Annotated in this window: 52 protein-coding genes (2 of these 52 running past the window's edge); 18 read left to right on the forward strand and 34 right to left on the reverse strand. The window is 60.7% G+C overall.

Annotated elements, in window-relative coordinates; translation table 11 throughout:
- Both zwf and FBX99_RS02885 read left to right on the forward strand, forming a co-directional pair.
- Positions 1-33, forward strand: the end of a protein-coding gene (gene zwf / locus FBX99_RS02880; RefSeq protein WP_144921767.1) for a glucose-6-phosphate dehydrogenase. 1,488 nt of this gene lie to the left of the window's left edge; only the last 33 of its 1,521 coding nucleotides appear in the window; its start codon lies beyond the left edge, outside the window; its stop codon occupies positions 31-33.
- Positions 30-851 (forward strand): HAD family hydrolase, encoded by an 822-nt coding sequence (locus FBX99_RS02885; protein ID WP_144921770.1) that lies wholly within the window; start codon positions 30-32, stop codon positions 849-851. The genes zwf and FBX99_RS02885 overlap by 4 nt, the downstream gene beginning before the upstream one ends.
- A gap of 127 nt (positions 852-978) precedes the next feature.
- Here the strand turns inward: FBX99_RS02885 and nhaB are convergent, their stop codons facing one another.
- From nhaB to FBX99_RS02900, 3 genes are all read right to left on the reverse strand, one after another.
- Complete coding sequence (gene nhaB, locus FBX99_RS02890) at positions 979-2,481, reverse strand: sodium/proton antiporter NhaB (protein ID WP_144921773.1); 1,503 nt, start codon at positions 2,479-2,481, stop codon at positions 979-981.
- 101 nt (positions 2,482-2,582) lie between these two features.
- On the reverse strand, positions 2,583-3,872 hold the full coding sequence (locus tag FBX99_RS02895; protein WP_145130554.1) for a hypothetical protein: 1,290 nt from the start codon (positions 3,870-3,872) through the stop codon (positions 2,583-2,585).
- Positions 3,873-4,071: 199 nt separating this feature from the next.
- Positions 4,072-4,338, reverse strand: a complete 267-nt coding sequence (locus FBX99_RS02900; protein WP_041023194.1) for a hypothetical protein — start codon at positions 4,336-4,338, stop codon at positions 4,072-4,074.
- A gap of 340 nt (positions 4,339-4,678) precedes the next feature.
- Here FBX99_RS02900 and FBX99_RS02905 point away from each other — a divergent pair, with 340 nt between their 5' ends.
- Positions 4,679-6,004 (forward strand): sigma-54 dependent transcriptional regulator, encoded by a 1,326-nt coding sequence (locus FBX99_RS02905; RefSeq protein WP_144921778.1) that lies wholly within the window; start codon positions 4,679-4,681, stop codon positions 6,002-6,004.
- Positions 6,005-6,158: 154 nt separating this feature from the next.
- Here the strand turns inward: FBX99_RS02905 and FBX99_RS02910 are convergent, their stop codons facing one another.
- From FBX99_RS02910 to FBX99_RS02950, 9 genes are all read right to left on the reverse strand, one after another.
- Positions 6,159-7,442, reverse strand: a complete 1,284-nt coding sequence (locus FBX99_RS02910; RefSeq protein ID WP_145130555.1) for a transporter — start codon at positions 7,440-7,442, stop codon at positions 6,159-6,161.
- A gap of 45 nt (positions 7,443-7,487) precedes the next feature.
- Complete coding sequence (locus FBX99_RS02915; protein WP_145130557.1) at positions 7,488-8,234, reverse strand: hypothetical protein; 747 nt, start codon at positions 8,232-8,234, stop codon at positions 7,488-7,490.
- A 58-nt stretch (positions 8,235-8,292) separates the two neighbouring features.
- Complete coding sequence (locus FBX99_RS02920) at positions 8,293-8,973, reverse strand: C39 family peptidase (RefSeq protein ID WP_144921787.1); 681 nt, start codon at positions 8,971-8,973, stop codon at positions 8,293-8,295.
- Positions 8,974-9,039: 66 nt separating this feature from the next.
- On the reverse strand, positions 9,040-10,017 hold the full coding sequence (locus tag FBX99_RS02925; RefSeq protein ID WP_144921790.1) for a heme utilization protein: 978 nt from the start codon (positions 10,015-10,017) through the stop codon (positions 9,040-9,042).
- A gap of 65 nt (positions 10,018-10,082) precedes the next feature.
- Positions 10,083-10,661 carry an adhesin gene (locus FBX99_RS02930; RefSeq protein ID WP_144921793.1) on the reverse strand — a complete coding sequence of 193 codons (579 nt, stop codon included), beginning with the start codon at positions 10,659-10,661 and terminating at the stop codon, positions 10,083-10,085.
- 1 nt (position 10,662) lies between these two features.
- Entirely contained in the window at positions 10,663-11,109 is a 447-nt protein-coding gene (locus FBX99_RS02935; RefSeq protein ID WP_144921796.1) for a hypothetical protein, read from the reverse strand.
- Between the two features lie 348 nt (positions 11,110-11,457).
- Entirely contained in the window at positions 11,458-11,982 is a 525-nt protein-coding gene (locus FBX99_RS02940; protein WP_144922602.1) for an AAA family ATPase, read from the reverse strand.
- Positions 11,979-12,542: a nicotinamide riboside transporter PnuC gene (pnuC, locus tag FBX99_RS02945; protein ID WP_144921799.1), complete on the reverse strand. Its 564-nt coding sequence runs from the start codon at positions 12,540-12,542 to the stop codon at positions 11,979-11,981. The genes FBX99_RS02940 and pnuC overlap by 4 nt, the downstream gene beginning before the upstream one ends.
- Before the next feature lie 181 nt (positions 12,543-12,723).
- On the reverse strand, positions 12,724-14,358 hold the full coding sequence (locus FBX99_RS02950; RefSeq protein WP_144921802.1) for a methyl-accepting chemotaxis protein: 1,635 nt from the start codon (positions 14,356-14,358) through the stop codon (positions 12,724-12,726).
- Between the two features lie 249 nt (positions 14,359-14,607).
- On the opposite strand from FBX99_RS02950, the gene FBX99_RS02955 reads away from it, so the two are divergent.
- Positions 14,608-15,438 carry an undecaprenyl-diphosphate phosphatase gene (locus tag FBX99_RS02955; RefSeq protein WP_144921805.1) on the forward strand — a complete coding sequence of 277 codons (831 nt, stop codon included), beginning with the start codon at positions 14,608-14,610 and terminating at the stop codon, positions 15,436-15,438.
- Complete coding sequence (locus FBX99_RS02960) at positions 15,435-15,863, forward strand: DUF1294 domain-containing protein (protein WP_144921807.1); 429 nt, start codon at positions 15,435-15,437, stop codon at positions 15,861-15,863. The genes FBX99_RS02955 and FBX99_RS02960 overlap by 4 nt, the downstream gene beginning before the upstream one ends.
- A 2-nt stretch (positions 15,864-15,865) precedes the next feature.
- On the opposite strand, the gene FBX99_RS02965 is transcribed toward FBX99_RS02960, so the two are convergent.
- Positions 15,866-16,219 carry an MmcQ/YjbR family DNA-binding protein gene (locus FBX99_RS02965; protein WP_144921810.1) on the reverse strand — a complete coding sequence of 118 codons (354 nt, stop codon included), beginning with the start codon at positions 16,217-16,219 and terminating at the stop codon, positions 15,866-15,868.
- On the reverse strand, positions 16,216-17,124 hold the full coding sequence (locus tag FBX99_RS02970; protein ID WP_144921813.1) for a LysR substrate-binding domain-containing protein: 909 nt from the start codon (positions 17,122-17,124) through the stop codon (positions 16,216-16,218). The genes FBX99_RS02965 and FBX99_RS02970 overlap by 4 nt, the downstream gene beginning before the upstream one ends.
- A gap of 128 nt (positions 17,125-17,252) precedes the next feature.
- On the opposite strand from FBX99_RS02970, the gene FBX99_RS02975 reads away from it, so the two are divergent.
- A complete protein-coding gene (locus FBX99_RS02975) occupies positions 17,253-17,861 on the forward strand; it encodes an FMN-dependent NADH-azoreductase (protein WP_144921816.1) in 609 nt (202 codons plus the stop codon).
- 289 nt (positions 17,862-18,150) lie between these two features.
- Complete coding sequence (locus FBX99_RS02985) at positions 18,151-19,188, forward strand: dienelactone hydrolase (protein ID WP_144921823.1); 1,038 nt, start codon at positions 18,151-18,153, stop codon at positions 19,186-19,188.
- On the opposite strand, the gene FBX99_RS02990 is transcribed toward FBX99_RS02985, so the two are convergent.
- The gene (locus FBX99_RS02990) at positions 19,182-20,375 is read right to left on the reverse strand and encodes an MFS transporter (RefSeq protein WP_144921827.1); all 1,194 of its coding nucleotides are present in this window, start codon (positions 20,373-20,375) and stop codon (positions 19,182-19,184) included. The genes FBX99_RS02985 and FBX99_RS02990 overlap by 7 nt on opposite strands.
- A 291-nt stretch (positions 20,376-20,666) precedes the next feature.
- Positions 20,667-22,253 (reverse strand): ABC-F family ATPase, encoded by a 1,587-nt coding sequence (locus tag FBX99_RS02995; RefSeq protein WP_024781069.1) that lies wholly within the window; start codon positions 22,251-22,253, stop codon positions 20,667-20,669.
- A gap of 399 nt (positions 22,254-22,652) precedes the next feature.
- Between FBX99_RS02995 and lpxO the strand changes: the two genes are divergently transcribed.
- Positions 22,653-23,552, forward strand: a complete 900-nt coding sequence (gene lpxO / locus FBX99_RS03000) for a lipid A hydroxylase LpxO (RefSeq protein ID WP_145130559.1) — start codon at positions 22,653-22,655, stop codon at positions 23,550-23,552.
- Positions 23,553-23,585: 33 nt separating this feature from the next.
- On the opposite strand, the gene ligD is transcribed toward lpxO, so the two are convergent.
- On the reverse strand, positions 23,586-25,544 hold the full coding sequence (ligD, locus tag FBX99_RS03005) for a DNA ligase D (RefSeq protein WP_145130561.1): 1,959 nt from the start codon (positions 25,542-25,544) through the stop codon (positions 23,586-23,588).
- 33 nt (positions 25,545-25,577) lie between these two features.
- Positions 25,578-26,468, reverse strand: a complete 891-nt coding sequence (locus FBX99_RS03010) for a Ku protein (protein WP_145130563.1) — start codon at positions 26,466-26,468, stop codon at positions 25,578-25,580.
- Between the two features lie 223 nt (positions 26,469-26,691).
- On the opposite strand from FBX99_RS03010, the gene FBX99_RS03015 reads away from it, so the two are divergent.
- Both FBX99_RS03015 and FBX99_RS03020 read left to right on the forward strand, forming a co-directional pair.
- A complete protein-coding gene (locus tag FBX99_RS03015) occupies positions 26,692-27,033 on the forward strand; it encodes a hypothetical protein (protein WP_144921841.1) in 342 nt (113 codons plus the stop codon).
- A gap of 32 nt (positions 27,034-27,065) precedes the next feature.
- Positions 27,066-28,214 (forward strand): PQQ-dependent sugar dehydrogenase, encoded by a 1,149-nt coding sequence (locus FBX99_RS03020; protein ID WP_145130565.1) that lies wholly within the window; start codon positions 27,066-27,068, stop codon positions 28,212-28,214.
- A 133-nt stretch (positions 28,215-28,347) separates the two neighbouring features.
- Here the strand turns inward: FBX99_RS03020 and FBX99_RS03025 are convergent, their stop codons facing one another.
- Both FBX99_RS03025 and FBX99_RS03030 read right to left on the reverse strand, forming a co-directional pair.
- Complete coding sequence (locus FBX99_RS03025) at positions 28,348-29,052, reverse strand: SDR family oxidoreductase (RefSeq protein ID WP_144921847.1); 705 nt, start codon at positions 29,050-29,052, stop codon at positions 28,348-28,350.
- Between the two features lie 59 nt (positions 29,053-29,111).
- Positions 29,112-30,323 (reverse strand): multidrug effflux MFS transporter, encoded by a 1,212-nt coding sequence (locus FBX99_RS03030; RefSeq protein WP_145130567.1) that lies wholly within the window; start codon positions 30,321-30,323, stop codon positions 29,112-29,114.
- Between the two features lie 151 nt (positions 30,324-30,474).
- On the opposite strand from FBX99_RS03030, the gene FBX99_RS03035 reads away from it, so the two are divergent.
- From FBX99_RS03035 to FBX99_RS03045, 3 genes are all read left to right on the forward strand, one after another.
- On the forward strand, positions 30,475-31,596 hold the full coding sequence (locus tag FBX99_RS03035) for a TetR family transcriptional regulator (RefSeq protein ID WP_178111854.1): 1,122 nt from the start codon (positions 30,475-30,477) through the stop codon (positions 31,594-31,596).
- 243 nt (positions 31,597-31,839) lie between these two features.
- A complete protein-coding gene (ilvA, locus tag FBX99_RS03040; RefSeq protein WP_145130571.1) occupies positions 31,840-32,847 on the forward strand; it encodes a threonine ammonia-lyase, biosynthetic in 1,008 nt (335 codons plus the stop codon).
- 385 nt (positions 32,848-33,232) lie between these two features.
- Positions 33,233-33,514 (forward strand): DUF1652 domain-containing protein, encoded by a 282-nt coding sequence (locus tag FBX99_RS03045; protein ID WP_144921857.1) that lies wholly within the window; start codon positions 33,233-33,235, stop codon positions 33,512-33,514.
- 82 nt (positions 33,515-33,596) lie between these two features.
- Here the strand turns inward: FBX99_RS03045 and FBX99_RS03050 are convergent, their stop codons facing one another.
- From FBX99_RS03050 to FBX99_RS03100, 11 genes are all read right to left on the reverse strand, one after another.
- Positions 33,597-33,860 carry a DUF2790 domain-containing protein gene (locus FBX99_RS03050; RefSeq protein WP_144921860.1) on the reverse strand — a complete coding sequence of 88 codons (264 nt, stop codon included), beginning with the start codon at positions 33,858-33,860 and terminating at the stop codon, positions 33,597-33,599.
- Between the two features lie 192 nt (positions 33,861-34,052).
- Positions 34,053-34,991 (reverse strand): carbohydrate kinase, encoded by a 939-nt coding sequence (locus FBX99_RS03055; RefSeq protein ID WP_144921868.1) that lies wholly within the window; start codon positions 34,989-34,991, stop codon positions 34,053-34,055.
- 12 nt (positions 34,992-35,003) lie between these two features.
- Positions 35,004-36,491 (reverse strand): xylulokinase, encoded by a 1,488-nt coding sequence (gene xylB, locus FBX99_RS03060; RefSeq protein WP_145130573.1) that lies wholly within the window; start codon positions 36,489-36,491, stop codon positions 35,004-35,006.
- A gap of 129 nt (positions 36,492-36,620) precedes the next feature.
- Complete coding sequence (locus FBX99_RS03065) at positions 36,621-38,096, reverse strand: mannitol dehydrogenase family protein (protein ID WP_145130575.1); 1,476 nt, start codon at positions 38,094-38,096, stop codon at positions 36,621-36,623.
- 15 nt (positions 38,097-38,111) lie between these two features.
- Positions 38,112-39,215 (reverse strand): ABC transporter ATP-binding protein, encoded by a 1,104-nt coding sequence (locus FBX99_RS03070; protein WP_144921889.1) that lies wholly within the window; start codon positions 39,213-39,215, stop codon positions 38,112-38,114.
- Between the two features lie 39 nt (positions 39,216-39,254).
- Positions 39,255-40,085 (reverse strand): carbohydrate ABC transporter permease, encoded by an 831-nt coding sequence (locus FBX99_RS03075; RefSeq protein WP_145130577.1) that lies wholly within the window; start codon positions 40,083-40,085, stop codon positions 39,255-39,257.
- A 10-nt stretch (positions 40,086-40,095) separates the two neighbouring features.
- Positions 40,096-41,031 (reverse strand): carbohydrate ABC transporter permease, encoded by a 936-nt coding sequence (locus tag FBX99_RS03080; RefSeq protein ID WP_144921903.1) that lies wholly within the window; start codon positions 41,029-41,031, stop codon positions 40,096-40,098.
- Positions 41,032-41,181: 150 nt separating this feature from the next.
- A complete protein-coding gene (locus FBX99_RS03085; protein WP_145130579.1) occupies positions 41,182-42,492 on the reverse strand; it encodes a sugar ABC transporter substrate-binding protein in 1,311 nt (436 codons plus the stop codon).
- Positions 42,493-42,715: 223 nt separating this feature from the next.
- Positions 42,716-43,621 (reverse strand): AraC family transcriptional regulator, encoded by a 906-nt coding sequence (locus FBX99_RS03090; RefSeq protein WP_047703227.1) that lies wholly within the window; start codon positions 43,619-43,621, stop codon positions 42,716-42,718.
- Between the two features lie 115 nt (positions 43,622-43,736).
- Entirely contained in the window at positions 43,737-45,038 is a 1,302-nt protein-coding gene (locus FBX99_RS03095; protein WP_144921915.1) for a glycosyltransferase, read from the reverse strand.
- Between the two features lie 78 nt (positions 45,039-45,116).
- A complete protein-coding gene (locus FBX99_RS03100; protein ID WP_144921920.1) occupies positions 45,117-45,488 on the reverse strand; it encodes a response regulator in 372 nt (123 codons plus the stop codon).
- Positions 45,489-45,742: 254 nt separating this feature from the next.
- On the opposite strand from FBX99_RS03100, the gene FBX99_RS03105 reads away from it, so the two are divergent.
- Genes FBX99_RS03105 through FBX99_RS03125 form a run of 5 tightly spaced genes read left to right on the forward strand, consistent with a single transcriptional unit; the run spans position 45,743 to position 52,286 of the window.
- Positions 45,743-49,231, forward strand: a complete 3,489-nt coding sequence (locus FBX99_RS03105; RefSeq protein WP_144921927.1) for a response regulator — start codon at positions 45,743-45,745, stop codon at positions 49,229-49,231.
- The gene (locus tag FBX99_RS03110; RefSeq protein ID WP_144921933.1) at positions 49,231-50,046 is read left to right on the forward strand and encodes a protein-glutamate O-methyltransferase CheR; all 816 of its coding nucleotides are present in this window, start codon (positions 49,231-49,233) and stop codon (positions 50,044-50,046) included. Before FBX99_RS03105 ends, FBX99_RS03110 begins: the two co-directional genes overlap by 1 nt.
- Entirely contained in the window at positions 50,043-50,630 is a 588-nt protein-coding gene (locus tag FBX99_RS03115) for a chemotaxis protein CheB (RefSeq protein WP_144921939.1), read from the forward strand. The genes FBX99_RS03110 and FBX99_RS03115 overlap by 4 nt, the downstream gene beginning before the upstream one ends.
- A 5-nt stretch (positions 50,631-50,635) precedes the next feature.
- Positions 50,636-51,916, forward strand: coding sequence for a hybrid sensor histidine kinase/response regulator (locus tag FBX99_RS03120; RefSeq protein ID WP_145130581.1), 1,281 nt, complete (start codon positions 50,636-50,638; stop codon positions 51,914-51,916).
- Positions 51,909-52,286, forward strand: coding sequence for a response regulator (locus FBX99_RS03125; RefSeq protein WP_144921953.1), 378 nt, complete (start codon positions 51,909-51,911; stop codon positions 52,284-52,286). The genes FBX99_RS03120 and FBX99_RS03125 overlap by 8 nt, the downstream gene beginning before the upstream one ends.
- A gap of 364 nt (positions 52,287-52,650) precedes the next feature.
- Here FBX99_RS03125 and FBX99_RS03135 read toward each other — a convergent pair whose 3' ends face one another.
- The 3 genes from FBX99_RS03135 to FBX99_RS03145 form a co-directional block, all read right to left on the reverse strand.
- Positions 52,651-54,321: a response regulator gene (locus tag FBX99_RS03135; protein ID WP_144921958.1), complete on the reverse strand. Its 1,671-nt coding sequence runs from the start codon at positions 54,319-54,321 to the stop codon at positions 52,651-52,653.
- Positions 54,318-55,820, reverse strand: coding sequence for an ATPase domain-containing protein (locus tag FBX99_RS03140; RefSeq protein ID WP_144921961.1), 1,503 nt, complete (start codon positions 55,818-55,820; stop codon positions 54,318-54,320). Before FBX99_RS03140 ends, FBX99_RS03135 begins: the two co-directional genes overlap by 4 nt.
- A 134-nt stretch (positions 55,821-55,954) precedes the next feature.
- Positions 55,955-56,808: the 3' portion of a lipopolysaccharide assembly protein LapB gene (locus FBX99_RS03145; protein WP_144921964.1), read on the reverse strand. Its footprint extends 202 nt past the window's final position; only the last 854 of its 1,056 coding nucleotides appear in the window; its start codon lies off the right edge, out of view — the gene reads right to left on this strand; its stop codon occupies positions 55,955-55,957.

Genomic DNA, 56,808 nt, shown 5'->3' on the forward strand with positions numbered 1-56,808 from the left:
CGCGATGCTCGCGCCTGGCATGACCTAGGATGAGTGATCAATTGAAACGTCCCATCCGTTTTCTGCTCAGTGACATGGACGGCACGCTGCTGCTGCCCGACCACAGCCTCAACCAGCGCACCATCGAGGCCGTTCGTTCCCTGCGCGAGGCCGGTGTGTTGTTCAGCCTCGCCACCGGACGGCCACCTCGGGCAATGTTGCAGCAGATCGAAGCCCTGGGTGTCGATTTGCCAACGGCGGCGTTCAACGGCGGTACCCTGGTTCATCCGGACGGCAGCTTCCTCGCCGTGCACTACCTGCCGCCCGAGGTGGCGTTGATGACCCTGGCGCTGTACGCCGATCAGCCTGGCATCGAGGTCTGGGTGTTTGCCGATGGCCATTGGCTGGTGCGTGACGCCCACGGGCCGATGGTGCCGGTGGAAACCCGCGGCCTGGGCTATCCGCCTGTTGAAGTCGAGAGTTTCGAGCCCTACCTGGAGCGTATCGACAAGATCGTCGCCACCAGCGCCAATACGGATCTGTTGGTCGAGCTGGAGGCCCGCCTGCATCCGCTGCTCAAGGGCCAGGCCCAAGTGTCGCGTTCGCAACCGATCTACCTGGACGTTACGGCAATACAAGCCAACAAGGGGGAGGCGCTGTCGACCCTGGCGGCATTCCTGGGGGTACCGCTGGAGCAGACGGCGGCCATGGGCGACGGTGGCAATGATCCGGCGATGTTCCATCGCGCGGGCCTGTCGATCGCCATGGGGCAGGCGGAAGAGGCGATCAGGCGCCAGGCCGATGTGATTACCGCATCCGTTATCGAGGACGGCGCGGCGCTGGCGATCGAACGGTACATCCTGCCCCGGTGACTTCGCATACTTTTGTGGGAGCGGGCTTGCTCGCGAAAGCGGTGGGTCAATCTAAAGGTCGACTGACACTCCGTTTTCGCGAGCAAGCCCGCTCCCACAGGTTTTGCGCAGAACTCTGGTTATTCAATTACAGCCAATACGTCACCGCAAACCACCCCAAGCCACCCATGACCACGGTATAGGGCAGGGCCATCCACACCATCCGGCCATACGACAGGCGAATCAGTGGCGCAATGGCTGAGGTCAGCAGGAACAGGAAGGCAGCCTGGCCGTTGGGCGTGGCGACGCTGGGCAGGTTGGTGCCGGTATTGATCGCCACCGCCAGGGTCTCGAACTGTTCGCGGCTCATGAGGCCGGAGATGAAGGCCTGCTTCACTTCGGTGATGTAGATGGTGGCCACGAATACGTTGTCGCTGATGGCCGACAGCAGACCATTGGCAATAAACAGCATGCCGGGCTGCTGATCGGCGGGCAGGGCCAATACCCATTGGATCAGTGGCGTGAACAACTGCTGATCGTGAATCACCGCCACCACCGCAAAGAACACCACCAGCAGCGAGGTGAACGGCATCGCGTCCTTGAACGCATTGCCCAGGCGGTGCTCATCGGTGATGCCGGTGAACGCGGTGATCAGCACGATCACCGTCAGGCCGATCAGTCCGACTTCGGCGATATGCAGGGCCAGGGCCACGATCAGGATCAGTGCGGCAATACCCTGGACGATCAGGGCCGCGCGTTGCCGTGAGGTGCGCTCGCGGTTGTCCTGCTCGGCATAGTCGGCCAGCACGGTACGAACGTTTTCCGGCAGCAGCGTGCCGTAACCGAACCAGCGTAGCTTTTCCAACGCCACGCAGGTCACCAGCCCGGCCACCAGCACCGGCAGCGATACGGGGGCGACCTTCAGGAAGAAGCCCGCGAAATGCCAGCCCATTTCATGGCCGATCAGCAGGTTCTGTGGCTCACCCACCAAGGTGCATACGCCACCCAGCGCGGTGCCGACGACGCCGTGCATCAGCAGACTGCGCAAAAACGCCCGGAACTGATCCAGGTCCCCGTGGTGCAAGGCCGGCAGGTCGTGGTCTTCATCGACGTTGCTGTCCTGGCGTGGATCATTCCCCGAAGCGACGCGGTGGTAAACCGAATAGAAGCCCACGGCGGCGCTGATGATCACCGCCGTGACGGTCAACGCATCGAGAAAAGCCGACAGGAATGCCGAGAGAAAGCAGAACATCAGAGCCAGCAATGCCTTGGAGCTTACGCCCAGTAGCAGGCGAGAGAACAGGAAGAGCAGCAGGTCCTTCATGAAGTAGATCCCGGCGACCATGAACATCAGCAGCAGGATCACCGGGAAGTTGTGCAGCAACTCGTCGTACAGCGCCTTGGGGGTGGTCATGCCCAGCGCCAGGGCTTCGATCAGCAGCAGGCCGCCGGGCATCAATGGATAGCACTTGAGGGCCATGGCGAGAGTGAAGATAAACTCGATGACCAGCATCCAGCCCGCTGCCACCGGACCGAGGGTCCACAATACCAGGGCGTTGACGATCAGGAAGGTGACGATGCACGCCTTGTACCAGCGTGGAGAGTGCCCAAGGAAGTTGTGGGCGAAAGCCTGGGCCATTGAACCGGACATCGGCTGCTCCTTTTATTTAGAAGCGCGCAACTTGCCGTAAGCAATGAGGAATATCAAGCGTAGGAATTCATACCGCTCATCAGCGGTCGGTGCTTTTCGGGTCAGGCCCGATATCGTGTCACCACGGCTCGGTAGGTCCCGTGGAGGGAATGGCCTCCCACCAGGATTTTTCCATTGGCCTGTATCGCGAGGGAAGTGGCGGTGTCCAGGCTATAGCCGAGCCGCGTACGAACCCAGCCTTTGCCCTGGCCGAACATCGGGTCGAGGTTGGCGTCCGGCAGATGCCGGGCCAGAACGAAGTCGGCCTCGATGCCACCGATGGTGGCTCCGGCGGTGACCAGTTTTCCATCGGGTTGAGCCTGGGCGGCGGTCCACTGGCTGGCAGTGCGCCCGATCTCCAGGAGCCGGCACGGTCCCTGGTTGCAGTGTTGATCCGGTTTGCCGTCCCGGTGCACCTTCAGGGACAGGCAATGCATCGGGTCGCGACTGCTGCCGAATGCTTGCAGATCACCGTTCTGGTGTTGAACGATCTGGTTGATCATCACACCGCGCTCCTTGGCGGCGATGGACAGGAAACCGTTCTCGCCGAAGCTGTCATCGAGTCTGCCGCTGGGGTCATAACGGACCATCAAGCCTTGCTGGGGCAGATCGATGGCGCCACCCACCACGATGTTGCCGTCGGCCTGTAGGGCGAGACAGCTCAGCCAGGTGTTCTTCAGCAGGCGCCGGACCATGACAAAACCGCCTCTGTTGAATGAACTGTCCAGTGTGCCGTCCGGTAGCACTCGGATCAGGATGCCGACATGGTCGGACAGTTGGTAATGATGATTGGCCAGCAACAGAATCCGACCGTCAGCCTGCACGCGCACGTCGCAGGCTTCCAGGCCTGGCAGGCCCGGTGGCAGCCAGGGGTCGCGCAGACCTTGGGATAGATTGCCTTCGATCCGAATGACTTGTCGTCCGGCGTTGCCGAAACCGGGAACGGGGTGGCCTTGTTGATCGAACAGAGCCAAGGCGGGGAGGGTACGCTGGGTGCTTTCGTAATGCAGGCCGGATAACAGGATCTTTCCGTCGGCTAACTCGGTGACTTTGCCTGCCGTTGCTTCGAAGCCTTGCTCAAAAGAACCGGTTACACAGCCACCGGCTCCAAAGCCCGGATCGGCCAAACCATCGTGGTTGAGCCGTGCGAGCCCGAACCGGCAGCCATGTGGCGTCTCTAGCTTGGCCGCCACCAGGATTCTTCCGGTTCGGTCGAGGGTCAACCCGGTGGTCCGGCTGGAACTGCTGCCGGAAAAATGAACCACCGCCTTGCCGTTGTTGGCAAAGCCAGCGTCCAGTTGGCCGGCGTGTACCGCCGCCATTGGGAGTTCAGGCGCGAATTGATTGAGCATGCATGCCTCTCCTTGCGCGTCGACCGGCCCGGAGGGGCGATGACTGCATGAGGGCAACATTCAATCCCTGAATGTGACAGTGCACAACTGTCAGTCTCTGCACAAATAGCTGCGATTCGTGCCAGAGCAATGACTTTTCGACTCAGTGCCAAGCCTGCTATCGAAACAGGCTCTGGACTGCATACGAAAAAGAGCGTGTTTATTCCGGCATGGACCAGGATTGCAACTTGTAACCTTCCTGGCTCAATTCGGCGCGGGCCTGTTTCAACAGCTTGGCCAGTTGGGCTGGATCGGTATAAGCGCTGCTTGGAATCTGAGTGCGGCCAATATGGGTATTGGTGCGGTCGACGACGGTCAGGCTCAATTCGCCGTTACCATCCTGTGGAGCCCAGGCCACGCACTGGAAAGGTTTAAATGCGCGGTCGGCAATCAAAAGAGCTTCGTTGATACGGAGCGGGGCGTTCATGGCGTTCTCTCATAAAAGTGCCCAATCAGATGATGTGCCGTCGGTTGGGCGGACCGTGCGGCGGGTTACTTGTACTGATGTTCCGAACCGTGGATCAGGTCACACATTCCTTGAATAAATTTCGATTTTCTTTCAGACCCGCTCAAAAGCCTTTTGTTTGAAAGCGCCCTGAAAGATTTCCGATACGGTAACTAACGAAACGCTCGCTTATAACCACTTTTAAGAGGTTTCAATAATCAATTGATACAAGGGTGCGTCAACTTCTTGCTACTGTTACATGCAGGTTCGCCAAACGACTGTTTCTAATCATATTTCTTATTTTTGGCGCCAAGGATCAGTCATGATCGAAGCCAGTACGTCACGTCGTCTGCTCGTGGTTGATCCCTGCGATGATTGCCATCGCCTGTTACCGGGCCTACGCACCGTGGGTTGGGCGGTAGAGAGTTGCTCTCTCGAACATGCCGCTGATCGAGCGTGCGACGTGGGGCTTTTGAGGTTGCAGCCTTTTCACCTGGAGCGTCCGGAAGCGGTCAAGGAGTTGATCAGCCGCAGCGGTACCGAGTGGATCGCCGTGCTTAACCAGGAAGTGCTGCGCCTGAAGAATGTGGGCGATTTTGTCTGCGAATGGTTTTTTGATTTCCATACGCTGCCCTTCGATGTCTCACGGGTCCAGGTGACACTGGGCCGGGCGTTTGGCATGGCGCGGCTGCGCGGGCAGGGCTCGGTTCATGTCCAACTCCCCGAGCATGAACTGCTGGGCGACAGCAAGCCGATTCGCGAATTGCGCAAGTTGTTGAGCAAACTGGCGCCCACCGAGTCGCCGGTATTGATCCGTGGCGAGAGCGGTACTGGCAAGGAACTGGTGGCGCGCACCCTGCATTCACAGTCCTTGCGGCGCAATAAGCCGTTCATTGCCATCAACTGTGGCGCGATCCCTGAACACTTGATTCAATCCGAATTGTTCGGCCATGAGAAAGGCGCGTTCACTGGGGCTCACCAGCGCAAGATCGGTCGCATCGAAGCGGCCCACGGCGGGACACTGTTTCTGGACGAGATTGGCGACCTGCCGCTGGAGTTGCAGGCCAATCTACTGCGATTCCTGCAGGAAAAACACATTGAGCGAGTCGGTGGCAGCCAGCCGATTGCCGTCGATGTCCGGGTACTGGCGGCCACCCACGTGGACCTGGAGGCGGCCATTGAGCATCGGCTGTTTCGTGAAGACCTGTACTATCGCCTGAACGTGTTGCAAGTGGTGATGGCGCCGCTGCGGGAACGCCACGGCGACCTATCGATGCTCGCCAGTCACTTTTCTCATCTCTACAGCCAGGAAACCGGTCGTCGGCCCCGTAGCTTCAGCGAGGATGCGCTGGTGGCGATGGGCATGCACGACTGGCCGGGCAATATCCGGGAACTGGCCAACCGTGTCCGCCGCGGCCTGGTGCTGGCCGAGGGGCGGCAGATCGAAGCCCGGGACCTTGGCCTGGCCAGCCCTCATGGGGTCGTAGCACCGATGGGCACCCTTGAAGACTACAAGACCCGTGCCGAGCGCCAGGCATTGAGCGATGTGCTCAACCGTCACAGTGACAACCTGAGCGTCGCGGCCCGGGTCCTGGGTGTGTCCCGACCAACGTTCTATCGCCTGCTGCACAAGCATCAGATCCGCTGAGTGATCTCCTGTATGGACCCTGTGGGAGCGGGCTTGCTCGCGAAGGCGGTGTGCCTGATACACCGCCTTCGCGAGCAAGCCCGCTCCCACAAGGGTTCTGAGTTGAACAGGCAAGCTGTGGTCGCCAGCAAAACCTGTGTGAGCCTGGCCTGCGCTAGAAATAATACGGAAACTTGAGACTGAAGCTGAAATCCGGCGCATCGTCGGTCAGCCCGATGGACAGGTTGGGCACGATGGTGAGGTTGTCGGAGGCGGCGATGGTCATGCCGATATTGAAGTAGCCGGCATTGGCATCACTGGAGACCACTGACTCCCAATCCCCGCCGTCCTGCTTGAGCTTGCTCTTTTTCTGGATCAGGTCCGATACCGAGAACGACATGCTCATTTTCTCGTTCAGCGCAAAGGCCAGGCCTGCGCCGATCTGAAAGCTGTCGCCGATCTGTACCTTGCCCGGCACTTTCTGGTTGACGGTGGAACTGATGTCGTCGAACGACTCTTCGAAGTTGTGGGTGTAGGCCAGGGTGCCGAACAGCACGGCCGGGTCGAACGTCTTGACCAGGGAAAGCCCGGGGGTGATCGACCAGACGCCGTTGCCGGTGGGTAAATCCTCCGGTACGAACAGGTTGGTATTGCTCGGGGACTGGCGCAGCTTGATGCCAAATGGATCCTTGCCGGTCGGGGCCTTGACGCGCAGGGTCACCACCGCGTCAGGGGTATTGATCGATTCGTCCATGAACTTGTAGGCAATGCCGAAATTGACATCGCCGATAGTGGGGTCGCGGGTGACGGTTTCTTCGCTGGTGACACCGGCTGCGCCGTTATTGGCGCCGCCGGACTGGTACGTGGATTCGCGGTAGACCACCGGTACATTGAGGTCGAACTGCCAGCGATTGTCGAAGTTGTAACGGCCGGTGAGGTCCAGCGTCCAGGTGTCGGCCTTGATCCGATCCAGGTTGATATTGCCCAGGAAAATCGAATCCAGGGCCAGGAAGCCATTGAGGATCAGTTGCCGGGTGTCGTAACGCGAATAGGTCACCCCGGTTTCGAAGCTGAATTTGCCGCCACCGAAGAAGCCGCTGGCCTCGTCATAGAGGTTGGAGACGCTCTGGGCCGGTTGCGAATCGTCGGCCAGGGATTGTCCGTAGCCGCTGCCGCCAGCCGTTGCCGCGCCGCTGCCGGCCACGTTCTGGTTGCCTTTCATATCGGCCGGGGATTTGACCAGGCGCTTGGGCGGTGGGGCGGCAGGCTGGTCTTCTACCTGGCGCACCCGTTGTTCGAGTACCGCCAGGGCTTTTTGCTGGACCTCGTATCGTTGCCGGAGCTCGAGCAGCTCCTGCTTCAATGCCTCGATGTCCGCATCCGGTGCTGCTTGCAGCAAGGTCGCCGGGAACAACGTGCTCAGACACATTACAGCGCGCAACGATACGGATCGATACATGAAAATGCCGTCCCTATTTGCCCAGTGGTCGAAAGGCAGCGTAGTTCAATACCCGAGATTGCGTAGGCCGCGCAGCTGCGTCAGATTGCAGTCCAGCGCCCCGGCACTGGGGCCGTTGTTGTTCAGCACCACGTTGAGCTGGGTCATGTTGTTGACCATGTTGCTGTTGCCCAGCAGGCGGGTATTTTGCAAAAGACCTCCCTGGGCGACTTGTTGCAGGGTGCTGCCCTGGTTATGGCTGGCCTGGATCGCCATCTGCACACCGCTGCCGGTGGCGGTTACCGCGACGCTGCCGGCGGCGTTGCTGCCGCTGATGGTCTGGCCACTGGTCAACAGCTGGCCTTGGGAGGGGGCGAGGGTGGGGGGCTGGTTGCTTTCTTTCACATTGATGCTGACATTGTTATAGGCGGTATTGCCATCGCCGGCGGCCCGGACGCTCTGGGTGACGCCCTGGCCGGTCCCGAGGCCTGCTCCACCGGTAATGTTGCCGCTGCCCTGTTCCGGAGTGCTGCCATTGCCGGTCTGCTTGATGGTGGAGACGTAGAACTCGGGCTTGACGGTGGAGGCCTGGATCTGCATGGAGCTGGTCGCGCCGATCAGATCGCCGCTGGCGTTGCGCCAGGTACTGCTCATGACGATGCCGAAGCTGATGACCCGCCCGGGCATAACATACCGACCGCGCAGCTCGGCGAGTTCCTGGTCCTTGACCTCTATGGGTTTGAATCCGGCATGGGCATAGCCCGACGCGGTCGCGGCCAGGCAGGCCAGCGACAGCCAGTATGAAGTTTTCATGTACCGCTCCCGGAGCATCCTGCTCCTTTTGTATTTATCGTTGGCAGTTGGTCGGCGATTAAAAAAAGTCGCTCTGTATGAAACCGAAATCCATCAATTCCGCATCCTTGACCGGGTTGAATCCATCCAGCTTGTTACGTGCCGTCAACGGTTGCGGCGGGCTGCGTAGTGCATTGGTCTTGTCGTAGCCGGGACCGACGATGGCAAAGACGATGCCGTTCCAGCCCTTGACGAAGTCGTCGTGGGCGTAGCGCTTGTGCCCTAGCACCGGGTCGGCGATGTAGACCCACTGCTTGTCGGCCCGCTGCAACACCACGAAGTGCTTGTAGCCACGTATTTCCATCAACACCACGACCGGAATCGTCACGGCTTCGAGCTTTTGCGCCGGTATCCGGTAGCCTCGGGCGCGCATGCCGATGACTTCCACGTAGCGTTTCATGTCCAGCATGGAGAAGCCCTGGGTGCGTACGAGGTCCTGGTCGGCATTGACCAGCATGCCTTTGATGACATGCTCTTCATCGACGTCCAGCCAGTAGGCCTGGCGCAGCACCGTGGCCAGTGCGGCGGCACCGCAGCTGAAATCGGTTTTCTGTTCGACGATGTTGCTGAACTTGCGCTCGCGCACGCTTTGCACCGGTTTGTAGACCAGCATGCCGCCGGGCAGGGCGGCGACCGGCATTTGCGCAGCTTCAGTGACACAAGCCATGCAAAGCAGCAGGGAAAGGGCAGTCGCACGCATGATCGATACGCCTTGTGGAAACCCTGGAAAAGAAGCCCCGTTGCCGGGGCCCCATTTCACACGTAGCTACATGCAGGCTTTGCAGCCGGCAGCGATGGACAGCGAGTTGCTCTGTTGGTTGCCCACGCCCGCCGACACGTTGGCGCCGCCGTTGCCGGAGAAGCCGTTCATGGAGTTGTTCATGGTGGCGTTGTTGATGACAGGGTTTTTCCAGCCATCGCGGGTCAGCACTTGTTGAGTATTGCTGCCGGCCAGCTCGAAAGTGCCCACGGCGGAGAACTTGAACTTGTCGTCATCATGACCGCCGCCATAGCCACCTTTGTTGCCCCAGCCGCCATGGTCGTTGTCTTCGGCGGTACCGGTGCCTTTGGCCTTGAACGTGCCGGAGGCTTCATAGGTGCTGGTGAGGGTGTCGGTCTTGTAGGTCTTCACGCCTTTGTTGTCCACCACCAGGCCGGTGGAGGTCTGGTCGGCTGCGGCCGAGGCTTGTGCCACACGGCCACCCGATACGGCGATGGCCAGGTTGTTTTTCTGTTGGTTGAAGTTGCCGGCGGTCACGTTGATGCCGATGTTGCCGGAGCCGTTGTTGCCCGCGTTGGTGAGCGACGCGTTGTTTTGGGTCGAGTTGTTTTTGACGTAGTTATTGTTATTGACCTGGGTGGCGCTGGACATGGAGAGAGCCGAACCGAAGATGAAGCTTTCGTCCGCAGTGGCCAGGGCGGCGGCGTTGTCTTGCTGGTTACCGTCGCCGGCCGCGACGTTGGCGCCCATGTTACCGTTGCTGCCATTGAGCGAGTCCTTGGCTTCAGCGGTGTTCCTGGTGGCCTGGTTGGTCACTACGTTACCGTCGCTGTTCTGCTCATCCAGCACCGTAGCCCCAGCACCGGCGCTGATGGAGAGCAGTTGATCCAGCGTCGGCCCTTGGTGGTCATGACCGCCATGACCGTGACCGTGGTTGTTATTGTTGCCACCGGCCTGTGCGGCCATTGCCATGACAGCGGCGAGAGCGAAAACCAATGGTTTGAGTGCCATTGTCGGTTTCATGGTGTTTCTCCTTGCGTGTCGTTGGTTAAGTGTGTCGGTACTTTCTTATGGTTTTACAGCCCGGGTCAGTCTGCGACCCGGATGCTCAGGGTGTTGGCCATGCGGTTCCCCACCCCGGCACTCTGGTTCACCTGGATGACCCCTCGGCTGCCGGTGAAGGCCTGGTCGCTGGTAACGACCTGGCGACTGCCGGTTGGGGTGCCAGTTGCGCCTGAGTTCGGTAATAGCGCCACGTTCTGTTGAGAAAGCGCGCTGTCGTCAATGCTCTGCGGCTGGGCACTGATACCCACCCGCATGACATTGGCCATCTGGTTGTTGGCCCCGGCGGACTGGTTGACGCCCAGCACACCGTTGCCGTTGCTGAAAGAGCTGCCGCCGATGCGGGCGGTTGCGTTCATGGAAGGATCGGCGGGGGTGTCCAGCTGCTGACGCACGATGGTGGTGGCCTGTGCCTCGGTGCCGATCGCGATGGCCCGGGTGTTGGTCTGCTGGGTGCGGTCGCCCGCCGCCTGGTTGACGTTGAAGTTACCGGTATAACGGCTGCCGGAATCCTGCAAGGTGGCGCTGCTGACCATCGCCACGCCTGAATCGGCGAATGCCGTGGTCGAGCCGAGCAGGGCGAGCAGGAACAGGACCGGTCTCATGTCATTGACCTCCCGCCAGACGACCCAGCGGGGCCAGGCCGGAACTCAGCGAGCGATTGATGGTGCCGGAAATCGCCCCCCCGCTGCCGCCGCCATGGCCAGCGCTCATGCCGGGCATGCCGCTGGGGTTGGTGACGACATTCAAACCCTGCACGCCGGAATTCGTGTTGAGGGTGTTACGGATCGCCGAGCCGCTGGCGACGCTGGCAAATTCGCCGTCGCTCAGTTCGGTGCTGGTGGTCGCTTGGCTGATTCGATCGGAAGGGTTGGCATTGACGGTGGTCGGGTAGGGGTCCTTGCCACCGTTGCGACCGATATGGACCGGCTGTACGTCACGGTTGAGGACAATGACGCCGTTGCCTTCGGCCTGTACCGGCAGGCTGAGGGTTGCGCTGGCGACGCAGCCGATCAACCACAGGACGGTCAAACTTCTATCGAAAGTTCCCACGGCATCGATTCCTTCTTCGGTGGGCTGGCCTTGGTCCAGCGTTGCGAAGGGGATAGAGCAGATGCCGTGCCGGTTTGTAAAAAATCTTTTGATTCAATGGGTTGGTTATTGCGGCGCACCGGCTGGTGCCCGAGTTGTTTCAAGACTGAGACAGGCCGCATGAAGGTCAACTGGCCAGCTGCTGTCAAATGGCTCTGGATCCAGGCGCTTGACGGGGTGTTTCAGTGACTTGACAGTCAGGATGGCAAACCGCTGAAACAGCGTTGGGTCCGGGTTTGCCGCGACGACAATGTTTCAGGAATGGAACAGGATGGCGCTGTGCCGGCATTCCGCCCGGCGGGCGGCTGTTCAGTCCTGGAGCAGTTGGCTCACGGCTTCGAACACCTGGCGTTGGCGCTGCGCCCAATCGCCTTCGATCACCTGGAAAGGTTGCTGGTGCCGGACCAGCCAATCCTCGATGGCCGCGAAAAATTGCAGGCGTTGCGCCAGCTCAGGCTGGCAGCGCAGACCGTCGCCAGTCCATTCGACCTGCTCGGGGCTCAACAACAGATGGAGGTCGTAATGACGGCTCAGCAAGGCCGGCTCCAGCCAGTCCGGGCAATCGCCGAACAGGGTCCGGCTCCAGAGAATATTGCTCAACAGGTGGGTGTCGAGGATCAGTAGCGCCGGCAGCCGGGCACGGGCTGCGTCTTCCCAGGCCAATTGTCCGTTGGCGATCTCGGTGATGTCATCCAGACAGGTGTCGCGGGGGTATTGCTCCATGAAGTGGCGGACATATTCATCCACCCGCAAGCCACCGAAGCGTTCCTGCAACTGCGTCGCCAGCCAGCTCTTGCCGGCAGACTCGGGGCCGGTCAAGACCACCACCTTCATGCGCGCAGGGCCGGGTCGGCGCGCCATTCCCGCCAGCCCTGCACGGCCAGGAGGGTGAACAAGGCGTAGAGCGCGGCGGTCAGGTGCAGGCCCTTGTAGATGAACAGGCCGACGAAGATCACGTCCAGGGCGATCCATAAAGGCCAGCATTGCACGCGTTTCTGCGCCATCCACCACTGGGCCACGAGGCTGAAGCCGGTGAGCGCCGCATCGAGCCAGGGTTGGGCGGCGTCGGTCCAGTGCGCCATGGCAGCGCCCAGCACCAGACTGCCCGCTGCGCCGACCGCGAGGCCAAGCAGCACCGACGGTCCGCCCAGGCGTGTGACCTGGCGTCCGTCGTGACGCTGGCCGGCACGGGTCCACTGCCACCAGCCGTACAGTTGCAGTGCGGCGTAGACCACTTGCAGCAGCATGTCCGAATACAGCTTCACGTCGTAGAAAATCCAGCTGTACAGCAACACCATGACCAGGCCGATCGGCCAGCACCAGGGGTTCTGTTTGACGGTCAACCAGACAGCGATCACGCCGAGGGCTGCGGCAAACAGTTCAAGCCCGGACATGGCGGTTCCTTGGGGAATGGAAAAGGGGGGCGATTGTAAACGGTATGGTGGGGGCAGCTCCAACATCAATGTTGGGCGTGCCGGCGTTATCGCGAGCAGGCTCGCTCCCACAAGATTTCCGGGTTGGTCGCCAGCAGACACCTGTGGGAGCGAGCCTGCTCGCGATGGCGGCGGGTCAGCTTCAAACCCGGAACTGTTTGAGCAGGCTGTTCAGCTGTTCGCTCAGCGCCTTGAGGCGTGCACTTGCCAGGCTCGACTGCTCCGCTGCCAGGGCGGTGCTGTGGGAGAGGCCGGCGGCCTGGGTGACGTTCTGGTTGATGTCCTCTACCACGTGGGCCTGTTGCAAGGTGGCGCTGGCGATGGAGGCGTTCAGGCTGTTGAGATTACGCAGGGCCTGGCCAATGGCGTTGAGGCTGGCGCCCGCCAGGCCTGCTTGTTCGATGGTCAGTTGCGAGGCACGGCTGCTGTCGCCGATGACTTTCACCGCGGCTTCGGAGTGAGTTTGCAGACGCTCGATCATCCCCTGGATCTCGGCGGTGGATTTCTGCGTGCGCTGGGCCAGCAACCTCACCTCATCGGCCACCACGGCAAAGCCCCGGCCCTGTTCCCCGGCGCGAGCGGCCTCGATCGCCGCGTTGAGGGCTAACAAGTTGGTCTGCTCGGCAATGGAGCGGATCACCTCCAGCACGCTGCCGATCTGGGTGCTTTCGCTGGCCAGGGTACGAATCACCTCTACCGCCTGGTCGATGGTCTGGGAAAGACGGTCGATCTGCTGCAAGCTGCCGTCGATATTGACCTGGCCCTGCTGGGCCTGGGATTCGGCGTCGCGCATTTCACTGGCGGCGTGTTCGGCGTTCTTGGCCACGTCCTGCACACCGTAGGTCACTTCGTTGATCGCCGTGGCAACCAGTTCCATCTGCTGCGATTGCTGCTGGCTGCGTTCCTGGGCCTGGGCGGCGTCGCTCCCCAGCTCATTGGACGACTGTCCCAGCGCGCTGGCTGAATCCTGCAACTGACCTACTACTTGGCGCAACTTGGTGGTAAACGCGTTGAAGTGTCGGGCCAGTTGGGTGACTTCATCCTGACCGTGGGTGTCGAGGGTGCGGGTCAGGTCGCTTTCACCGCTGGCAATATTGGCCATGGCATTCACCGTTTCCTGCAGGGGCCGCACGATGCTGCGCACGATCAGGGTCAGCAGCAGACTCATGATCAATACGATCGACAGGCCGATCAACGAGGCCTTGATCAGTTGAGCCTGGAACTCGGCCTGTACGTCATCCACGTACACCCCCGAACCGATGATCCAGCCCCAGGGCTCGAACAGTTTGACGTAGGAAGTTTTCCCAACCGGTGCCTCGGCACCCGGCTTCGGCCACAGATAGTTCACCATCCCGGCACCCTTGGCCTTGGCGATGCTGACCATTTCGTTGAACAGCGCGAAGCCGTTCGGGTCGCGGATCGCCGAGAGATTCTGGCCTTCGAGCTTCGGGTTGGTGGGGTGCATGACCATGACCGGTGTCAGGTCATTGATCCAGAAATAATCCGTCTCGTTGTAGCGCAAGCCTCGCACGGCGCTGAGGGCCTGCTTCTGGGCGGCTTCGCGGGTCAGGGTGCCGGCGGTTTCCAGGCCGTGGTAATAGCTCAGCACGCCACTGGCGGTCTGGACCACATGTTGGGTTTTCTGCACCTTGGCCTGATAGAGATCGCTGTGGATCTGTTTCAGCATCAGGGCGCCCAAGGTGAATACCATCAGGATGGCCACGACGAGGATGAGCCACAAGCGTCGGCTGATCGACACATTGCGCAAGCTATTCATACGCTGTCACTCCAGTTTCTTGTTCTTGTCATCCACGGCCGGTGGATTGCCCCCTGGGTCATAACGCGGCAGTGTTATGAGGGCTTGTCTGATAGGATTTCGGCCTCGCAACGCAAAACCTGAGCCTGCCTTGGATTTTTCATTGGTTTTCTGGGGAAGGGCGCGGGTATCGTGCACCCGCCGTGCATCATGGCATAACACTTTGATTATCGATGAGAGCCTGTCCGACGGGGCTCTTTTGGGGGATGAATGGATTTGTGGACGGCCTTTCAGGCACTGATTCTTGGCATTGTAGAAGGGCTGACGGAATTCCTGCCGATATCCAGCACGGGGCACCAGATCATCGCCGCCGACTTGCTCGGGTTCGGCGGGGAACGGGCCATGGCGTTCAACATCATCATCCAGTTGGGCGCGATCCTGGCGGTGGTCTGGGAGTTCCGGCGCAAGATCTTCGCTGTGGTGTTGGGTCTGCCCACCCAGCCCGGGGCCCGGCGGTTTACCGCCAACCTGTTGATCGCCTTCCTGCCTGCCGTGGTGCTGGGCGTGCTGTTTGCCGATCTGATTCACGAATACCTGTTCAACCCGATCACCGTGGCCGCCGCGCTGGTGGTGGGTGGTTTCATCATGCTGTGGGCCGAGCAGCGCCAGCATGAAGTACACGCCGAAACGGTGGACGAGATCACTTGGAAGGATGCACTCAAGGTTGGTATGGCCCAGTGCCTGGCGATGATTCCCGGCACCTCCCGTTCCGGCTCGACCATCATCGGCGGGTTGCTGTTCGGCCTCTCGCGCAAGACCGCGACCGAGTTCTCTTTCTTCCTGGCCATGCCGACCATGGTGGGTGCGGCTGTGTATTCGGGCTACAAGTACCGTGCGCTCTTCGTACCGGCGGATTTCCCGGTGTTCGCCATCGGTTTCGTCACCGCGTTCATCTTCGCCATGATCGCGGTCAGGGGACTGCTGCGGTTCATCGCCAGCCACAGCTATGCGGTGTTCGCCTGGTATCGGATCGTGTTCGGCTTGTTGATCCTGGCGACCTGGCAATTCGGTTGGGTCGATTGGGCGACCGCCCGGCCATGAACGATTCCGGCACTCGCAGGCACGCCGCTCGCCATACCGGAGGGGTGGTGCAGAACCTGCGGCTCAAGTTGATCGTGTTCGCGCTGCTGTGCGCGCTGCCGTTGACGGGCTCGCTGCTGCTAGGGCTGCAGGAAGCGTCATGGGTGCCGTTGACGGCCTATGGAGTCGTCAGCGTCGTGGCATTCCTGCTGTACTGGAGTGACAAGCGCAAGGCGCGCTCCGACGCCTGGCGCACCCCCGAGAACGTACTGCACGCCGTGGAGCTGGCCGGCGGCTGGCCGGGGGCGTTGCTGGCCCAACAGGTCTTTCGACACAAGACCCGCAAGGTGTCGTTCCAGGTGGTGTTCTGGTTCATCGTGCTGCTGCACCAAGCGTTCTGGGTCGACCAGTTGTTCCTGGGCGGCCATCTGCTGGCCTGGGTTTGACGTCACGGCAGTAACAAGCCGACCTGGGTGCGCTTGGGCAATCTGCTGACCACCAGTTGGTGGGAGCGTCGCAGCAAGTTGTGCAGTTCTTCGGCGCCCAGGGGGTAGGGCGTGTGCATGATGATCCATTGGGCTCGCGCCAGGTACGGGGCAGGATGAATGCCGGGGCGGTCGCAATGTCCCAGGAACAGGTCCTTGTCGACCTTGAACGCCAATGAGTCGCTGCGCAGGCCCTGCAGGGCGAACATCTTGTTCCCGGCGATGGAAAACACCCGCACGCCACCCCATTTGTAATCTTCCCTGGCGCCAGGCAGGCCCAGGCAAAACCGTGCGACATCCTCTTCGCTCAAACTCATATCGTCCTTTCTCCACAAAGGTTGAAGGCCTCCACCAGATGGTCGAGCCATGCGCGTACCGCCGGCAACATGCCGCGTCGATGGGGATAGACCGCCTGCAACCAGCCATCGGGCAGCGACCATCCCGGTAGCAATTCCACCAGTGTGCCGTCCTTCAACTCTTGCTCGCAATACATGCTCGGCAACAAGGTAAAGCCCAGGCCGGCGAGGACGCAGGCGCGTCGCACGATAAAATCGTCAATGCCCAGGCGAGCCTCCAGGGCCAGTTCGGCAACCTGTCCGCCGGCGCTATGCAGGCGCAGGTGCACCAGGCGGTCGCTTTCAAGGGCGCCGAGCACCGGGACCTGCTTGAGATCCTCGGGGGTCTCGATCCGCCGCCCTTCGACGAAGGCCGGGCTGGCGACCATGATCAACCGTGCCTGACGCAAGCGGCGAGTCATCAACAACGGATCTTCGTCACCCAGGTCACGCACGCGCAACGCTACGTCAATGCCTTCACTCACCAGGTCGACGCGGCGATTGACCAGGATCATCTCCAGTTGGACCTGAGGATATTTTTCCAGGAAATCGGCCACCACCCCGGCCAGGATTTCGTGGGCCAGCCCCACCGGACTGGAAACCCGAAGCCGGCCACGGGGCGCGCTGGACATGCTTGCCACCGCTTCGTCGGCCATTTCCGCCTCCAGCAACATGGCCTGGCAATGGCGCAGGTAACGTTCGCCCACCGCTGTCAGTTTCAATTGGCGGGTGGTGCGTTGCAGCAGGCGGGCGTCGAGGCGGTCTTCCAGTTCGGCAATACGTCGGGACAGCCGCGACTTGGGGATGCCCAGGGTCCGTCCGGCTGCCGCGAAGCCACCGGCTTCGACGACTTTGGCGAAGTAATAGAGATCGTTAAGGTCTTGCATGTCGGGCTCGATTGTCCTGTCAGTGGAACGAACTATCGCATCATTGCTGGCTAATCGGCCATTGGTTTCATCGGTAGGATGGTCTCCATTCGATCGCCCGGTAGCGATCCTCATTGGAGAGCACTCATATGAAACTTCTGCACATCGATTCGAGCATCCTCGGTGACAACTCCGCTTCCCGCCAATTGAGCCGTGAGGTGGTCGAGGCCTGGAAAGCCGCCGAAACGGACGTGGTGGTGACCTATCGCGACCTGGCCGCCGATGCGATCAGTCACTTTTCCGCACAGACGCTGGTTGCCGCCGGCACCAGCGCCGAATTGCGTGACGCCGCGCTGCAGCACGAAGCCGACCTCAGCGCCGCTGCGCTGGCTGAGTTCCTCGCGGCGGACGCGGTCGTGATCGCGGCACCGATGTACAACTTCACCATCCCGACCCAGCTCAAGGCCTGGATCGACCGGATTGCCGTCGCCGGCAAGACGTTCAGCTACACCGAGGCCGGTCCACAAGGCCTGTGCGGTGGCAAGAAGCTGGTGATTGTTTCCACGGCTGGCGGCCTGCACGCCGGTAAGCCCAGTGGCGTGGCCCATGAGGATTACCTGCAACATATGTTCGGTTTCCTCGGCATCACCGACATCGAAATCGTCCGCGCCGAGGGCCTGGCCTACGGTGATGACATGCGCAACAAGGCCATGAGCGAAGCCAAGGCGCAGATCGGCGAACAGTTCGCTGCAGCGTAAGGCCCGCACAGATCCATCAGGCTCTGAAATCCCTGTGGGAGCGAGCCTGCTCGCGATAGCGGTATATCAGTCCCATCAATGCTGACTGACCCACCGCTTTCGCGAGCAGGCTCGCTCCCACATTGGTTTTTGGGGGCGGTGAAAGTTGCGTCACCCCCTTTCACATTGATGAATATCGAAACCTTCGTAAAACGCTGTATTCTGCTCATCGGGCTTCTGGCGCAGGTCATGCAAGTCCAGGCAGCGAGCGACGGGGCCTTCCTGTCCGCTGGTGAAGGTGGATGATTCGATGAGACGTCTTGGTGCAGGGATATTGCTTTGTCTGCTCGGCAGCCTGGTTACGGTGCAGGCGGCACCAGCGTTGCACCCCCATTGGAGTGCCGGCTTCCATGAGCTGAGTTTTCTCGATCCGCTGGATCAGCAGCCAATGCACGCCATTGCGTTCTATCCGTCCCCCGCCAGGGAGCAGACCACCCAACTGGGCGGCTATCAGATCGACGCCGCACCGGATGCCCAGATTGCCATCGGCCGCTTCCCGATGTTGATGTTGTCCCATGGCAACACAGGTACACCGCTGGCCCTGCACGACCTGGCGACCTCACTGGCGCGCAAGGGGTTCGTCGTGGTCGCGGTGATCCACCCTGGCGACAATGCCCAGGACCATAGCCGCCTGGGTACCCTGAGCAACCTCTACGGGCGGCCGATCCAGATTTCCGAGGCCATCACCGCGACGCTGAACGATCCAATGCTGTCGCCGTTCGTCAATGCCGGGCAGGTGGGGGTGATCGGCTATTCCGCCGGTGGGGAAACCGCACTGATCCTGTCCGGCGCCACGCCGGACCTCAATCGCCTGCGCCGGTATTGCCAGCAGCGGCCGGACGACCGTGATGCCTGCAACACCCAAGGCGAATTGATTGCCGACCGCGACGATCTGCAACCGATGGCCGACCCCAGGGTCCGGGCCTTGCTGCTGATGGCGCCGTTGAGCCTCAAGTTCGGTCGCCATACCCTGGCCGACGTCCATGTGCCGGTGCTGCTGTACAGCGGCGATGGCGACAAACTGGTGGCCTTCGACAAGAATGCCGCCGCGCTGGCCCGCAAGCTGCCCACCGCGCCGGATTTCAAGACCCTGGCCGGGGCAGGGCATTTTGTCTTCCTGGCGCCATGCACCGAGGAGCAGATTGCCGCGATGCCTGCGCTGTGCACCGATGCCGATGGCGTCGATCGCAAGGATATCCACCGCACCATGATCTCCGAAGCGGGGCGTTTCTTCAGCCAGGTCCTGGGCAAGCCGACCCGCGCGGGTATGCGTACCGCCGATCAGTAAGCGGTTTTTTCTGCGCGTTGGCGCAGCAGCAGGGTCAGCCCCAGCCCGGCGATCGACAGCAAGGCGGCGCAGAAAAAGATCGACGAATAACCCAGGTTCAACGCCACCGCTCCCATCAAAGGCCCGGCAATCGCCAGGGCCAGATCGAAGAACACCGCATAGGCACTCAACCCCGCGCCACGGCTGGTGTTCGGCACCTGCTTGATGGCTTCTACCCCGAGCGCCGGATACACCAGCGACAACCCGAAACCCGCCAGCCCGGCACCCACCAACGCGAACGCAGGGGAAGGCGCCAGCCAGAGCAGCACCAGCCCCAACGTCTCGATGCTCATGCACGCGATAGCCGAGTTGAAGCCACCGAAGCGGGCAATACTGGAAATGAACAGCAAGCGCGAAAGAATGAAGCAGATGCCGAATACCGTCAGGCACCACGCGGCGCCGATCCAGCCACGACTGACATAAAACAGGGTAATGAATGTGGTGAGGGTGCCGTAGCCGATCGAGGCAAGGCTCAGGCTGGCCCCGTATGGCGCAATACGTCCGAATACCGCCCGGAAGGGCAGGCGTTCGCCGCGGACCACCGGCACCGAAGGTTTGTTGCGGATCAACAGCAGCGCCGCACCGGCCAGCAGTGACAGCGCGATCCCCAGGCTGGCGAAGCCCAGGTCGCCCACCATCACCACCCCCAGCGGGGCGCCGATGGCAATGGCGCCGTAGGAGGCAATGCCGTTCCAGGAGATCGAGCGGGCCGTATGTTCCACGCCGACCTGGCCCATGCACCAACTGATGGTGCCAACGCCGATCAAGCCCTGGGCCACGCCAAGCAACAAGCGGCCGACGATCAGGATCACCAGGCTCGGCATTGGCAGGCTTTGCAGCAAGGTGGAAATCAACGTCAGCACGCCGCTGAGCACAATGCCCGACAAGCCGTATACGATCGCCCGCTTGGTCCCGACGCTGTCCGAGACTCGCCCGGCCATGGGGCGGCTGAGCAGGGTCGCCAGGTACTGTGAACCGATGGTCAGGCCGGCCACTACGGCACTGAAGCCCAGTTGCTCATGGACGTACCCCGGCAACACGGCAATCGGCAGGCCAATGCAGAGGAAGGCGATGAAGGTGTAGAACACGATGGAGACGATCTGCAGGGTGATCGACAGGGAGCTGGGAGTGGCTTGCGACTTAGACATGGGCTCGTTCGCGGGCGGCGGCAGAAGAGCTTCATCATGGCCCGGGGTGAGAAGAAAAGAAAGCTGGCTAACTAAATGTGCGGATGGCAGTGGCGAACTGAAGGTCACCACAAATCCCTTGTGGGAGCGGGCTTGCTCGCGAAGACGGTGTGTCAGTTTATAAAATGTTGGCTGACGGACCGCTTTCGCGAACAAGCCCGCTCCCACAAGGGCATCTTGATCGCCTGAATGAAAAAGCCCCGTCACATTGGACAGGGCTTTTCACTTGCAGCTTGCAGCTCAGTGCTGCTCTTAGAACATCACACCCTGGCTGCGCAGGTAGTCGTCATAAGTACCGCTGAAGTCGACCACACCGTCCGCGCTCAGTTCGATGATGCGGGTGGCCAGGGACGAAACGAACTCACGGTCGTGGCTGACGAAGATCAGCGTGCCCGGGTAGTTCTCCAGCGCCAGGTTCAGTGCTTCGATGGATTCCATGTCCAGGTGGTTGGTCGGTTCGTCCATCACCAGTACGTTCGGTTTCTGCAGGATCAGCTTGCCAAACAGCATGCGGCCCTGTTCACCACCGGAAATGACCTTGACCGACTTGAGGATCTCGTCGTTGGAAAACAGCATGCGGCCCAAGGTGCCACGGATCATCTGTTCACCCTGTGTCCACTGGCCCATCCAGTCGAACAGGCTGACATCGTCGGCGAAATCATGGGCGTGGTCCTGGGCGTAGTAGCCCAGTTCCGCGCTCTCGGTCCACTTCACCGAGCCGGCATCCGGGGCCAGCTCGCCCATAAGGGTACGCAGCAGGGTGGTCTTGCCGATACCGTTGGGACCGATGATCGCCACGCGCTCGCCGGCTTCGACGGTGAAGCTGAAGTTCTTGAACAGGGTCTTGCCATCGAAGCCCTTGGACATGCGCTCGATGGTTACCGCCTGGCGGTGCAGTTTCTTGTTTTGCTCGAAGCGGATGAACGGGCTTACGCGGCTCGATGGCTTGACCTCGGCGAGCTGGATCTTGTCGATCTGCTTGGCGCGGGAGGTGGCTTGCTTGGCTTTCGAGGCGTTGGCCGAGAAGCGGCTGACGAAGGTCTGCAGTTCAGCGATCTGGGCTTTCTTCTTGGCATTGTCCGACAGCAACTGCTCGCGGGACTGGGTCGCCGCGATCATGTATTCGTCGTAGTTGCCAGGGAACAGGCGCAGCTCGCCGTAGTCCAGGTCGGCCATGTGGGTGCAGACGCTGTTCAGGAAGTGCCGGTCGTGGGAAATGATGATCATGGTGCTGTTACGCGCCGTGAGAATGTTTTCCAGCCAGCGGATGGTGTTGATGTCCAGGTGGTTGGTCGGTTCGTCGAGCAACAACACTTCCGGATCGGAGAACAGCGCCTGGGCGAGCAATACCCGCAGTTTCCAGCCTGGTGCGACTTCGGTCATCGGGCCGAAATGCTGCTCCAACGGAATACCCAGGCCCAGCAACAGCTCACCGGCGCGGGATTCGGCGGTGTAGCCGTCCATTTCAGCGAACTCGGTTTCCAGCTCGGCCACGGCCATGCCGTCTTCTTCGGTCATTTCCGGCAGCGAGTAGATGCGATCGCGCTCGGCCTTGACCTTCCACAGCTCTTCGTGACCCATGATCACGGTGTCGATGACGGTGAATTGCTCGTAGGCGAACTGGTCCTGGCGCAGTTTACCCAGGCGCACGTTCGGCTCGAGCATGACCTGGCCGCCGGACGGCTCGAGGTCGCCGCCGAGGATCTTCATGAAGGTCGACTTGCCGCAACCGTTGGCGCCGATCAAGCCGTAGCGGTTGCCCGCGCCGAATTTGACAGAGACGTTTTCGAACAGCGGCTTGGCGCCGAACTGCATCGTGATGTTAGCTGTAGAGATCAAAGGTTTATCCTGCGGAACATTCAGAGTAGCTAAGGGTGCGGCAGTACCTGTTCAGTACCTGTCTGCGCCGATCCGCAACCGTGCAAAGGCAGTGCGGTCACAGGCGCAAGGGTCCATCCGGCATAAGAGGACAGCAGCATACGAAGCGCCGAGCCCGAATGGATGTGCGCGAAACCGGTTCACGGTGTCGGCCAAAAGGGGGGCGCATAGTTGGCGGCGATTGTACTGATCTGGCCGCGTTAACGATAGGGTATTGCCCGGGCAAGACAGTTTTTCACAAATGAGGATAACTTTCAGTTACAGCATGTGACTAAAATGCCATCTTTCTTGATGTGTCTCTTCTGCCGTTTGGTTGGCCAAGGGACGCGAACTGATCACCCCTGTTGTGTGACGGACTCCGTGAAACTCATCATTGCTGCGATCTACATCCTGTCCATCGGCTATGTGCACCTGCGCGGACGCGTGCGACACAAGCTCGGACGCCAGCTAAGCGACCATTCGTCCTTCCTGGCGCCCGTCAATTGCCTGCTGTACCTATGTTCGAAACTGCCCAACAAGCCATACCTGAGCCCGATGGACTTCCCTGACCTGAGCCCCCTGCAGGCCCACTGGGAAGAGATCCGCGCCGAGGGCCAGAGCCTGTTGCAGGCGGGGGCGATCAAGCGGTCGGATCAATACGATGACGTGGGTTTCAATTCGTTCTTCAAGACGGGCTGGAAGCGCTTCTATCTGAAATGGTACGGCGACAGCCACCCCTCGGCCATGAAGCTGTGTCCACGCACCACCGAGCTGGTGCAGAGCATCGGTTCGATCAAGGCGGCGATGTTCGCCGAGCTGCCGCCAGGTTCCAGGCTGGTTCGACACCGCGATCCCTACGCCGGGTCGTATCGGTACCATCTGGGCCTGGAAACCCCCAACGATGCCGGTTGCTATATCAACGTCGATGGCGAGTCTTACCATTGGCGCGATGGCGAGGCGGTGGTCTTCGACGAAACCTTCATCCATTACGCCGAAAACACCACATCCCAGAACCGCATCATTTTGTTTTGCGACGTCGAGCGACCAATGCGGTTTCGCTGGGCGACCGCGTTCAATCGCTGGTTCAGCCGTACCGTGATGGCGGCCGCCGGTGCACCAAACGATGCCGGTGACAAGACGGGCGGATTGAATCGGGCGTTCTCCAGGCTCTACAAGATTCGCTTGCAGGGCAAGGCGCTGAAGAAGCGCAACCGAAAACTGTATTACCTCCAGAAGTGGGCATTCTTTGGTGGCCTGTTGGCTGTGTTCATCTGGATCTGAGGCTCTGTCTGGCCCGGTAGGAGCTGGCACGTGTCACTCACCGGGCTTTTCTGCGTCCAACTGCTCCCACATCCTGGCGGTGATCCGTTGGCGATGGCTGTAACCTTCCCATGGATCGGCTCCCAGGCCCCTGACTCGTTCAAGGACTGTCTGGACATCCCATTGCTGGGCGTTACGCAAGCTGCCGAGTTCGGCCCTGGCGATCGGAACCGATACCGGCAAGCCCGGTCGGGCGCGTACCGAATACGCGGCGACCGTGCTGGCGCCCCGGGCATTACGCAGGTAATCAACGAATACCTTTCCGACCCGATTCTTGGGCCCCATGGTCGCGGTGATCTGCTTGGGCATCTGGCGGGTCATGAACTGTGAGATCGCTTTTGCGAAGGCCTTGGTGGCGTCCCAGCCTTCGCTGCGCGCCAGCGGCACGACGATGTGCATGCCTTTGCCGCCGCTGGTCTTGAGGAACGCCTGCAGGCCCAGCTCATCGAGCAGCGACAGGGTCATGCGGGTGGCCTCGAGCATGGCGCTCCAGGGCAGCGACGGATCGGGGTCCAGGTCCAGGACAAACAAGTCCGGCGTCTCGATCCGGTCGTGGGTGGCGGTCCAGGTATGCAGTTCCACCGTGCCCATCTGCGCCGCGCTGATGAGCGCCTGGAGACTGTCGATTTCCATCAGCGCGGCATGGCCCGGGTCCAATCCCGGATCCAACTGCTTGATATGGGGTATCTCCAGGCGATCGGCGTGTTTCTGAAAGAACTGTTCTTCGCCGATTCCGTCCGGTGCGCGCAACAGCGCGACAGGGCGCTGTTTCAGGTGGGGCAGGATCCACGGGGCGATGTCTGCGTAATACTGCGCCAGTTCGACTTTCTGCACGCCACTGACGCTGTCGATGACGCGTTCGGGATGGGTGATTTTCACGCCGCCGACGTCTACCTCGCGTTTCTTGCGGCCGTGCCTGGGTTCGGCCGTCCTGGTTTTTTTCGGCAGCGGGTGCTCGCGGACAATCTTGTTCGCTGGCATATCTTCGAGCAGCGCCACGACGGCGGCCTGGCGTACAAGGCCGCTGGTGGTCCATTCGGTGAACTCGATCTCACAGGCCAGGTCAGGCTCGACCCACTGCACGCCGCGCCGCTGGGTCGGGTTGACTGGTTTGGCCAGGGGCGAAGCATCCTGTTCGGAGAGTCGCTCCTGCAAGCGTTTGACTTCATCCCGGCTGAGCCCGCTGCTGACCCGGCCGGCATACACCAGGCCCGTAGGTTCGTTGACTGCGAGCAACAAGGCTCCGAAGCCGTTGCGCTTGTCTTGCGGCCGGGTGAACCCGACGATCACGAAGGCCTGGCGCAGCCGGCACTTCAGATTGACCCAGTCAGTGCTGCGCCGTGACACATAAGGGCTGCCCTGGCGCTTGCCGACCACACGGTCCAGCGAGAGGGCGCTGGCGCTTTCCAGGATCTCATCCTCGCTGGCGGAAAAGGCTTCGGAGAAGCGCAATCGCTTGCCGCCGTGATGCTTGAGGACTTTTCTCAAGGCTAACCGTCGCTCTTCCACGGGGGTCTGACGCAAGTCCTCGCCGTTGAGAAAGGGGGCGTCGAACAGCACGTAGATCATGTCCACGGTACGGCCGATTTCAAAGGCGTCGCGCAGGGCGCCCATGTCGGACTGGCCGGTTTCGTCGAGCAGAACCAGGTCGCCGTCCAGCCAACTGTCTCCCAGGTTCAGCTCGGCCAGGGCCTGGGCATGCAGTTTGAGGCGTTCGGTCCAGTCCTCGTGGTCGCGGCTGAACAGGCGGACTTCGCCATCCTCGATGCGGGTCAGCAGCCGATAGCCGTCGAATTTGACTTCATAGCGCCATTCGCCGGAGGGCGGTTGCTCCACGGGCGTTGCCAGTTGCGGCGGCAGTCGCTCGGGGAGGCGTTCTCTGCGACCCGGTTGGGGGCGGCTGTTCTCGGTTTTTTCGGAAGTAGGGGCAGATTCACGATCGGCCTTGGCCATGACAGATTCCCTTGTATCACTAACGTCCGTGGTTCAGCCCCGGGAGGCCTTGGTGGCTTTTTTGGCTGGAGCGGATTTATTGGTCTTTGCAGTTTTTGCAGGTGTTTTTGTGGCGGGCTTGTCGGCGGGCTTGCCCTTGCTGCCCAGGCTGCGCTTGAGCAGTTCGGTAAGGTCGATGACGTCGGCCGTCTTGCGCTGTTCTTCGCCCGGGTCGGTTTCCACCGCTTCGAGCCGGCCCTCGTTGGCCTTCTTCTCCACCAGCTCCATGATCTTGTCCTGGAAACTGTCCCGATAGTCCTGGGGTTCCCAGTCGGCGCTCATGTCTTGCACCAGACGCTTGGCCATTTCCAGCTCGCCTTTGACCAGGTTCGGTTTGGTGACCTCTTCACCCAGTTCCAGAATGTCCAACCCGCGCACCTCTGCCGGCCAGCGCAGCATCACCAGTACCAGGGCCGACTCCAGGGGCATCAGCGCCGCCAGGTGTTGGCGTGTATGCAGCACGACGTGGGCCAGGGCCACCTTGTTGGTCCTGATCAGGGTTTCGCGAAGCAACGCGTAGACTTTGCCGCCACGTTTGTCGGGGGCGAGGAAGTAGGGCGTATCGATGTTCTGCAGCGGGATCTTCTCGCTGTCGACGAAGGAAAAGATATCGATGGTCTGGGTGGACTTGGGGTGGGCAGAGCGGATTTCCTCTTCGCTGAGCAGCACGTATTGGCCTTTCTGGTACTCGACGCCCTTGACGATGTCTTCCTTGGCCACCTCCTTGCCCGTGACCTTGTTGACCCGCTTGTAGCCCACCGGATCCATGCTGCGCTTGTCCAACCAGTCGAAATCCACACCTTGGGACGACGTCGCCGAGACCAGCGCCACGGGGATGTGGACCAGCCCGAAACTGATTGCGCCTTTCCAGATTGCCCGTGCCATGGAGCAGTTTCCTTGCCGTGAAGGGTTCTCTCTGGTGACCTTCCTGCCTTTGAAAAAGTTTCCATCGGGCGCCGGCTGGCGACGGGGCCAAGGCGTACCAGCGGTTCTCTCTCGGAGAAGCCTCGTTACATCTTCAACCGGATATTTCGCTTAACAAGCGTGAACCTGCGCGGTAGCGTGTTTTCGATATCCCTGAGCGATTTCCGCGAAGCAGGAGGTACCGATGAACAGGCTCGTACTCGCCATCACCACGCTGTTGTTGAGCGCCGTCGCTCAGGCCGCGACACCTGGCCAGGGCCCTGTGATCGTGGCCCAGAACCTGCCGGGCAACAATAACCCCTATAACAATCCCATCCGTCGGGCCAATCCCAACAGCATGCAGGGAACCCAGCCCAACGTACCGACGATCCACAACAACCCGACGGTGCCGGTGCCTCCTCGGCCGACCCTGGAAAACGGCGGCATCGGCAACGGCTATCCACGTTCGGGGCCGCCGGTGGGTTCGCCCAGGCCTACCATTGAATCCGGTACGCCACCCAGGAATCCGAATGGCAGCAATCGCTAGTCGTCTTGTTCCCATCACAGAAGGAAGCGTGCATGTTGCGTAAAACACTCCGGGCCGCATTCTGCGCCAGCGCCATCCTGATCCTTGCCGCGCCGGCCGGGGCCGCGCAAACCCAGGTATTGAAGAGCGAAGAGGGCACCGTGGAGGTGACCACCGTGGTCAGGGGCCTGGAGCATCCCTGGTCCGTGGCATTCCTGCCGGGGCAGCGGGGCATGCTGGTCACGGAGCGACCGGGCAATCTGCGCCTGGTGAGCCCCGATGGTCAGCTGTCGGCGCCACTGAGCGGTGTACCTGAGGTATGGGCCAACGGCCAGGGCGGCTTGCTGGACGTGGTGTTGTCGCCGGATTTCAAGCAGGATCGCACCGTATACCTTTCCTACGCCGAGGCTGGCAAAGACGGCAAGGCCGGTACCGCCGTGGGGCGCGGGCAGCTCTCCGAAGATTTGAAAAGCCTGGAGAACTTCGATGTGATTTTCCGTCAGCAGCCCAAGCTTTCCACGGGTAATCACTTCGGCTCGCGGCTGGTCTTCGACCGCGAGGGTTATCTGTTCATCACCCTGGGGGAGAACAACGACCGCCCGACGGCCCAGGATCTTGACAAGCTGCAAGGCAAAGTCGTGCGCATCTACCCGGATGGCAAGGTGCCGGATGACAACCCCTTTGTCGGTCAGAAGAATGTCCGTCCCGAGATCTGGTCCTATGGCCTTCGCAATCCCCAAGGGGCCGCACTCAACCCTTGGAGCGGCACATTGTGGGAGAACGAGCATGGGCCCAAGGGCGGCGATGAACTGAATATCATCGAGCGCGGCAAGAATTATGGCTGGCCGCTGGCGACCCACGGCATCAACTACTCAGGTGCGCCGATTCCCGAAGCCAAGGGCAAGAGCGCCGAGGGCACGCTTGGCCCGCACCATGTCTGGCAAGTCTCGCCGGGCCTCAGTGGCATGGCGTTCTATGACAACGAGCGTTTCAAGCCTTGGCAGCACAACGTCTTCATTGGTGCGTTGGTGTCCCGCAACCTGATCCGCCTGCAGATGGAAGGGGACAAGGTCGTGCACGAAGAGCGTCTGTTGGGCGAGCTCCAGGAGCGGATCCGCGATGTGCGTCAGGGGCCGGATGGGTACCTGTATGTGCTGACGGATGAAGACGACGGTGCGCTGTATAAAGTCGGGCTCAAATGACCCATCCAGAAGGAAGATTATAATTGTGGAAGCGAGCCTGCTCGCGAGAGCAGTGTGTCAGTCGGTATTTTTATCAACTGATACACCGCCATCGCGAGCAGGCTCGCTCCCACAGGGTATGGTTCCGAAGTTGTTACGAAATCGGCCGCAAGTAGACGCCATTGCTCAGGTTCTGCTTGAGCTGGTGGCTCGTGTCGTCAGCCAACACTTCCGGCTGATCGTTGATCACGCCCTCCAGCACCCGTTGGACCACATCATGCGGCGATGCCTTTGGCACGCCTTCGATGCGTCGCGTCATATCGGTGTCCACGAATGCGACATGCACACCCACTACCAATGTGCCCTGAGCGGCCAGGTGCAGGCGCAGGCCGTTGGTCAACGACCAGGCAGCCGCTTTGCTTGCCGAATAGGTGACGGTATCGGGTAGGTTGATCCAGCTCAGGACCGAGTGCATGTTGACGATGGCGCCACCGCCGTTCGCCGCCAGGATCGGCGCAAAGGCCTGGCTGGTCGCCAGGGGCGCAACGGCATTGATCTCGAATTCATGGCGCAGGGTTTCCAGGCTGATGCCTCGTTGCTGGCCTTCCATTCCGCTTACGCCTGCGTTGTTGATCAGGAGCGTCAGGTCTGGCGCTTTTGCGACGGCGGCCGCGATGTCTTCGGGGCGGGTGACGTCGAGTCTGATGGGAATCACGTTGGGTTGGGCTTCGATTGTCGCCGGGTCCCGTGCAGCGGCATAGACCTTGGCCGCACCGGCCGCCAGGAGTGCCTGTACGAAAGCCTTGCCTAAACCACGGTTGGCGCCGGTTACCAGCGCCACGCTGCCTTTGATTTGCATGTTGAGTCTCCAGTTGTTGACGAAAAGGAACAAAGCGGCGCACCAGCGCCTTGGCGGGTTTACTTGGCGGGACTGCCTCGCAGAACGAACAAGACCAGCGCAATCATGCAGGCCAGGGCCTGGATGCCACTCAGGGCCGTGACCGGTGCGAAAGGCAAGACCGAGGCCAGCCAGGTGCTCAGTGCGGCAGCGCCCATAGAGATGAAGCCGAGCAGTGCGGAGGCCATTCCGGCCTCTTTGCCGAAAGGTCCCATGGTGATGGCGGTGCCCAGCGGATTGGCCAGTCCCATACCCCAGAGGAACGTGACCATCGACAGGGCGTAGCGCCCGAGGCTTGGATCGGCCGGACCCGCGAGGAGCATGCCCCCGCCGGCCATGGCGCAAGCAATGCCCAGGAGGGTGATGATGCGAGGGCCATGGCGATGGGCGAGGCGGGGGGCCGCCATGCCGGCGGCGAATACGACGAATACCGTAGCGGCGAAGTACAGCCCGGTTTGCAATGACGTCAGGCCGATCCCTTTCATCAGGATGGCGGGGGCCGCGGCGAATGAAGCAAACAACCCGCTCATCAGGAGGCTCATCGAAGCGGCCGGCAGGATGAACCGCTTATCCAGTGCCAACCGGCGATAGGCGCGAATCACGCGCATGGCCGAGAGCGGTGCCCGGCGATCGGCTGGATGGGTTTCTCCCAGGCCGCGAAGGTAGAAAAGCGCGAGCGCAACAGCCGCCAGCCCCACCAGAATGAAGATGGCACGCCACCCGAGTGCCGCCGACAGCACGCTGCCCGCCAGGGGGGAAAAACCAGGTGCAGCAGCGGTGGCGATCATGGTCAGGGACAAGGCGCGGGCAAGGGTTTCTCCCTCGAACAGATCCCGGGCAATGGCCCGCGACAACACCGAGGTGGCGCAAACACCCAGCGCCTGGACGACGCGGCCGGCGATCAGCACATCAAGGTTGGTGGCAAGGCCTCCGATAACCGTGCCGGCCACGAAAATCAGCAACCCGCCCAGCACCAGTTTCTGCCGTCCATAACGATCGGCCAACGGCCCGACGACCAACTGGCCCAACGCGAAAGTGATGAAAAAGCTCGACAGCGTCAGGCCCAGTTCCCGTGCACTCACGCCCAGGTCTTCACCGATGATCGGGAACGCCGGGAGAATGATGTTCGTGGAAAGCATGCCGATGGCAGCCAGGCCGGCCAGTAATGCCACGACTCGCCCGGTCAGCGGCTTGAGCGTCTGTGTAGCGTCGTTCGCGAGAGCGGTGGTCATGGTGTAGCGCCTTTAAAGGTGGAGTAGCCGCAAATCAGCGGTTAATAAAATGGGCCGATATTTCTATCGTCATATATGATGCTTGTCATATTTTTGATCAAGCATGATGATCGTCATGCAATTCGTCAAGCCCTATCATTCAGGATTCGCCATGAGATATTCCCCAGGCCTGACCGCAGAGCGTTACCAGACCATCCTGGAAGAGGCATCCCGGCTCTTTCGCGCCCGGGGCATCGCCGGAGCAAGCATCGCAGAGGTGATGAAGGCTTCAGGCCTTACCCATGGGGCTTTCTACGCCCATTTCGAATCCAAGGATGCGCTGGCTTGCGCCAGTCTCGAGCGTGCGATGGACCAGTTGGCGCTGAAGCTCGATGAGACTATCGCCGGCAGCGATGCTCCGAAGGAGGCCGTCCTGGATCTGTATCTCAGTGAGCGGCACCGCGATCATCCAGAAGCAGGCTGTGCCATATCTGCGCTGGCCATCGAGGTAGCGCGCGAGCCGGGGCTGCGTCGCTCCTTTACCCATCGGGTTGCCAGGATGGTCGCGTCATTCAGGTCCAGCCTGCCCTGGCGGCGTGGACGGTCCCGTGAGGATCAGGCCATTGGTTTCATCGCGACGATGGTGGGGGCGATGGTGCTTGCCCGGGCGGTCGACGATCAGCCACTGTCCGGCCGGATCCTGCGTGCGGCACGGGACTCGCTGCTCGAAGCCGATCGGCGAGGCGAGGGGGTGGCAATTCCTGCAGTGCAGGGCGCTGCTGAAACTGTGCGATCGGACTTGCTATTACCTAGTGTGCTAGATAATAGCGCGCTGCAGGATGCGTCCCCCGAAGCCGGGAATCAATTGTCCTTTGCCTTGTACAGTGCCTCCAATCGCATGATTCGCCTGCACAAGCCCTTACTGGATCCCCTGGGGCTGACCTTCCCGCAGTACCTGGTCATGCTCGAGCTGTTCAGTGAAGCGCCCAGGAGTGTGGGTGATCTGGGTGCCAGGCTCGCCATGGACACCGGGACGATTACGCCCTTGCTCAAGCGTCTGGAGGCATCGGGCAAGGTGACCCGGACCCGTGACCGGGATGATGAACGGCGGGTGTTGATAGCCCTGACCGACGCCGGAGAAGCACTGCGGGAGCCGCTCTGGGCGGTCTCCGAGAAAATTAAAGCAGCCTGCGGGATCCCCGGCGACAGCTGTGAAGCCCTTCGCGATACGTTGGGTGCGGTCGCGCGGCCCATTTGGGAGCACGATGTCTCTGGCAACCAGGATGTTGGCTGATAAACCGCCTCGCGAGCAGGCTCGCTCCCACAGGGATTATTACTGGGCAAGAACAATTCACCATTGACTTGCCAGCAGCGCCCGGCTAATTTCCGGCCATGACTTCTACCGTATTGTGCAGCCAGCCAAGCATTATTACCGCCATTCCTATCTGGCGGGCTAGCTGACGGCTGCACCCAACCCGCCCTTGAGGCGGGTTTTTTCTTTCTGTCTCCTGGGCCCGATTCGAACAAGGAGACCGCCATGAACGCTTCCCGCCCCGAGCAAACGTTGCTAGAGCATTACGTTAAGAAGATCCTCGCCGCGCCGGTGTACGAGTTGGCCATACGTACACCGCTGCAAGCAGCTCCTGCGCTGTCCGAAGCCCTGGGAAACCGAATCCTGCTCAAGCGTGAGGACCTGCAGCCGACTTTTTCCTTCAAGATCCGCGGCGCCTACAACAAGCTCGTGCAGTTGACGCCGGAGCAACGGGCCCGTGGGGTTATCACCGCTTCGGCCGGCAACCACGCCCAAGGGGTCGCACTGGCGGCACGGGAGTTGGGGATCTCGGCCTGCATCGTCATGCCGGTGACCACGCCACAACTGAAAGTGCTGGGCGTACGCAGCCGGGGCGCCGAGGCGCTGCTGCATGGCGAGAGTTTTCCGTTCGCCCTGGCGCATGCACTGGAGCTGGCCCGGCAGACCGGTAGAGAGTTCGTTTCACCGTTCGATGACCCGGATGTCATCGCCGGCCAAGGCACGGTCGCCATGGAAATACTGCGCCAGCACGCCGGTGCGCTGGACGCCATCTTCGTTCCGGTCGGCGGTGGCGGACTGATAGCTGGGGTTGCAGCCTACGTTAAATACCTGCGTCCGGAAGTCCGCATCATCGGTGTGGAATCGCAGCATTCCGCTTGCCTGCAGGCGGCGCTGACCGCCAGAGAGCGAGTCATCCTCCCTGCCGTGGGCACCTTCGCCGATGGTGTCGCCGTGGCGCAGATCGGCGCCCATGGCTTCGAAGTCTGCCGCTTCTGTGTCGACGAGGTGATAACCGTCAGTGACGACCAGCTTTGTACTGCGATCAAGGATATCTATGACGACACCCGTTCCATCACCGAGCCATCCGGTGCCCTGGCCGTAGCGGGCATCAAACAGTACGTCGCTCGTACCGGTGTACGGGGCCAGACTTTGATCGCCATTGACTCCGGGGCCAACATCAATTTCGACAGTTTGCGCCATGTGGCTGAGCGCGCCGCCGTCGAAATGGTATGAAATGACCTGTCATCGCTTTTTTCAAATACCCGACGGATGCCCGGGGTTGCCTTTGCAAAATGGGGCTACTCTAGCCTTCGACAGCAATAAGTGATTGCGGTCTGCATGCAGTTTGCAAGAAGGAAAGCGCCGTTCTCTTGCATTTTGCACGGAATGTTCGGCGCGCCGGCTCACTAAGTAGTTGATTTACATCAAACAAAAATGTGGCAAATGTAGGCATGTTCTTTGCGCAATGATTCAGGAGTTCGCTTCCCGGGCTCATTGAACAGAACGCCAAGAAATGAACATACGGCACGGTATTCGTAGTCTCAGTCCGCAGGGAGGAAACGGACGAAATACCGGTGTTGTAAACATAAATTGGCCGCCTCAACAGGAGAGAGTTGCCATGTTTTTATCTGCCCTCGAAATGCGCAATATCATTGAAAGCAGTTTGTTGCCCAAGCGCTCGCAATGCACTTTGTCGCCCGACTTGACGATGACGATCAAGATTTTCGACGATCATGAAACCGACCGCGTGGCCTTGATCAAGTCCAATATCGACGCCAACAAACTCACCGGCTGTCGGGCGATCAACGACCTGATTGCCGAGCTGCGTACCGAGCTCGACCACAGCCACGGCAACGGGAACTACTTTCATCAGCAACACCATCGCATGACCGGGCGCTGATCACGGCCTGGTCTCGGTAATCTGACGCCCGGGTCCGGCCGGTAACCGAACCCGGCGTCCAGTTTCAATGCGACGATGGTATTCAGCTGTCGTTCGTACAAGCATCCGAAAGCTTGCGGTAGGACACGTCTCGGGTTTGTCCCGCCTTATCGATGTACACCATCCGCGCAGTGATGACTTCGCAATAGGGTGTGGACGGTTCCGTCAATGACAATACCTTCTTGATTTCCAATGGCATGCCATAGTGATAGGACGTGGGCTGTGGGGTATCGTCCGCCTGAGCCACACCGGTGATACCGATCAGGCCCAGTAACGATGCAGTAGCGACTAGCGCACAGGTATTCATGTCAAAACTCCGCTTCAGAGAGAGGTCGACCTGATGCCTTGGCATCGAGATCTGCCGCGCGGCGACTCTGTCAGGGAGGGCGCGGTCCGGGTCAGTGTCGGATCGCGGAATTAAAAGCGGGTTAAGTGAAACACCTGGCTAGGCCCAGGCTGCCGCAATGCCAGACGAAGCGGCAGCCGCTGGGGTGAGTGGTCAGTTCAACTGCTGGCGATAGGGCAGGTCCGGCCCGGTCTTCCCGCAGGTCAGTGCGGCTGCACGCATGGCGAAGTCGAGCATGGCGCCGATCTGGTCCCGGGTCAGAGTCAGTAGTCCCTCTACCGAGTCCAATTGCTGTTCGATCAACCAGGTAATCAAGGCTGCCTGGAACGTATCGCCTGCGCCCACGGTGTCGGCGATTTTCACCGGGCAGGCCGGCATCGACCAGGTGCCATGGCGACGGCTGAACACGGTTGCGCCCTGGCCACCGCGGGTCAGGAACACCAATTGACAACGATGTTCCAGCCAGCCTTCGATCACCATTTGGGGATCTTGTTCGGGATAGAGCAGGCTCAAGTCTTCGTCGCTGACCTTGATCAGGTCGGCGTACGCCACCAACGTTGCAATCCGTGAGCGCCACAGTTCGATGTCCGGCTGCGGGTTGAGTCGCACGTTCGGGTCCAGGCTGATCAGGCGCTTGCCGCTCTCCCGTTGCACCAACGCCAACAGGGTGTCACCGATCGGTTGCACCACCAGGCAGAACGAGCCGAAATGCAGGCCAGTCACTTCAGGGCCCAATTCTGGCAGGTGCTGCAGGCTCAGTTGCCGGTCCGCGCAGCCTTCGCCGCGAAAACTGTAATGGGGCGAGCCGTTTGCACCCACGGCGACCATCGCCAGGGTGGTCGGCGCATCGAAGTCCTGCAGATATCGTGTGCTGACACCTTCGTTGAGCAGGACCTGTTGCAAGCGCCGGCCAAGGAAATCGGTGGACAGTCCGGCAAACAGCGCCGACTCCACGCCCAGGCGACGCAGCCCGACAGCCACGTTGAACGGCGAACCGCCGGCGATGGCCTTGAAATTGACCTGCGAGGCCCGGCTACCTTCTTCTTCACCACTGAAGAAATCAAACAGTGCTTCACCACACACCAGATACATGAATGTCTGCTCTCAAAGGGTTGCGACGTGTTGTCGATAGGTTGCATAGGCTTGTTGGGCGGCCGCGACATGTTCGGCGACCGGCCGGGTTTCGCTGGCCGTGTCGAGTTTGACGCAACGCTCGCAGAGTTCGGCCAGGCTTTGTTGCGATCCAGACTGACACCACGCCGCCTGGATCGCCGCACCCAGGGCAGCCGCTTCGCTCTGTTCTGTGCAGATGACCGTGGTATTCATGATGTCGGCAACGATCTGCCGCCATACCGGGCTCTTCGACCCGCCGCCGATCAGACGGATGCTCCGTGCTTCGAGTCCGGTAGCGCGCAGCAGGTCCAGGCCATAGCGCAAGCCGAAGGTGGTGCCTTCGACCACGGCCCGGCACAAGTTGGGCCGGTTCAGGTTGGTGGTCGTCAGGCCCAGCAGGCTGGCGGTGGCATGGGGCAGGGCGGGGACCCGCTCACCGTTGAGGAATGGCAGCATGCAGACCCCTTCGGCGCCGATCGGGGCCTGGGCCACCAGGGCGTTGAAGGTCTCGATGTCCAGCTCGAACAGTTCGCGTATCGCACTGGTAGCGTTGGTCAGGTTCATGGTGCAGATCAGCGGCAGCCAGCCGCCGCTGGATGAGCAGAAAGCCGCTACCGAGGCCTCGGGGCTGACCGCGGGCTCACTGGCATAGGCATACACCGTGCCGGAGGAGCCGAGGCTCATGGTGATCACGCCGGGCTGGATATTGCCGGTGCCGATGGCGCCCATCATGTTGTCGCCGCCACCGCTTGCCACGACGGCCTCGGGGTTGATGCCCAGGCGTGCGGCAATGTCCGGCAGGATGCGCCCCACCGGCTGATGAGCTTCGATCAGCTCCGGCAGCGCCGCTTGCAACCGGCCGCTGGGGTCGATGTGCTGCAACAGCTGCAGGTCCCATTGGCGAGTGCGCACGTTGAAATAACCGGTACCCGAGGCATCGCCGTATTCGCTGCAATGACGGCCGGTGAGCCAGTGGTTCAGGAAGTCATGGGGCAACAGGATGTGAGCGATGCGGGCAAAAATCTGCGGATGGTGTTCCCGGGTCCATAACAGCTTGGAGACCGTGTAGCCGGGGGCGATGACCACTCCCAGGCGCTCCAGGGCCCCGTTTTCGCCGCCCAGGTGCGCCAACAGCTGATCGTTTTGCGGGGCGCTTTCGGTGTCGCACCAGAGCTTGGCCGGGCGCAGCACCTGATCCTGTTCATCGAGCAACACCAGGCCATGCTGCTGGCCGGAGACGCCAATGCCAAGAATCGCCTGGCCATCGACACCGGCGTCTGTCAAAGCCTGGTGAGTGGCCCGGGTGAACGCATCGATCCATTGCCCGGTGTCTTGTTCACGTCGGCCATTGGCACCGCTGATCAGGGTGTGGGCCGCGGCGCCCTGGCCCAGGACCTGGCCGCTGTTTGCATCCAGGATCAAGGCCTTGGTGCCTTGGGTGCCGCAGTCGATGCCCAGGAACAACTGTTGATTTGCCATAAAAATCCTCATGTGACAGATCGTTCCCACGCTCTGCGTGGGGATGCCTCAACGGACGCTCCGCGTTCGGCTTTTGGGGCGCAGAGCGTCCCTGGCTACATTCCCACGCAGAGCGTGGGAACGATCAACCTAACCCTCCAACACCCGCTCAAGTGTCCGGGTCACTCCATGTTCGCGCAAGCTATTGCAGCACCATTCGAAGGCCGCGACGAACTCCGCCGAGCGCGGGATCGCCGTGCCGAAAATCTCCTCGACCTCCAGCATCCGCTGGGTTACCAGCGCATCGTCGGCCACCAGTGCCTGGCAGAATCCCGCACGCGGGTCAGGAATCTTATAACTCACGCCGTTTTCGTCCACGCCCTTGAGGTACACGGCCCAGGCCGCGACTACCAGCGCCGCGCGGCGGGTTTCGCCACCGTCGGCAATCAAGCGGTTGATGGTCGGCACGGTGAATTTCGGAAACTTCGACGAACCGTCCGAGCACACCCGTTCCAGTTGGTCGGCGATGGCCTGGTTGGAGAAACGCTCCACCAGGGTGTCCTTGTAGTCGTCCAGATCGATGCCCGGCACGGGGGCCAGTTGCGGTGTCACATCCAGGTCCATATAGGCACGGATGTAACGCACGAACAACGGGTCGTTCATGGTCTCGTGGACAAAGCGGTAGCCCTTGAGAAACCCCAGGTAGGTCAGGGCCAGATGGCTGCCGTTGAGCAGCTTGATCTTCATTTCCTCATAGGGGGAGACGTCATCGGTGAACTGCACGCCGACCTTTTCCCAGGCCGGGCGTCCGTTGACGAATTTGTCTTCCAGCACCCACTGCACGAACGGCTCGCAGACCACCGGCCAGGCATCGTCGATCCCGTGCTCGTCGTGCAGTTGCAGGCGATGGGCGACGCTGGTCATGGGGGTGATGCGGTCGACCATGGCGTTGGGAAAGCTCACGTTGTGGTCGATCCACTGCGCCAGTCCGGCGTCGTGCAGCGTGGCGAAGGCCAGCAATGCCTTGCGGGTCACAGCGCCGTTGTGGGGCAGGTTATCGCAGGACATCAGGGTAAACGCCGGCGTCCCGGCGGCGCGGCGTTTGGCCAGGGCGGCGCAGAGAAAGCCGAACACCGTGGTCGGAGCAGCCGGGTGGGCCAGGTCGTGCTGGATCTGCGGCAGATGGGCCATGAACTCGCCGTTGCTGTCGTCGATGCAGTAGCCGCCTTCGGTAATGGTCAGCGAAACGATGCGGATCTGCGGATCCGCCAGTTTGTCGATCAGCACCTGGGCGCCGTCTTCGGCCAGCAACATGTCGTTGATGGCGCCAATCACGCGGACTTCGGTGTCGTCAGTGTCACCCAGTTCGTACAGGGTAAACAGATAATCCTGGCTGGCCAGGTCATCCCGGGCGCGGCGGTCTTCGGCCCGCAACCCAACGCCGCAAATGGCCCAGTCCAGGTCGGCGCCAGTGTTCATCAGCGCGTCGGTGTAGTAGGCCTGGTGAGCCCGATGGAAGCCGCCGACACCGATGTGGGCGATGCCTTGGCGGAGATCGCCCAAGGGATAGGCGGGCAGGGCAACTTCCGGTTTGAGGTTATGCAGGTTCTGGCGGTTGAGTTTCATCACGAGTCTCGGTAATCAGGCGGCGGCGCGCAGTACACGGGTGACTGCTACGCCATCGGCATCGAACAAATGGCAGTGTTGGGCGTCCAGGTGCAGGTTCAGTTGTTCGCCGAACCGGCTCGCCAGGTCGCCGTGAACCCGCATGGTCAGGGCTTCCCCGGACGCGGTATTGACGTGACAGAAAGTGTCGCTGCCCAGGCGCTCGCTGACATCGGCGATTACCTGCAGCGTGCACTCGCCGGGCTGCGCCAGGTTCAAGTGCTCCGGACGGATGCCCAGGGTGACGGGGCTGCCGACGCTGAGACTCGCCCCGTTCACCGGCAGTTGGATACGCGTGCCGGCGTCCAGCTGAACTTCGCAACCCTGGCCGTTGAGTGCGCTGACCTTACCTTTGAGAAAACCCATTTTCGGCGTACCGAGGAACCCGGCGACAAACAGGTTGGCCGGCTGGTGGTATAGCTCCAGGGGCGAGCCGACCTGCTCGATGCGCCCGCCGTTGAGCACCACCACTTTGTCGGCCAGGGTCATGGCTTCGACCTGATCGTGGGTGACGTAGATCATGGTCGCCTGCAGTTCCTTGTGCAGCCGCGCCAGCTCCAGGCGCATCTGTACCCGCAAGGCGGCGTCGAGGTTGGACAGCGGCTCGTCGAACAGGAAGATTTTCGGATTGCGCACGATGGCCCGGCCGATTGCAACCCGCTGGCGCTGGCCGCCGGACAGTTGTTTGGGCTTGCGTTCGAGCATCGGTCCCAGTTCGAGGATGCGTGCGGCTTCGTTGACCTTCTTCTCGATGTCGGCCTTGGGCACTCCCGCCAGATCCAAGGCGAAGGACATGTTTTTGCGCACGCTCATGTGTGGGTACAAGGCATAGGTCTGGAACACCATCGCCAGGTCGCGCTTGGCCGGGCTGACCTCGGTGATGTCACGCCCGTCCAGCTCGATGGTGCCGTCGCTGACTTCTTCCAGACCGGCGATCAGCCGCAGCAAGGTGGATTTGCCGCAGCCCGACGGACCGACGAAGACCACGAACTCACGGTCGTTCACCTCGAGGTCGATACCTTTGATGATGGAAAAACCTTCGAAGCCTTTTTGCAGATTCTTGATTTTCAGGTTGGCCATGATGATGGGCCTCCACGTCTGATTAGGGTGTAGGGCGCGTTACTTCACGGCGCCAAAGGACAAGCCGCGGACCAATTGCTTCTGGCTGATCCAGCCGAAGATCAGGATCGGCGCGCAGGCCAGGGTCGAGACGGCGGACAATTTGGCCCAGAACAAACCTTCAGGGCTGGAGTAGGAAGCGATCAGGGCCGTCAGCGGCGCGGCTTTGGATGAGGTGAGGTTCAACGACCAGAAGGCCTCGTTCCAGCACAGGATCAATGACAGCAGCACAGTGGAGGCCAGGCCGCCCTTGGCAATCGGCAGCAATACGCGAACCATCTTCTGCCACAGGGTGGCGCCGTCCAGGCGCGCGGCTTCGAGGATGTCCCGGGGAATGTCCTTGAAGTAGGTGTAAATCATCCAGACCACGATCGGCAGGTTGATCAGCGTGTAGATGACGATCAGCGCAGTACGGGTATCCAACAGGCCAAAGCTCTTGGCCAGCAGGTAGATCGGCATCAGCACGCCCACCGGAGGCAGCATCTTGGTGGAGAGCATCCACAGCAAGGTGCCTTTGGTGCGCTGGGTTTCGTAGAACGCCATGGAGTAGGCCGCCGGTACCGCGATCAGCAGGCACAAGGCCGTGGCGCTGAAGGAAATCACTACCGAGTTCCAGGCGAACGTGAAGTAGTCGCTGCGTTCGTTGATGTGCAGGTAGTTCTCCAGCGTTGGCGCGAAAATGAACTGCGGCGGCGTGGCGAATGCGTCGATTTCGGTCTTGAAGCTGGTCAGTACCATCCAGAAGATCGGGAAGAAAATCAGGATCGCGATGGCCCAGGCCAGCGTGCCCAGTAGCAGGCTTTGCAGCCGACGGGATTGTTGGAGTGTCATGGCGGCGGCCTCAGTTCTTGTCAGTCAGGTTTTTGCCGATCATCCGCACCAGGAGGATGGCGGCGATATTGGCAATGACCACGGCTATCAGGCCACCGGCCGAAGCCATGCCGACGTCGAACTGCACCAGCGCCTGGTTGTAGATCAGGTAGGCGAGGTTGGTCGAGGCGTAGCCGGGGCCGCCGTTGGTGGTGGTGAAGATTTCGGCGAATACCGACAACAGGAAGATGGTTTCGATCATCACCACGACGGCGATCGGCCGGGCCAGGTGCGGCAAGGTCAGGTGCCAGAAAATCGCGATCGGACCGGCACCGTCCAGGCGGGCGGCTTCCTTCTGCTCTTGGTCGAGGGACTGCATGGCCGTCATCAGGATCAGGATCGCGAAGGGCAGCCACTGCCAGCTGACAATGATGATGATCGACAGCAGCGGGTAGTGGGCCAGCCAGTCCACCGGCTGTGCGCCGAACAGTTTCCACACTGAGGCGAGGATCCCGGAGACCGGGTGGAATATCAGGTTCTTCCAGATCAGCGCGCCCACCGTGGGCATGATGAAGAACGGCGAGATCAGCAGGACCCGGACGATGCCGCGGCCAAAGAATTCGCTGGCCTCCAGCAATGCACTGATCAACACCCCGAACACGATACTGATCAGCAGCACGCTTCCTACCAGCAATAAAGTATTGGTGGCACCGGGCATGAAGCCCGAATCGGTAAGGAAATACGTGAAGTTCTCCAGCCCGACGAACTCGTTTTCACCGGGGTAGAGCAGGTTGTAGCGGATCATCGAGAAGTAGACGGTCATGCCCAGGGGCACGATCATCCACAGCAGCAACAGGGCGACCGATGGACTGACCAGGAACCAGCCGGGGTTCGCCAGGCGGATCTTGCGCGCCGGCGGCGGGGCAATCTCGAGGGGGGCTTTGGCGGTTGTAGTTGAGCTATTCATGGCATTGAACCGATTTTGTGCAGGTCTACAAGAATCCCTTGTGGGAGCGGGCTTGCTCGCGAATAGGGCAGCACATCCAACATCAATGTGACTGACAGATCGCTTTCGCGAGCAAGCCCGCTCCCACAAAAGACAGAGCGGTGGCTCGGGTTACTTGGGATACCCGGCACGCTTCATCTCGCGCTCGGTGGTGGACTGCGCGGCGGTCAGCGCCTGGTCCACGCTCTGCTGACCGGTCAGTGCGCCGGAGAAGAACTTGCCCACCTGGGTGCCGATGGCCTGGAATTCGGGAATGGTCACCAACTGGATACCGATATAAGGCACCGGCTTGAGGGTCGGCGCTTTCGGATCGGCGACTTTCAACGATTCCAGGGTCACCTTGGCGAACGGCGCGGCCTTCATGTACTCGTCGCTGTAGGTCGAGGTGCGGGTGCCTGGCGGTACGTTGGCGATGCCATCGGTCTTGGCGACCAGTTGGCTGTATTCCTTGGAGGTCGCCCAACTGGTAAAGACCTTGGCGGCTTCCTTGGCCTTGGAGCTGGTCGGGATTGCCAGTGACCAGGAGTACAGCCAGGAGGTGCCCTTATCGGTTTTTTCGTGGGGAGCGAAGGTGAAGCCGACATGATCGGACACCTTGCTCTGGGTCTTGTCAGTCACGAACGAGCCGGCAACGCTGGCATCGACCCAGATCGCGCATTTGCCGCTGTTGAACAGGGCCAGGTTCTCGTTGAAGCCGTTGCTCGACGCACCTGGCGGGCCGGATTTCTTCATGTTGTCGACGTAGAAGGTCAGCGCGTCTTTCCACTCGGGACTATTGAACTGCGCTTGCCACTTCTCATCGAACCAGCGCGCTCCGTAGCCGTTGGCCAGGGTGGTGATTAGCGCCATGTTCTCGCCCCAGCCGGCCTTGCCCCGCAGGCACAGGCCATATTGTTCCTTGCTCTTGTCGGTGAGTTTTTCCGCAAACTCGCCGATCTGGGTCCAGGTCGGGTGTTCGGGCATGGTCAGCCCGGCGTCCTTGAACAAGTCGGTGCGGTAGTAGGTGATCGAGCTTTCGGCGTAGAACGGCAGGGCATACAACGAGCCCTTGACCGACAGGCCGTCACGCACGGAAGGGAAGACGTCGTCCAGGTCGTAGGAGGCCGGCAGGTCCTTCATCGGCTCCAGCCAGCCCTTGGCGCCCCAGAGTGCAGCTTCGTACATGCCGATGGTCAGCACATCGAACTGTCCGCCCTGAGTGGCGATGTCGGTGGTCAGGCGTTGGCGCAGGACGTTTTCTTCGAGCACCACCCAGTTCAGCTTGATGTCCGGATGCTCCGACTCGAAGGTCTTCGAGAGCTTCTGCATGCGGATCATGTCGCTGTTGTTGACAGTGGCAATGGTGAGGGTCTGTGCGCCGAAACTGACGCTGCTGAGGGTCATGCAGGTGGAGACAAGCAGAGCTTTTACCGAAGGTTTCATCGCGCACTCCTTTTCCGTGCCGGAAGGCGGCGGAAGGACAGTTATTGTTTTTTGTCTTCCGGATGAAGGGAAGAATGTGCGCTGATTACAGCCTTCAATGGACGTCGTGACAAATCATCCGTCGCACTGGTGCTGATACTTTTTTGCACTGGGCGAAGATGGTGAGTGAAAGGATTAACCTGTGGCGAGGGGATAAATCCCCTCGCCACAGGCGAGCAAAGTCTCAGCCCTGGTTCTGCTCGGTCAACCGCTGCACCGCCAGCCGCCGGTAATGGGAAGGGGTCATGCCCTTGAGTTGCTGGAAGCGCCGGTTGAAGTTCGAGATGTTATTGAAGCCCGACTCGAAACAGACATCCGTGACCGGCTTGTCGCCGTCGGCCAGCAATTCGCAGGATTTGCTGATGCGCAGGCGGTTGACGAATTCGATGAAACAGCGACCGGTGGCCTGTTTGAACACACGGCTGAAGTAGGTCGGTTTCATGCCCAGGTGCTCGGCGACTTCCTCCAGGGGCAGCTCCCGAGCGTAATGGGCAAAAATATAGTCCACGGCCCGGTTGGTACGGTCGATGCTGTGCTCATCGGTCATCTGCGAAGAGGCGCCGCCGGAGAGCACCTGATAGTCATCCGTGGTGGCCAGCAATTCCATCAGGATGAAGAAATACCCCAGGCGGCTCATGCCTTGGGAGTCGGCAATGCGTTGCATCAGGATCATCGCCTGGCGGATGGTTCGCTTGCAGCGGAACTCGATGCCGTAGCGGGCCCGTTCGAGCAGCGGCGCGATGGTCTTGAGTTCGGCAAAGACCTGATTTCCGCTTTCGAACAACTCGTCGGTGAAATTCACCAGCATGTCGCGCTTGGGCACCACTTCGTCTTCGGCCACCTGGCTGATCCAGTTATGGGGCAGGTTGGGGCCGGTGAGAAACAGCGTCTGCGGGTAGAAGTTGCCGATGTAATCGCCAATGAACACTTTGCCGGAACTGGCGACGATCAGGTGCAGTTCATATTCCTTATGGAAATGCCAGCGCACCAGCGGGCAGGGAAAGCCGTGTTGGCGATAGATGATGGACAATCCGTTATGGTCATCCATCAACTCGTAGGAAGGGTCGGTGACTCTTGCTGTTCGGGTCATGGGCCTGCACTTTTATTGTTATCGCCGCTGGATAATGCCCCCTTCGCCGGGCAGGTGCCACCCCGAATAGCCTTCCGATGGTCGCCCGGAGAAATGCCATCAGTGATGCTGGCAGCTACACCGCCGCGTTGTTGCGGTGCTTTTCCTCAATCCACTGGGACATGTATTGGGTGCTCTTGTGCTGGTGGTGGCGCAGCATGCTGCCGGTGAAATTGTCCCGCCGTCGTTGCACCAGGTTGGCACGGCACGCCTGGATACTTTCAATCAGCGCCGGGCCATGAATCTCTGTGCGGTACCGCTCCGCCAGCAGCTTCAGGCCGGCATCCCGGGCCTGATTCCAGCGGACCGGGTCGTTGTACAACTGCACGGCGGCGTTGGCGATGGCTTCGGCGCTCTGGCTGATAATTCCAGGCCACGGCATCTGCCCATGCATGGCTTCGGCGCCGATGGGCGTGGTGACGCTTGGCGTGCCACAGAGCATCGCCTCGATCAGCTTGCCCTTGATGCCAGCGCCAAAACGCAGCGGTGCCAGACAGATACGCGCCGCCGACATTACCTGCAGGGCGTCCTCGGCCCAGTTCATGATATGGAATCCCTGGGCTGGGTTGTGCAGCGCGGCAGCTTTCGGCGGGGTATAGGCGCCGTACAGATGCAGCTGTGCCTCCGGCAATTGCTGACGGATCAGCGGCCAGATGGCGTTCTTCATCCAGAGCACGGCATCCCAGTTCGGTGCATGGCGGAAGTTGCCGATGCTCAAGAAATGCGCCCGGTCCTCGAATGGCACCGGTGGCGTGGCTGGCAGATCAACCATCAACGGGCACCAGAGCAGGAGGTTGCGCGGCACCTTGAATTGCTCCACCAACAGCTCGATCTCCACCTCGGACACCATCAGGTTCAGGTCGCAGCGGTACACGGCGGCGATCTCGCGCTTGGCCATATCGGTATCGGCCATCCGCTGGAATTCCTCGGGCAGGTTTGGCGCGAAAAGATCGCTGAAGTCCTGGGAACTATCGTCAGCTTTCAAGCGGTTCTTGAGGCGCTGATGCCGGGCGTGGCGCAGGCTTTGCAAATCGGACGTTTCCAGCACACGCAAGGCGCCGGGGCATTGCGTCTCGACCCGCCAGCCGAACTGCTCTTCCATCATGAATTGATCGAACAGGACGATATCCGGTGCCAGCTCACCGACGAACACATCGAAACTGCTGTTGTTGAGTTCGATGGGCACTTCGTGGATGCCCAGTTCGATCAGGTCCGCGCGGTTCTCCCCCGGCTTCGCCGGGCTGCTGAAGGTGATGTCCCAGCCTTGCCCGAGGAAGGCTTCCAGGATCTGCATGATGTGCCCACCCGCCGCCGATGAACGCGGCTCGGGCCAGACGTAACCGATGACCAGGACCTTGAGGGCGGCGGGATGAGGCATGGGCAGGCATTTCCTTGGATGGATCAGGCGCAGTCGGTGCGCGGGGCGCGCCGATAGTGACCAAGAATCCGCTTTGGCTCAAGAAAGAATGCTTCTGACCTTGTCGCGCAACTGATCGATGGAAAAAGGCTTGCCGATCACCGCCATGCTTTCCGGTACGTCGATGCTTTCGGCATAGCCACTGGCGAACAGAACCGGTAGCCCAGGCCGCACCAGGCGGGCTTGCCTGGCCAGTTCGCGGCCGTCCATCACCGGCAGGCCTATGTCCGTCATCATCAGATCGATCCGTTGGTCCAGGTTGCGCAAGAAGTCAAGCGCCTGGTCGCAACCGTCCGCCTCGAGCACCTGATATTCCAGTTCTTCCAGTACATCGACGATCAACATCCGGACGATGTCGTCGTCCTCGACTACCAGGACATTAACGGGAGTGACAGGGGTGGAAGTGGACATAGTGGTTATTCTCAAAAGATAAAATCGGGAAGGGCGAAAAAGGACTCATGCATGAGTAAGTAGCGAGGCGGCACAAGTTCCCGATCCTGTACAAGAAAGGATCTATAGTACAAGAGCTGACAAGGATATTCGCTTCCTTGCTACCGGGCAGACCGTTGTGGGAATTGTGCCTTTGACTTTGTCAGAAATGTGGATCCAGTCCGTGTCTTTCGGGCAAACTCCGTGGTTTCCAACTGTTCGCCAAGGCCTTTTCCATGACACTTTCGTCTTCGGTTGACGAGCAAAGTTTTCGCAAGCTCCTGAGCCGCAATATCAGCCTGCCGTTGGGCATGGGCGCTCTCAGCGCGGTGTTTTTCATCGTGTTGATCACCTATCTGCTGTCAGTGATCCAATGGGTCGGGCACAGCGATAGGGTGATCAGTAATGCCAACGAAGCCATCAAGCTGAGCGTGGACCTGGAGACCGGTATGCGCGGCTATCTCTTGAGTGGGGACGAGCACTTCCTCGACCCCTATGAGATCGCCAAACCGCGTATTGCCGTCGCGCTTGAGACATTGCTGGAATTGACAGCCGACAACCCCATCCAGACCGAGCGCCTGCACAAGGTACAAGCGCTCCAGACGGAGTGGGCCAATTACGCCCAGAGCATGATCGACCTGCAACGCAGCAGCGGCGATTATCGGGGAGCGGTGAAGGCCGGACGCGGCAAGCGCCTGACGGACGAAATACGCAAGACCTTTGAAGACATCGTCGAAACCGAGCAGCAATTGCGTACAGCGCGTAACGAAGAGGTGCGCTCTACCACGGTCTGGAGCATTACCTTTTATTTGCTGTTCGTTGCCGCTGTCAGCGGATTGCTGGCCTATGTCGGGCGGCGAGACCTGTTGAGCCTGTCCAACAGCTACGGCGCCAGCCTCCGGATACAGCAAGAGAGTGCCTCGCACCTGGAAAAACAGGCTTGGCTGCGCAATGGCCAGACCCAATTGGCCGAGCAGGTGCTGGGGCAACTGACCTTGAACCTGCTGGGGCGCAACATCCTGCAGTTCTGCGCCAAGTACCTCGACACCGCCGTCGCTGCGCTGTATGCGCGGGAGGAAAACGGCGTGCTCAAGCGGGTGGCCACCTATGGTCTTTCCCGTGAGGACGACGAACAGCATCAGGTGATCGTTGCGGGCGAAGGCATCGTTGGCCAGGCCGTACAGCAGGGGCGTCTTATTCGTCTGGACAATGTCCCCGACGATTACCTGAAAGTCAGTTCAGGGCTGGGGCAAGGCTTGCCTAATAGCGTGGTGGTGGTACCGACCAGCGACGATGACCGGGTCAACGGTGTCATCGAACTGGGTTTCCTGCGGCCCTTGACCGAGCGTGATATCGAGCTGCTGGAGCTGATTGCCGGTAACGTCGGCACCTCCATCGAAGCCGCCCGTTACCGGCAGCGCTTGCAGGAAGTGCTGGCGGAAACCCAGCAGTTGAACGAAGAGCTGCAGGTACAGCAGGAAGAGCTCAAGACCGCCAACGAAGAACTCGAGGAGCAGTCGCGGATTCTCAAGGAGTCCCAGGTTCACCTGGAAGCCCAACAGCAGGAACTGGAACAGACCAACGAGCAACTGGCCGAGCAACGCGACGCCATGGACCAGAAGAACAACGAGCTGAACCTGGCCCAGCTCCAGTTGCAGGAACGCGCTGAAGAGTTGCAGCGTTCGAGCAAATACAAGTCCGAGTTCCTTGCCAACATGTCCCATGAACTGCGCACGCCGCTCAACAGCTCACTGATCCTGTCCAAGCTGTTGGCGGAGAATCCGCAGAACAACCTGAGCGAGGAGCAAGTCAAGTTTGCCGAGTCGATCTACTCCGCCGGCAACGACCTGCTCAACCTGATCAACGACATTCTCGACATTTCCAAGGTCGAGGCCGGCAAACTGCAGGTTCGTCCGGAAAACACCGGCGTGTCGCGCCTGGTAGAGGGCTTGCGCGATATGTTCAAGCCACTGGCGGCCGACAAGGGCCTGGGCTTCGAAGTCCAGGTGCTGCCCGACGCGCCAGCGATGCTATACACCGACCGCCAGCGCCTGGAGCAGATACTCAAGAACCTGTTATCCAATGCGGTCAAGTTCACCGAGCAAGGCACCGTGAGCCTGTCCGTGGCCGGCCAGCCGGGTTCAGGCATTGCCTTCATGGTGCGGGATTCGGGCATCGGCATTTCCCCCGACCAGCAGCAAAGCATCTTCGAGGCATTCCGCCAGGCCGATGGCACCACTAATCGCCGTTACGGCGGTACCGGCCTGGGGCTGTCGATCTCCCGCGACCTGGCGACCTTGCTGGGCGGCTCGATCTCCGTGTCCAGCGCGCCGGGGCAGGGCAGTCTGTTCACGCTGGTGTTGCCTGAGCGTTATGTCGAGCCTGGGGAGACCCCGGTGGTACCGCGGACCTTCACGCCGACGGCCGCTGTGCCGGCCGCCGTGACCGATATGCCGGCGTCCCCTGCGGCATCGCTGGTTGCCCAGATAGAGCCGCCCATTGCCAGCTTCGCCGACGACCGGGACAAGGCGCCGTTCAACGGCCGTTGCATCCTGGTGATCGAGGATGAGCCCAAGTTCGCCCGGATCCTGTTCGACCTCGCCCATGAGTTGGGCTACCAATGCCTGGTGGCCCATGGTGCCGATGAAGGCTTTGACCTGGCCTCGCAACTGGGCCCCGATGCCATCCTGCTGGACATGCGCCTGCCTGATCATTCCGGGCTGACGGTACTGCAGCGACTCAAGGAGCAGGCCGAGACCCGGCATATCCCGGTACACGTGATCTCCGTCGAAGACCGCGTCGAAGCCGCGATGCACATGGGCGCCATCGGCTATGCGGTCAAGCCGACCACCCGTGAGGAACTCAAGGAGGTGTTCGCCCGCCTGGAAGCCAAGCTGACCCAGAAGGTCAAGCGGGTGTTGCTGGTGGAGGACGATGACCTGCAACGCGACAGCATCACTCGCCTGATCGGCGACGAGGACATCGAAATCACCGCCGTTGGCCTGGCCCAGCAGGCTCTGGATCTGCTGCGCAACAATGTCTACGACTGCATGGTCATCGACCTGAAGTTGCCGGACATGTTGGGCAATGACCTGCTCAAGCGCATGTCCACCGAGGAGATCTGTTCGTTCCCGCCAGTGATCATCTACACCGGGCGCAACCTGACCCGCGATGAAGAGGCCGAACTGCGCAAGTATTCGCGCTCGATCATTATCAAGGGCGCCCGCTCGCCAGAACGCCTGCTGGACGAGGTGACACTCTTTTTGCACAAAGTCGAATCCCGGTTGTCCCATGAAAGGCAACGGATGCTCAAGACGGCCCGCAGCCGGGACAAGGTGTTCGAAGGGCGCAAGATACTGCTGGTGGACGACGATGTGCGCAACATCTTTGCCCTGACCAGCGCCCTGGAGGCAAAGGGGGCGGTCGTGGTCATCGGCCGTAACGGCTACGAAGCGATCGAGCGCCTCAATGAAGTGGAAGACATCGACTTGGTGCTGATGGACGTGATGATGCCAGAGATGGACGGTTTCGAAGCCACCGCGCGCATCCGCAAGGATCCGCGCTGGCGCAAGCTGCCCATCATTGCCGTGACGGCCAAGGCCATGAAGGACGATCAGGAGCGCTGCATCGCGGCCGGCTCCAACGACTACCTGGCCAAACCGATCGACCTCGATCGCCTGTTTTCGCTGATTCGCGTGTGGTTGCCGAATATGGAAAGAATTTAGTGGAAAGAGACACCGACATTGAACTGCGTTTGCTGATCGACGCGATCTATCTCAAGTACAGCTACGATTTCAGGGATTACTCCGGCGCCTCCATCAAGCGCCGGGTTCACCACGCGCTGAGCCAGTTCGAGTGCCGGACCATCTCGGCGCTCCAGGAGCGTGTGCTGCATGACCCGGGCGTGTTCATGCAGCTGTTGCAACTGCTGACTATTCCCGTCAGTGAGATGTTCCGTGACCCCTCGCACTTCCTGGCCATTCGCCAGGAAGTGGTGCCGCTGCTCAAGACCTATCCGTCGCTCAAGATTTGGATCGCCGGTTGCAGTACGGGGGAGGAGGTCTATTCCATGGCGATCCTGCTGCGGGAAGAGGGCCTGTTGGACCGCACGCTCATCTACGCCACCGATATCAACCCCAGGTCGTTGGAGAAGGCTAAGCAGGGCATTTTTGCCCTGGAGAACGTGCGGGCCTACACACAGAACTATCAGTTGGCGGGGGGGCGACGCTCGTTTGCCGATTACTACACCGCCGCCTACGATTATGCGATGTTCGACAAGACCCTTTGTGAGAACGTGACCTTTGCCGATCACAGCCTGGCGACGGACAGTGTTTTTTCAGAAACACAATTAATTTCGTGTCGTAATGTATTGATATATTTCAATAAAAAGCTGCAAGATCGCGCATTCGGACTGTTCCATGAGTCCCTCTGTCACCGTGGTTTCCTGGTACTGGGCAGCAAGGAAACACTGGACTTCTCGATGTTCGGCAAGCAATTCGAGCCGTTGGTCAAACAGGAACGGATCTATCGCAAGTTATGAACCAGACAACGGACAGGTCCGGATCCGCAATAGGAGCCATCGCCGTCGGTGCATCCGCCGGCGGCGTGGAGGCACTGCTCAGACTCTTCGGTCATCTGCGCAAAGGCTTCCGCTTGCCTGTCCTGGTGGTGCTGCATCTGCCCAACGAGCGCTTCAGCCAGTTGGCCCAGGTTCTTGATCACCGTCTGGCGATACCGGTGGAAGAGGCTCGGGATAAACAGGACATTCGCCCCGGCACCCTCTACGTCGCCACGCCAGGCTACCATTTGTCGGTCGAGGCCGATCGCAGCCTGTCGTTGAGCCTGGAGGAACCGGTGCACCATTCGCGGCCGTCCATCGATGTCTTATTCGAATCGGCCGCCGACGTCTATGGTCCGAACCTGCTGGCCATCGTCCTGACCGGGGCCAACGACGACGGCGCCAAAGGCTTGGCCAGGGTCAAGGAGCTGGGCGGAATCACCGTCGTCCAAGACCCCGCCGAAGCCCAGGTTGCGACCATGCCGGAAGCCGCGCTGGCCCTGCACGAGCCCGACCATATCCTCACTTTGCAAGGCATCGGCCAATTGTTGGCTGGGCTGGAATGAACCACATGCCAAGAGATATTCAAGCCAAACTGCTGATCGTCGATGATCTGCCGGAGAATCTGTTGGCGCTGGAGGCCCTGATCAAGGGTGACGACCGCAAGGTCTACAAGGCTCAGTCGGCTGACCAGGCATTGTCCCTGTTGCTGCAACATGACTTTGCCCTGGCCATCATCGACGTACAGATGCCGGACATGAACGGTTTCGAACTGGCCGAGCTGATGCGGGGCACGGAGAAGACCCGTAGCATCCCGATCATCTTTGTCAGCGCCGCCGGCCGCGAACGCAACTATGCCTTTACCGGCTATGAAAACGGGGCGGTGGACTTCCTGCACAAGCCACTGGACACCCATGCGGTCAAGAGCAAGGTCAATGTGTTCGTGGAGCTCCACCGCCAGAAGAGGGCGGTGAAGGAACAGGTCGTTGCCCTGGAACAGAGTCGTCGGGAACAGGAAGTGCTGCTGCAGCAATTGCAGGCCACCCGCAGCGAACTCGAGCAGGCGGTGCGGATGCGCGACGACTTCATGTCGATCGTCGCCCACGAGGTCCGCACGCCTCTCAACGGCCTGATTCTCGAGACACAACTGCGCAAGATGCACTTGGCCCGGGACAACGCCGCCGCGTTCAGCCTGGATAAGGTAAAGGCGATGGTCGAGCGCGACGAGCGACAGATCAAGAGCCTGATCCGGCTGATCGAGGACATGCTGGACGTGTCGCGCATTCGCACTGGCAAGTTGTCCATCCGCCCGACCCGCTTCAACCTCTCGGCCCTGGTGGAAAACCTGCTGCGCAATTTCCAGCCGCAGATTCTGGCCGCCGAATGTGCGTTGAACTACACCGCCGAACCATTGGTGGAAGGGCTCTGGGATGAGTTTCGGATCGAGCAGGTGGTGTCGAACCTGCTGACTAACGCGCTGCGCTATGGGGGCAAGAGTCCGATCGATGTGCGTGTCTACAAGACGCCCGAGCATGCTTGCATCGAGGTTCAGGATCGTGGCATCGGTATCAGCGAGGAGAACCAGAAACGCATCTTCCAGCAGTTCGAGCGGGTGACCTCCAAGGCGGTCGCCGCCGGCTTGGGGTTGGGCCTGTTCATTTCCGAGCAGATCGTCACGGCTCATGGAGGGACTATCTCGGTCAACAGTCGTATCAACGAGGGCGCGTTGTTCCGCGTTTGCCTGCCCTTGCAGGACGCCGTCCTTCTAAAAAACGTTGCGTTGACGCAACCTCTGAATGGTCCTACGGTCGTATCAGCAGCTATTGATCGAACGAAGGCTTCTCATGAGTGAAGATGCGCAAGATGTTGTATTGGTCGTCGAGGATGACCCGTCAATCATGACGGTATTGTCCGCCTACCTGTCAGGAGTGGGGTATCGGGTGCTGGAGGCCGAGAGCAGTGACAAGGCCTTCGAAATCCTCGCAAGCAAGCCCCACCTGGACATGATGATCACCGACTTCCGTCTGCCGGGCGTTATTTCCGGGGTGCAGATCGCCGAACCGGCGGTCAAGCTGCGTCCTGAACTGAAAGTGATCTTCATCAGTGGTTACGCCCAGGAAGTGCGCGACACCGACAGTCCCATCACCCGCAAGGCGCCGATTCTGGACAAACCGTTCGACCTGGACGAATTGCAGAGCATCATGCGCTCGATGTTGTCCTGAGGCCTGCATCCACCACAGATCCCTGTGGGAACGGGCTCGCCCGCGAAGACGGCGGCACATTCAGCATCTCTGGGGCAGACATACCGCTTTCGCGAGCAAGCCCGCTCCCACACTGGGTCCTGCGGCGCAAACCCTGTGGGAGCGGGCTTGCCCGCGAAGACGGCGGTACATTCAGCATCTCTGGGACAGACATACCGCTTTCGCGAGCAGGCTCGCTCCCACATTGGGTCCTGCGGCGTATGCAGCTTTGTGTATGCCAAAACCTGTGGGAGCGGGCTTGCCCGCGAAGACGGCGGCACATTCAGCATCACTGGGACAGACATACCGCTTTCGCGAGCAAGCCCGCTCCCACAGGGTGCGGGCTTCAAGCCCCGATCATCTCCCGGACCTTGGCCGTCAATAGATCAAACGTGAACGGTTTGGTGATCATCTGCATACCCGGGTCGAGGAATCCGCCGCGTACTGCGGCGTGCTCAGCGTAGCCGGTGATGAATAGCACCCGCAGGTCCGGACGGATCTGCCGGCCAACTTCCGCCAGCTGCCGGCCATTCATGCCGGGCAATCCCACGTCGCTGATCAACAGATCGATGCGCTGGCCTGACTGGAGAATCGGCACCGCACCGTTGGCATCGCTGGCTTCAAGGAAGGTATAGCCCAGTTCCCCCAGTACCGAGCTGACCAGTACCCGCACTGCCGGATCGTCTTCGACGATCAGCACGGTCTCGCCGGCCTGCGCGGGGGCTGCATGCTGCTTGTCGACCAATGACTCGGGTGTTTCTTCGCCCAGGAAACGCGGCAGATAAAGATTGACCGTCGTGCCTTTGCCAACGTCACTGTCGATCGCCACATGACCACGTGACTGCTTGCTGAACCCATAGATCATCGACAGGCCCAGTCCAGTGCCCTGGCCGATGGGCTTGGTGGTGAAGAATGGATCGAATGCGCGATTGATGACCGATTCGGGCATGCCGCACCCGCTGTCCTGCACGCTCAGCACCACATAGTCGCCGGGCTCCAGGTTGCTGTACGCATCGGTGAAACCGGCATCCAGATGTTTGTTGAAGGTGCGTACAACCAGCATTCCGCCTTCCGGCATGGCATCGCGGGCATTGAGGACGAGGTTGAGCAGGGCGCTTTCCAGTTGATTGGGATCGGCCTCGGCGATCCAGAGTTGCTCGTCCAGTTGCACGTCCAGTCGGATGCTTTCGTTGAGGCTGCGCTGCAACAGTTCCCCCATGGACAGCACCAGCGTGTTCATCTGCACGGCCTTGGAGTCCAGCGACTGGCGTCGGGAGAACGCCAGCAGGCGATGAGTCAGGCCGGCGGCGCGGTTGGCCGAGGTCACGCCCAGGTCGATCAGGCTGTCCAGGTCTTCGGTGCGACCCCGGGCCAGGCGCCTGCGCAGCAGCTCGAGGCTACCGATGATCCCGGTCAGCATATTGTTGAAGTCGTGGGCAATACCCCCCGTCAGTTGGCCGACGGCTTCCATTTTCTGCGATTGACGCAAGGCTTCTTCATTGTGGCGCAACTGAGCGGTGCGCTCTTCTACCTGCTGTTCAAGAGTTTCGAGGGTGTTCTGCAGGCGCAACTCACTGTTGCTGAGATCGATCAGGCGTTCCCGGGCCTCGTATTGCCTTCGTCGTCCACGCAAGGCGGTGGTGACCAGGCTGACCAGGGTTACCGGATGGAAAGGGCGCTCCAGGAACGTTACGTTGCCCAGTTGCATGCCGATACGTGCCGCCGGGTTCTGTTCCGGACCACCATGATGGGTCAGCAAGACGATGGGCAGGTCCGACCATGCCGGTTGTTGTTCAATCTGCTGGAACAATTTTTCCAGGTCGGGCCCCACCAGGGCTTCCGACGAGATGACCAAGAGGCCGGCGCCATGCTCGAGCTCGTCGCACAGTTGCCCTAGATGGCGACAAATGAGACCGGTGAATCCGGCTTCATTCAGGATCATCAGGGCGATCCGGCTGTCCCGTCCCAGCGGCGCGAGGATCAATGCCCGCTCCGACAGGGGCTCCACCAAAATCACCGGGGCTCATCCTTGAGCAGCGGTTGGTCCGCTCCCATATAGGTCGGTACCCCACGCAAGACACCCTGGAAGGCTTCAAGTGGCTCACCGATCGTCATGCCTTGCCCGCTGATGCGGTACTCGCGGATCGTCGATTCGTGGCTGCCGGTGCGTTTCTTGATAATGGAGATCGCTCGGCGGACCTTGCCCAGAGCCTCGAAATACCGCAACAGAATCACGGTGTCGGCAAGATAGGTAATGTCCACCGGTGCCTGCATGTCGCCTACCAGGCCATGTTGCGCGACGGTCATGAAGGTCGCTGCTCCCTTGCGATTGAGGTACAGCAACAGCTCATGCATGTGCAGCACCAGCGCGTTTTCTTCTGGCATGGCAGCCTGATAGCCGTTGATGCTGTCGATCACCACGGTCTTGATATCACCGTCATCGACGCAACGGCGTACCCGATGGGAGAACTCACCGGGGGACAGCTCGGCGGCGTCCACCTGTTCGATCAGCAGGTTGCCGGTTTTTTGCAGTGCCTGGAGGTCGATACCGATATTTTTCATGCGTTCGAGCAGCAGGCCAAGCTCTTCGTCGAAAATGAACAGTGCTGCCTTTTCCCCCCGATGCACGGCCGCTGCGGCGAAGATCATCGAAATCAGCGACTTCCCGGTACCGGCCGGCCCGAGGATCAAGGTGCTTGAACCGGTTTCGATACCGCCACCCAGCAGGGCATCCATTTCCGCAATGCCACTGGAGAGTTGTAGACGCAGGTATTGCCCGCGGTGCTCGGCCGCCACCAGGCGTGGGAAGACATGAAGACCGTCCCCCATGATGGTGAAGTCGTGGAAGCCGCCACGGTATTTCTGCCCGCGATACTTGACCACCCGGATCCGTCGCCGCTCGGCACCATAATTGGGCGTCAGCTCTTCTAGGCGAATCACCCCGTGGGCGACACTGTGCACGGTCTTGTCCAGGGATTCGGTAGTCAGGTCATCGAGCAGCAGGACGGTGGCGTCGTAGCGCACGAAGTAGTGCTTGATCGCCAGGATCTGCCGCCGATAGCGCAGGGAGCTCTGCGCCAGCAGGCGGATCTCCGACAGGCTGTCGAGTACGACCCGGGTAGGCTTGACCTGTTCGACCACCTCGAAGATCTGTCGCGTCGCCTCCCCCAGCTCCAGGTCCGATGAGTACAGCAGGCTTTGCTGATGCTCGGCATTGAGCAGGCTTTCAGGCGGCGTCAGTTCGAAAATGTGGATGTGGTCATCCAGGGTCCACCCGTGGGAGGCCGCGCCTTGGCGCAATTCACGCTCGGTTTCCGAGAGCGTGATGTACAACGAGCGCTCGCCGGCTTTGGCGCCGGCCAGCAAGAAATGCAACGCGACCGTGGTCTTGCCGGTGCCGGGTTCCCCTTCCAACAGGAACACATGGCCGCGGGACAAGCCACCGGAGAGGATATTGTCCAGCCCTTCGATACCGGTGGCGGCTTTGGCGTCGATCAACTCGTTCAATGTAGACAAAAATAGCCCCCTCAATGGCCAAGGAAGTAAAGCAGGTTGAAGTGTCTGAATACTTGACCCTTGGCGGTGATAGCGGTTCCACTCCCGGCACAAAACCTGTGAAGTTGCACAGCTTTCGGAGCGACCAGGGCTTTCTACAACCCCTGCTGCAACGCCGGGTCGTCCGGGTTCAGCTGCTCCAGTTTCGCCAACAATATCTGCACATTCTGCAGTTGTCCGGTTTCCTTCCAGTAATTGATCAGCAGCACCCGCGCCTTACGGTCGGCGGGGTAGCGCTGGACAATTTCCTGCAACTGCTTCTGCGCGGCTTCCAATTCCTGCTCGGCATGCAGGGTGGTTGCCAGGTCGTAACGGTAATGACGATTGTCGGGCTCGAGCTCCACGGCTTTTGCCAGGCCGAGCACCGCGTACTCACTCTGGCCGTGCTGCAGCAACCACATGCCCAGCGCATGTTGCAGGTAAGCTGACTGGGGCTGGCTTTGCAACTGTCTTGCGAGTAATTGTCGCGCGGCTTCGCCCTGGCCCTGTTTGTCGAGTACCTCGATCTGCATGACCACCGCCGGCAAGTTGTTGGGTTGCAGGCGCAAGGCTTGTTCCAGTGCTTGCTGAGCTTTTTTTAGCTCGGCGTTGTGCAGGTACAGGCGGGCGAGTTGATAGAGGGACTCGGTGGTTTGCGGGCCGTCTTCAAGCTGCTGTTCCCAGGTGTCGATGGCCAATTGCATGGCCCCGAAGTACAAGCCAAGGTCATCCGGCGACAGGCCCAGCAGGGCGTTCACGGCGGCAAATCGCACGCCGGAGTCGTCATCGTCGAGCAACGGCCCGAGCAGCAGGCTGCGCTGCCCCGTCGGCACCAGTCCGGCAATGCTGCCGATGGCTGCCCGGCGTACATCCGGCGATTCGTTGTGCAGGTCCGCATCCGCCAGTTTCAGGGCCTGGGGGCTTGGGTAGTTGGGCAGTTCGGCGTGCAGCCACACGCGACGCTTGGGCG

This window comes from Pseudomonas sp. SJZ074, from assembly GCF_007828215.1.
Taxonomy (GTDB): Bacteria; Pseudomonadota; Gammaproteobacteria; order Pseudomonadales; family Pseudomonadaceae; genus Aquipseudomonas.

What these genes read in the sequence shown, in the direction of transcription:
- FBX99_RS03115 (WP_144921939.1), top strand. Translation starts at nt 50,043, where the DNA reads ATGAACCAGACAACGGACAGGTCCGGATCCGCAATAGGAGCCATCGCC.
- ligD (WP_145130561.1), bottom strand. Translation starts at nt 25,544, where the DNA reads ATGGCCAAGGCCGATCGTGAATCTGCCCCTACTTCCGAAAAAACCGAG.
- FBX99_RS03125 (WP_144921953.1), top strand. Translation starts at nt 51,909, where the DNA reads ATGAGTGAAGATGCGCAAGATGTTGTATTGGTCGTCGAGGATGACCCG.
- FBX99_RS03020 (WP_145130565.1), top strand. Translation starts at nt 27,066, where the DNA reads ATGTTGCGTAAAACACTCCGGGCCGCATTCTGCGCCAGCGCCATCCTG.
- FBX99_RS03070 (WP_144921889.1), bottom strand. Translation starts at nt 39,215, where the DNA reads ATGGCCAACCTGAAAATCAAGAATCTGCAAAAAGGCTTCGAAGGTTTT.
- FBX99_RS02910 (WP_145130555.1), bottom strand. Translation starts at nt 7,442, where the DNA reads ATGTATCGATCCGTATCGTTGCGCGCTGTAATGTGTCTGAGCACGTTG.
- FBX99_RS02970 (WP_144921813.1), bottom strand. Translation starts at nt 17,124, where the DNA reads ATGCAAGACCTTAACGATCTCTATTACTTCGCCAAAGTCGTCGAAGCC.
- FBX99_RS03120 (WP_145130581.1), top strand. Translation starts at nt 50,636, where the DNA reads ATGCCAAGAGATATTCAAGCCAAACTGCTGATCGTCGATGATCTGCCG.
- FBX99_RS03050 (WP_144921860.1), bottom strand. Translation starts at nt 33,860, where the DNA reads ATGAATACCTGTGCGCTAGTCGCTACTGCATCGTTACTGGGCCTGATC.
- FBX99_RS02920 (WP_144921787.1), bottom strand. Translation starts at nt 8,973, where the DNA reads ATGCGTGCGACTGCCCTTTCCCTGCTGCTTTGCATGGCTTGTGTCACT.
- FBX99_RS02900 (WP_041023194.1), bottom strand. Translation starts at nt 4,338, where the DNA reads ATGAACGCCCCGCTCCGTATCAACGAAGCTCTTTTGATTGCCGACCGC.
- FBX99_RS03090 (WP_047703227.1), bottom strand. Translation starts at nt 43,621, where the DNA reads ATGACCCGAACAGCAAGAGTCACCGACCCTTCCTACGAGTTGATGGAT.
- FBX99_RS02915 (WP_145130557.1), bottom strand. Translation starts at nt 8,234, where the DNA reads ATGAAAACTTCATACTGGCTGTCGCTGGCCTGCCTGGCCGCGACCGCG.
- FBX99_RS03065 (WP_145130575.1), bottom strand. Translation starts at nt 38,096, where the DNA reads ATGAAACTCAACCGCCAGAACCTGCATAACCTCAAACCGGAAGTTGCC.
- FBX99_RS02925 (WP_144921790.1), bottom strand. Translation starts at nt 10,017, where the DNA reads ATGAAACCGACAATGGCACTCAAACCATTGGTTTTCGCTCTCGCCGCT.
- FBX99_RS03010 (WP_145130563.1), bottom strand. Translation starts at nt 26,468, where the DNA reads ATGGCACGGGCAATCTGGAAAGGCGCAATCAGTTTCGGGCTGGTCCAC.
- FBX99_RS02960 (WP_144921807.1), top strand. Translation starts at nt 15,435, where the DNA reads ATGAACGATTCCGGCACTCGCAGGCACGCCGCTCGCCATACCGGAGGG.
- FBX99_RS03015 (WP_144921841.1), top strand. Translation starts at nt 26,692, where the DNA reads ATGAACAGGCTCGTACTCGCCATCACCACGCTGTTGTTGAGCGCCGTC.
- FBX99_RS03105 (WP_144921927.1), top strand. Translation starts at nt 45,743, where the DNA reads ATGACACTTTCGTCTTCGGTTGACGAGCAAAGTTTTCGCAAGCTCCTG.
- FBX99_RS03030 (WP_145130567.1), bottom strand. Translation starts at nt 30,323, where the DNA reads ATGACCACCGCTCTCGCGAACGACGCTACACAGACGCTCAAGCCGCTG.
- FBX99_RS02930 (WP_144921793.1), bottom strand. Translation starts at nt 10,661, where the DNA reads ATGAGACCGGTCCTGTTCCTGCTCGCCCTGCTCGGCTCGACCACGGCA.
- FBX99_RS03055 (WP_144921868.1), bottom strand. Translation starts at nt 34,991, where the DNA reads ATGTATCTGGTGTGTGGTGAAGCACTGTTTGATTTCTTCAGTGGTGAA.
- FBX99_RS03100 (WP_144921920.1), bottom strand. Translation starts at nt 45,488, where the DNA reads ATGTCCACTTCCACCCCTGTCACTCCCGTTAATGTCCTGGTAGTCGAG.
- FBX99_RS02975 (WP_144921816.1), top strand. Translation starts at nt 17,253, where the DNA reads ATGAAACTTCTGCACATCGATTCGAGCATCCTCGGTGACAACTCCGCT.
- FBX99_RS03075 (WP_145130577.1), bottom strand. Translation starts at nt 40,085, where the DNA reads ATGACACTCCAACAATCCCGTCGGCTGCAAAGCCTGCTACTGGGCACG.
- xylB (WP_145130573.1), bottom strand. Translation starts at nt 36,491, where the DNA reads ATGGCAAATCAACAGTTGTTCCTGGGCATCGACTGCGGCACCCAAGGC.
- FBX99_RS02940 (WP_144922602.1), bottom strand. Translation starts at nt 11,982, where the DNA reads ATGAAGGTGGTGGTCTTGACCGGCCCCGAGTCTGCCGGCAAGAGCTGG.
- ilvA (WP_145130571.1), top strand. Translation starts at nt 31,840, where the DNA reads ATGAACGCTTCCCGCCCCGAGCAAACGTTGCTAGAGCATTACGTTAAG.
- FBX99_RS02885 (WP_144921770.1), top strand. Translation starts at nt 30, where the DNA reads ATGAGTGATCAATTGAAACGTCCCATCCGTTTTCTGCTCAGTGACATG.
- pnuC (WP_144921799.1), bottom strand. Translation starts at nt 12,542, where the DNA reads ATGTCCGGGCTTGAACTGTTTGCCGCAGCCCTCGGCGTGATCGCTGTC.
- FBX99_RS03095 (WP_144921915.1), bottom strand. Translation starts at nt 45,038, where the DNA reads ATGCCTCATCCCGCCGCCCTCAAGGTCCTGGTCATCGGTTACGTCTGG.
- FBX99_RS02950 (WP_144921802.1), bottom strand. Translation starts at nt 14,358, where the DNA reads ATGAATAGCTTGCGCAATGTGTCGATCAGCCGACGCTTGTGGCTCATC.
- FBX99_RS02990 (WP_144921827.1), bottom strand. Translation starts at nt 20,375, where the DNA reads ATGTCTAAGTCGCAAGCCACTCCCAGCTCCCTGTCGATCACCCTGCAG.
- FBX99_RS02895 (WP_145130554.1), bottom strand. Translation starts at nt 3,872, where the DNA reads ATGCTCAATCAATTCGCGCCTGAACTCCCAATGGCGGCGGTACACGCC.
- FBX99_RS02985 (WP_144921823.1), top strand. Translation starts at nt 18,151, where the DNA reads ATGAGACGTCTTGGTGCAGGGATATTGCTTTGTCTGCTCGGCAGCCTG.
- FBX99_RS03025 (WP_144921847.1), bottom strand. Translation starts at nt 29,052, where the DNA reads ATGCAAATCAAAGGCAGCGTGGCGCTGGTAACCGGCGCCAACCGTGGT.
- FBX99_RS02965 (WP_144921810.1), bottom strand. Translation starts at nt 16,219, where the DNA reads ATGAGTTTGAGCGAAGAGGATGTCGCACGGTTTTGCCTGGGCCTGCCT.
- nhaB (WP_144921773.1), bottom strand. Translation starts at nt 2,481, where the DNA reads ATGTCCGGTTCAATGGCCCAGGCTTTCGCCCACAACTTCCTTGGGCAC.
- FBX99_RS02905 (WP_144921778.1), top strand. Translation starts at nt 4,679, where the DNA reads ATGATCGAAGCCAGTACGTCACGTCGTCTGCTCGTGGTTGATCCCTGC.
- FBX99_RS03085 (WP_145130579.1), bottom strand. Translation starts at nt 42,492, where the DNA reads ATGAAACCTTCGGTAAAAGCTCTGCTTGTCTCCACCTGCATGACCCTC.
- FBX99_RS03045 (WP_144921857.1), top strand. Translation starts at nt 33,233, where the DNA reads ATGTTTTTATCTGCCCTCGAAATGCGCAATATCATTGAAAGCAGTTTG.
- FBX99_RS03035 (WP_178111854.1), top strand. Translation starts at nt 30,475, where the DNA reads ATGAGATATTCCCCAGGCCTGACCGCAGAGCGTTACCAGACCATCCTG.
- FBX99_RS03080 (WP_144921903.1), bottom strand. Translation starts at nt 41,031, where the DNA reads ATGAATAGCTCAACTACAACCGCCAAAGCCCCCCTCGAGATTGCCCCG.
- FBX99_RS02955 (WP_144921805.1), top strand. Translation starts at nt 14,608, where the DNA reads ATGGATTTGTGGACGGCCTTTCAGGCACTGATTCTTGGCATTGTAGAA.